The 55,739-nt window shown below is 67.8% G+C and carries 55 protein-coding genes and 2 pseudogenes (2 of these 57 only partly in view); 30 read left to right on the forward strand and 27 right to left on the reverse strand.

Annotated elements, in window-relative coordinates:
- A protein-coding gene (locus tag ACIA5H_RS11520; protein ID WP_379253528.1) for a glycosyltransferase crosses the window boundary here: on the reverse strand, positions 1–197 show its beginning. Its footprint begins 781 nt before the window's first position; 197 of the gene's 978 nt are visible here — the first part of the coding sequence; it begins with the start codon at positions 195–197; its stop codon lies beyond the left edge, outside the window.
- Between the two features lie 144 nt (positions 198–341).
- Between ACIA5H_RS11520 and ACIA5H_RS11525 the strand changes: the two genes are divergently transcribed.
- The 4 genes from ACIA5H_RS11525 to ACIA5H_RS11540 all read left to right on the forward strand — a co-directional run bounded on the left by ACIA5H_RS11525 (position 342) and on the right by ACIA5H_RS11540 (position 4,491).
- Positions 342–1,733, forward strand: coding sequence for an aldehyde dehydrogenase family protein (locus ACIA5H_RS11525; protein ID WP_397075664.1), 1,392 nt, complete (start codon positions 342–344; stop codon positions 1,731–1,733).
- 89 nt (positions 1,734–1,822) lie between these two features.
- Positions 1,823–2,710 (forward strand): polysaccharide pyruvyl transferase family protein, encoded by an 888-nt coding sequence (locus ACIA5H_RS11530; RefSeq protein ID WP_379253530.1) that lies wholly within the window; start codon positions 1,823–1,825, stop codon positions 2,708–2,710.
- On the forward strand, positions 2,707–3,591 hold the full coding sequence (locus tag ACIA5H_RS11535; RefSeq protein ID WP_397075666.1) for a glycosyltransferase family 2 protein: 885 nt from the start codon (positions 2,707–2,709) through the stop codon (positions 3,589–3,591). Before ACIA5H_RS11530 ends, ACIA5H_RS11535 begins: the two co-directional genes overlap by 4 nt.
- Before the next feature lie 3 nt (positions 3,592–3,594).
- On the forward strand, positions 3,595–4,491 hold the full coding sequence (locus ACIA5H_RS11540; protein WP_355074189.1) for a glycosyltransferase: 897 nt from the start codon (positions 3,595–3,597) through the stop codon (positions 4,489–4,491).
- Positions 4,492–4,527: 36 nt separating this feature from the next.
- Here ACIA5H_RS11540 and ACIA5H_RS11545 read toward each other — a convergent pair whose 3' ends face one another.
- The 3 genes from ACIA5H_RS11545 to ACIA5H_RS11555 form a co-directional block, all read right to left on the reverse strand.
- Positions 4,528–5,505: an acyl-ACP desaturase gene (locus tag ACIA5H_RS11545; protein WP_379253533.1), complete on the reverse strand. Its 978-nt coding sequence runs from the start codon at positions 5,503–5,505 to the stop codon at positions 4,528–4,530.
- A 120-nt stretch (positions 5,506–5,625) separates the two neighbouring features.
- Positions 5,626–6,408: a sigma 54 modulation/S30EA ribosomal C-terminal domain-containing protein gene (locus ACIA5H_RS11550; RefSeq protein WP_397075669.1), complete on the reverse strand. Its 783-nt coding sequence runs from the start codon at positions 6,406–6,408 to the stop codon at positions 5,626–5,628.
- A 239-nt stretch (positions 6,409–6,647) separates the two neighbouring features.
- The gene (locus tag ACIA5H_RS11555) at positions 6,648–7,262 is read right to left on the reverse strand and encodes a hypothetical protein (protein WP_397075671.1); all 615 of its coding nucleotides are present in this window, start codon (positions 7,260–7,262) and stop codon (positions 6,648–6,650) included.
- A gap of 826 nt (positions 7,263–8,088) precedes the next feature.
- Between ACIA5H_RS11555 and ACIA5H_RS11560 the strand changes: the two genes are divergently transcribed.
- The gene (locus tag ACIA5H_RS11560) at positions 8,089–8,688 is read left to right on the forward strand and encodes an SLATT domain-containing protein (RefSeq protein ID WP_355074183.1); all 600 of its coding nucleotides are present in this window, start codon (positions 8,089–8,091) and stop codon (positions 8,686–8,688) included.
- Here ACIA5H_RS11560 and ACIA5H_RS11565 read toward each other — a convergent pair.
- The 3 genes from ACIA5H_RS11565 to ACIA5H_RS11575 are packed head-to-tail and all read right to left on the reverse strand — an operon-like array spanning position 8,597 to position 10,602.
- Positions 8,597–9,415 (reverse strand): TVP38/TMEM64 family protein, encoded by an 819-nt coding sequence (locus ACIA5H_RS11565; RefSeq protein WP_397075674.1) that lies wholly within the window; start codon positions 9,413–9,415, stop codon positions 8,597–8,599. The genes ACIA5H_RS11560 and ACIA5H_RS11565 overlap by 92 nt on opposite strands.
- 12 nt (positions 9,416–9,427) lie before the next feature.
- Positions 9,428–9,835, reverse strand: coding sequence for a VOC family protein (locus ACIA5H_RS11570; RefSeq protein WP_397075676.1), 408 nt, complete (start codon positions 9,833–9,835; stop codon positions 9,428–9,430).
- Between the two features lie 11 nt (positions 9,836–9,846).
- Positions 9,847–10,602, reverse strand: a complete 756-nt coding sequence (locus tag ACIA5H_RS11575; protein WP_397075678.1) for an ArsR family transcriptional regulator — start codon at positions 10,600–10,602, stop codon at positions 9,847–9,849.
- Positions 10,603–10,741: 139 nt separating this feature from the next.
- Between ACIA5H_RS11575 and ACIA5H_RS11580 the strand changes: the two genes are divergently transcribed.
- From ACIA5H_RS11580 to ACIA5H_RS11590, 3 genes are all read left to right on the forward strand, one after another.
- Positions 10,742–11,989 carry a TIGR03618 family F420-dependent PPOX class oxidoreductase gene (locus ACIA5H_RS11580; RefSeq protein ID WP_397075680.1) on the forward strand — a complete coding sequence of 416 codons (1,248 nt, stop codon included), beginning with the start codon at positions 10,742–10,744 and terminating at the stop codon, positions 11,987–11,989.
- 159 nt (positions 11,990–12,148) lie between these two features.
- On the forward strand, positions 12,149–12,592 hold the full coding sequence (locus ACIA5H_RS11585) for a pyridoxamine 5'-phosphate oxidase (RefSeq protein WP_397075682.1): 444 nt from the start codon (positions 12,149–12,151) through the stop codon (positions 12,590–12,592).
- Positions 12,593–12,702: 110 nt separating this feature from the next.
- Positions 12,703–13,500, forward strand: a complete 798-nt coding sequence (locus ACIA5H_RS11590; RefSeq protein WP_379253541.1) for an SDR family NAD(P)-dependent oxidoreductase — start codon at positions 12,703–12,705, stop codon at positions 13,498–13,500.
- Positions 13,501–13,550: 50 nt separating this feature from the next.
- On the opposite strand, the pseudogene ACIA5H_RS11595 reads toward ACIA5H_RS11590, so the two are convergent.
- Positions 13,551–13,670 (reverse strand): annotated as a pseudogene (locus tag ACIA5H_RS11595) (ester cyclase); the annotation flags it as partial.
- Between ACIA5H_RS11595 and ACIA5H_RS11600 the strand changes: the two are divergent.
- Positions 13,643–13,765, forward strand: a pseudogene (locus tag ACIA5H_RS11600) (TetR family transcriptional regulator); the annotation flags it as partial. The pseudogenes ACIA5H_RS11595 and ACIA5H_RS11600 sit on opposite strands and share 28 nt — an antisense overlap.
- A gap of 9 nt (positions 13,766–13,774) precedes the next feature.
- Positions 13,775–14,161: a hypothetical protein gene (locus tag ACIA5H_RS11605; protein ID WP_379253542.1), complete on the forward strand. Its 387-nt coding sequence runs from the start codon at positions 13,775–13,777 to the stop codon at positions 14,159–14,161.
- Here the strand turns inward: ACIA5H_RS11605 and ACIA5H_RS11610 are convergent.
- Complete coding sequence (locus ACIA5H_RS11610; protein ID WP_397075685.1) at positions 14,124–15,395, reverse strand: FAD-dependent monooxygenase; 1,272 nt, start codon at positions 15,393–15,395, stop codon at positions 14,124–14,126. The genes ACIA5H_RS11605 and ACIA5H_RS11610 overlap by 38 nt on opposite strands.
- 536 nt (positions 15,396–15,931) lie before the next feature.
- Between ACIA5H_RS11610 and ACIA5H_RS11615 the strand changes: the two genes are divergently transcribed.
- Positions 15,932–16,426: an anti-sigma factor antagonist gene (locus ACIA5H_RS11615; RefSeq protein ID WP_397075687.1), complete on the forward strand. Its 495-nt coding sequence runs from the start codon at positions 15,932–15,934 to the stop codon at positions 16,424–16,426.
- A gap of 365 nt (positions 16,427–16,791) precedes the next feature.
- Here the strand turns inward: ACIA5H_RS11615 and ACIA5H_RS11620 are convergent, their stop codons facing one another.
- Positions 16,792–17,313 (reverse strand): MarR family transcriptional regulator, encoded by a 522-nt coding sequence (locus ACIA5H_RS11620; RefSeq protein ID WP_364426657.1) that lies wholly within the window; start codon positions 17,311–17,313, stop codon positions 16,792–16,794.
- A 58-nt stretch (positions 17,314–17,371) separates the two neighbouring features.
- On the opposite strand from ACIA5H_RS11620, the gene ACIA5H_RS11625 reads away from it, so the two are divergent.
- From ACIA5H_RS11625 to ACIA5H_RS11635, 3 genes are all read left to right on the forward strand, one after another.
- Entirely contained in the window at positions 17,372–18,097 is a 726-nt protein-coding gene (locus ACIA5H_RS11625; RefSeq protein ID WP_364426654.1) for an SDR family oxidoreductase, read from the forward strand.
- Positions 18,098–18,275: 178 nt separating this feature from the next.
- Entirely contained in the window at positions 18,276–19,097 is an 822-nt protein-coding gene (locus tag ACIA5H_RS11630; RefSeq protein ID WP_356969288.1) for a DUF1684 domain-containing protein, read from the forward strand.
- 4 nt (positions 19,098–19,101) lie between these two features.
- A complete protein-coding gene (locus ACIA5H_RS11635; RefSeq protein ID WP_379253546.1) occupies positions 19,102–20,166 on the forward strand; it encodes an LLM class flavin-dependent oxidoreductase in 1,065 nt (354 codons plus the stop codon).
- 51 nt (positions 20,167–20,217) lie between these two features.
- Here ACIA5H_RS11635 and ACIA5H_RS11640 read toward each other — a convergent pair whose 3' ends face one another.
- Positions 20,218–21,036, reverse strand: coding sequence for a DUF2505 domain-containing protein (locus ACIA5H_RS11640; RefSeq protein ID WP_397075691.1), 819 nt, complete (start codon positions 21,034–21,036; stop codon positions 20,218–20,220).
- Positions 21,037–21,086: 50 nt separating this feature from the next.
- On the opposite strand from ACIA5H_RS11640, the gene ACIA5H_RS11645 reads away from it, so the two are divergent.
- Together ACIA5H_RS11645 and ACIA5H_RS11650 are read left to right on the forward strand one after the other, a co-directional pair.
- Positions 21,087–21,851, forward strand: coding sequence for a TetR/AcrR family transcriptional regulator (locus ACIA5H_RS11645; RefSeq protein ID WP_379253548.1), 765 nt, complete (start codon positions 21,087–21,089; stop codon positions 21,849–21,851).
- 142 nt (positions 21,852–21,993) lie between these two features.
- A complete protein-coding gene (locus ACIA5H_RS11650; RefSeq protein ID WP_397075693.1) occupies positions 21,994–22,911 on the forward strand; it encodes an alpha/beta fold hydrolase in 918 nt (305 codons plus the stop codon).
- Here ACIA5H_RS11650 and ACIA5H_RS11655 read toward each other — a convergent pair.
- Entirely contained in the window at positions 22,895–23,101 is a 207-nt protein-coding gene (locus tag ACIA5H_RS11655; RefSeq protein ID WP_355074149.1) for a hypothetical protein, read from the reverse strand. The genes ACIA5H_RS11650 and ACIA5H_RS11655 overlap by 17 nt on opposite strands.
- A 134-nt stretch (positions 23,102–23,235) precedes the next feature.
- Here ACIA5H_RS11655 and ACIA5H_RS11660 point away from each other — a divergent pair, with 134 nt between their 5' ends.
- The 3 genes from ACIA5H_RS11660 to ACIA5H_RS11670 all read left to right on the forward strand — a co-directional run bounded on the left by ACIA5H_RS11660 (position 23,236) and on the right by ACIA5H_RS11670 (position 25,822).
- A complete protein-coding gene (locus tag ACIA5H_RS11660) occupies positions 23,236–23,886 on the forward strand; it encodes a cyclase family protein (protein ID WP_379253550.1) in 651 nt (216 codons plus the stop codon).
- A 124-nt stretch (positions 23,887–24,010) separates the two neighbouring features.
- A complete protein-coding gene (locus ACIA5H_RS11665) occupies positions 24,011–24,580 on the forward strand; it encodes a fatty acid desaturase (protein WP_397075696.1) in 570 nt (189 codons plus the stop codon).
- 33 nt (positions 24,581–24,613) lie between these two features.
- Complete coding sequence (locus ACIA5H_RS11670; protein WP_397075698.1) at positions 24,614–25,822, forward strand: cytochrome P450; 1,209 nt, start codon at positions 24,614–24,616, stop codon at positions 25,820–25,822.
- A 172-nt stretch (positions 25,823–25,994) separates the two neighbouring features.
- Here ACIA5H_RS11670 and ACIA5H_RS11675 read toward each other — a convergent pair whose 3' ends face one another.
- Positions 25,995–26,846 carry a crotonase/enoyl-CoA hydratase family protein gene (locus ACIA5H_RS11675; RefSeq protein WP_397075700.1) on the reverse strand — a complete coding sequence of 284 codons (852 nt, stop codon included), beginning with the start codon at positions 26,844–26,846 and terminating at the stop codon, positions 25,995–25,997.
- 238 nt (positions 26,847–27,084) lie between these two features.
- Between ACIA5H_RS11675 and ACIA5H_RS11680 the strand changes: the two genes are divergently transcribed.
- On the forward strand, positions 27,085–27,846 hold the full coding sequence (locus ACIA5H_RS11680) for a 3-hydroxyacyl-CoA dehydrogenase (RefSeq protein ID WP_355074129.1): 762 nt from the start codon (positions 27,085–27,087) through the stop codon (positions 27,844–27,846).
- An 86-nt stretch (positions 27,847–27,932) separates the two neighbouring features.
- Here ACIA5H_RS11680 and ACIA5H_RS11685 read toward each other — a convergent pair whose 3' ends face one another.
- Both ACIA5H_RS11685 and ACIA5H_RS11690 read right to left on the reverse strand, forming a co-directional pair.
- Positions 27,933–28,850, reverse strand: coding sequence for a hypothetical protein (locus ACIA5H_RS11685; RefSeq protein WP_397075703.1), 918 nt, complete (start codon positions 28,848–28,850; stop codon positions 27,933–27,935).
- Positions 28,851–28,924: 74 nt separating this feature from the next.
- A complete protein-coding gene (locus ACIA5H_RS11690; protein WP_397075705.1) occupies positions 28,925–29,341 on the reverse strand; it encodes a hypothetical protein in 417 nt (138 codons plus the stop codon).
- Between the two features lie 340 nt (positions 29,342–29,681).
- On the opposite strand from ACIA5H_RS11690, the gene ACIA5H_RS11695 reads away from it, so the two are divergent.
- The 4 genes from ACIA5H_RS11695 to ACIA5H_RS11710 all read left to right on the forward strand — a co-directional run bounded on the left by ACIA5H_RS11695 (position 29,682) and on the right by ACIA5H_RS11710 (position 34,232).
- Positions 29,682–30,947, forward strand: coding sequence for a cytochrome P450 (locus ACIA5H_RS11695; RefSeq protein ID WP_397076036.1), 1,266 nt, complete (start codon positions 29,682–29,684; stop codon positions 30,945–30,947).
- Between the two features lie 257 nt (positions 30,948–31,204).
- Positions 31,205–32,530: a hypothetical protein gene (locus ACIA5H_RS11700; protein ID WP_397075707.1), complete on the forward strand. Its 1,326-nt coding sequence runs from the start codon at positions 31,205–31,207 to the stop codon at positions 32,528–32,530.
- A gap of 134 nt (positions 32,531–32,664) precedes the next feature.
- The gene (locus ACIA5H_RS11705) at positions 32,665–33,540 is read left to right on the forward strand and encodes a DUF4231 domain-containing protein (RefSeq protein ID WP_397075709.1); all 876 of its coding nucleotides are present in this window, start codon (positions 32,665–32,667) and stop codon (positions 33,538–33,540) included.
- A 308-nt stretch (positions 33,541–33,848) separates the two neighbouring features.
- Positions 33,849–34,232 (forward strand): VOC family protein, encoded by a 384-nt coding sequence (locus ACIA5H_RS11710; protein WP_397075711.1) that lies wholly within the window; start codon positions 33,849–33,851, stop codon positions 34,230–34,232.
- A 117-nt stretch (positions 34,233–34,349) separates the two neighbouring features.
- Here the strand turns inward: ACIA5H_RS11710 and ACIA5H_RS11715 are convergent, their stop codons facing one another.
- From ACIA5H_RS11715 to ACIA5H_RS11725, 3 genes are all read right to left on the reverse strand, one after another.
- On the reverse strand, positions 34,350–34,781 hold the full coding sequence (locus ACIA5H_RS11715) for a hypothetical protein (RefSeq protein ID WP_397075714.1): 432 nt from the start codon (positions 34,779–34,781) through the stop codon (positions 34,350–34,352).
- 137 nt (positions 34,782–34,918) lie between these two features.
- Positions 34,919–36,499 carry a serine hydrolase gene (locus ACIA5H_RS11720; RefSeq protein WP_397076038.1) on the reverse strand — a complete coding sequence of 527 codons (1,581 nt, stop codon included), beginning with the start codon at positions 36,497–36,499 and terminating at the stop codon, positions 34,919–34,921.
- A 167-nt stretch (positions 36,500–36,666) separates the two neighbouring features.
- Complete coding sequence (locus ACIA5H_RS11725) at positions 36,667–38,388, reverse strand: GMC oxidoreductase (protein WP_397075716.1); 1,722 nt, start codon at positions 38,386–38,388, stop codon at positions 36,667–36,669.
- Between the two features lie 187 nt (positions 38,389–38,575).
- Here ACIA5H_RS11725 and ACIA5H_RS11730 point away from each other — a divergent pair, with 187 nt between their 5' ends.
- Complete coding sequence (locus tag ACIA5H_RS11730) at positions 38,576–39,274, forward strand: TetR/AcrR family transcriptional regulator (protein ID WP_397075718.1); 699 nt, start codon at positions 38,576–38,578, stop codon at positions 39,272–39,274.
- Between the two features lie 52 nt (positions 39,275–39,326).
- Entirely contained in the window at positions 39,327–40,313 is a 987-nt protein-coding gene (locus ACIA5H_RS11735; protein ID WP_397075720.1) for an NAD(P)H-dependent flavin oxidoreductase, read from the forward strand.
- Between the two features lie 5 nt (positions 40,314–40,318).
- Here ACIA5H_RS11735 and ACIA5H_RS11740 read toward each other — a convergent pair whose 3' ends face one another.
- A complete protein-coding gene (locus ACIA5H_RS11740; protein ID WP_379253562.1) occupies positions 40,319–40,513 on the reverse strand; it encodes a hypothetical protein in 195 nt (64 codons plus the stop codon).
- A gap of 34 nt (positions 40,514–40,547) precedes the next feature.
- Positions 40,548–41,867 (reverse strand): family 1 glycosylhydrolase, encoded by a 1,320-nt coding sequence (locus ACIA5H_RS11745; RefSeq protein ID WP_397075723.1) that lies wholly within the window; start codon positions 41,865–41,867, stop codon positions 40,548–40,550.
- A gap of 614 nt (positions 41,868–42,481) precedes the next feature.
- Between ACIA5H_RS11745 and ACIA5H_RS11750 the strand changes: the two genes are divergently transcribed.
- From ACIA5H_RS11750 to lexA, 4 genes are all read left to right on the forward strand, one after another.
- Entirely contained in the window at positions 42,482–42,940 is a 459-nt protein-coding gene (locus ACIA5H_RS11750) for a nitroreductase family deazaflavin-dependent oxidoreductase (protein WP_355074111.1), read from the forward strand.
- 62 nt (positions 42,941–43,002) lie between these two features.
- The gene (locus ACIA5H_RS11755; RefSeq protein ID WP_397075726.1) at positions 43,003–45,297 is read left to right on the forward strand and encodes a molybdopterin-dependent oxidoreductase; all 2,295 of its coding nucleotides are present in this window, start codon (positions 43,003–43,005) and stop codon (positions 45,295–45,297) included.
- A gap of 32 nt (positions 45,298–45,329) precedes the next feature.
- Positions 45,330–46,307, forward strand: a complete 978-nt coding sequence (locus ACIA5H_RS11760) for a LysR family transcriptional regulator (protein ID WP_397075729.1) — start codon at positions 45,330–45,332, stop codon at positions 46,305–46,307.
- 29 nt (positions 46,308–46,336) lie between these two features.
- Entirely contained in the window at positions 46,337–46,999 is a 663-nt protein-coding gene (lexA, locus tag ACIA5H_RS11765) for a transcriptional repressor LexA (protein WP_379253567.1), read from the forward strand.
- A 142-nt stretch (positions 47,000–47,141) separates the two neighbouring features.
- Here the strand turns inward: lexA and ACIA5H_RS11770 are convergent, their stop codons facing one another.
- From ACIA5H_RS11770 to ACIA5H_RS11800, 7 genes are all read right to left on the reverse strand, one after another.
- Positions 47,142–48,617 (reverse strand): phytoene desaturase family protein, encoded by a 1,476-nt coding sequence (locus ACIA5H_RS11770; protein WP_397075731.1) that lies wholly within the window; start codon positions 48,615–48,617, stop codon positions 47,142–47,144.
- Positions 48,614–50,374, reverse strand: a complete 1,761-nt coding sequence (locus ACIA5H_RS11775; RefSeq protein ID WP_397075734.1) for a DUF3556 domain-containing protein — start codon at positions 50,372–50,374, stop codon at positions 48,614–48,616. The genes ACIA5H_RS11770 and ACIA5H_RS11775 overlap by 4 nt, the downstream gene beginning before the upstream one ends.
- Before the next feature lie 32 nt (positions 50,375–50,406).
- Complete coding sequence (locus ACIA5H_RS11780) at positions 50,407–51,885, reverse strand: class I adenylate-forming enzyme family protein (protein WP_397075736.1); 1,479 nt, start codon at positions 51,883–51,885, stop codon at positions 50,407–50,409.
- 132 nt (positions 51,886–52,017) lie between these two features.
- Positions 52,018–53,253 (reverse strand): PucR family transcriptional regulator, encoded by a 1,236-nt coding sequence (locus tag ACIA5H_RS11785; RefSeq protein WP_397075738.1) that lies wholly within the window; start codon positions 53,251–53,253, stop codon positions 52,018–52,020.
- A 10-nt stretch (positions 53,254–53,263) separates the two neighbouring features.
- Entirely contained in the window at positions 53,264–53,890 is a 627-nt protein-coding gene (locus ACIA5H_RS11790; protein WP_379253572.1) for a TetR/AcrR family transcriptional regulator, read from the reverse strand.
- An 83-nt stretch (positions 53,891–53,973) separates the two neighbouring features.
- A complete protein-coding gene (locus tag ACIA5H_RS11795; protein ID WP_397075741.1) occupies positions 53,974–55,071 on the reverse strand; it encodes an acyl-CoA dehydrogenase family protein in 1,098 nt (365 codons plus the stop codon).
- A protein-coding gene (locus ACIA5H_RS11800) for an acyl-CoA dehydrogenase family protein (protein ID WP_397075743.1) crosses the window boundary here: on the reverse strand, positions 55,068–55,739 show its 3' portion. It continues 522 nt past the right edge of the window; only the last 672 of its 1,194 coding nucleotides appear in the window; the start codon falls outside the window, past its right edge — the gene reads right to left on this strand; the stop codon is at positions 55,068–55,070. The genes ACIA5H_RS11795 and ACIA5H_RS11800 overlap by 4 nt, the downstream gene beginning before the upstream one ends.

Consider the following 55,739-nt stretch of genomic DNA (forward strand, 5'->3'; position numbering starts at 1 on the left):
GGCTCGGTTTCGCGCAAGTGGTCAGCGGGCACCTCCGCGGCGGACGGCCAGTCGCGGCCGCACCGTCCACGGCCCCACGGCCCGCCGCCTTCCACCACGGGCAGCAGATAACGGTGCCGCCCTCGGACGAACGACGTCGTCCACGAGCCGTGCACGTGCCACAGCAGCACCGTGAGCCGCTCGATCTTTTCGGCCATGCCGGTAGCTCTTGCCTATTGCCGCCGGATCAAACCTGGTCGGCGCGGCCTGGCAGCGAACTTGTGGCTATTGTCGATGTCCTGGGACCGCTGCGGCCGACGCGCGACCGGTTTGAACCATGGATGCCAGGCAATGGCCGCGATATGAGCGCACCCCATGCTGCCCCGTCGGCCACCGAACTCCGCGCGACCGAAACAATCGAGATCTTCGATCCCGCCAGCGGCGCCACCGTCGGCAAGGTACCCATGACGGATGCCGCCGAAATCGATCGGCAGGTTGATCTGGCGAATCGCGTGCAAACCACCTGGGCGCGAACAACGGCGGCCGAGCGGGCCGTCGCGGTCCGCGCCGGTGCTGCCCTGCTGCGCGAGCATGCCGATGAACTGGCCGAACTCAATCGGCTCGAAACCGGACGTCCACGGTCGGAGAGCAAGGAGGGGGTGCTGGCCGGTGCCGCGACGCTCGAGCAATATGCCGAACTGGGACCGTTGCACCGAGGCCGAAGTCTGCAAGGAGCTTTCGAGGCGACCGACCTGATGGTGTGGGAGCCCCGCGGCGTCGTCGTCGCGCTGACGCCGTGGAACGATCCCGTCGCGGTGTCCTGCGGTTTGCTCGGCGCGGCGTTGGTCACGGGAAACACGGTCGTGTACAAGCCGAGCGAACGCGCACCGCACACCGGAGCTCTGCTCGGCGAGTTGCTCTCCCGAGCGCTTCCCGACGGCGTTCTGCAGACGGTGCAGGGCGACGCCCGGGTCGGCGCGCTGCTCGCCGCACGTCTCGATGTGGACGTCATCGCACATGTCGGCAGCACCGCCACGGGACGGTCGATCGCGCGCAGCGTCGCCGACACCGGTGCGAAGGCGCTGCTGGAGAACGGTGGCAACGACGCGCTCGTCGTCGACGCCGGTGTGGATCCCGTCTGGGCGGCCGGGCAGGCGGCGCTCGGCGCGTTCGCGAACTCCGGCCAGATCTGCGTGTCCGTCGAGCGGATCTTCGTGCACCGGGACGTCGCGGAGGCCTTCCTGGCGGCGCTGGTGGCCGAAGCCGAGTCCTGGAACCCGGCGCCGCTGGTCGACCGTCATCATCGCGAGCAGGTCCACTCGCACGTCCGCGATGCGGTGGAGCGCGGCGCCGAGCTGCTGACGGGCGGAGTGCTGCCGGACGGCGCCGGTGCGCACTATCCGGCCACCGTGCTGGCACAGTGCGATCCGGCCATGCGGATCATGCGGGAGGAGACCTTCGGCCCGATCGCGCCGGTACGGGTGGTGGATACGTTCGAGCAGGGCATCGCCGAGGCCGCGACCGACGACTACGGGCTCGCGGCCACCGTGCTCACGCCGTCGATGGCCAACGCGCAGCACGCTTGGCGGGAACTGCCGGTGGGGACGGTGAAGATCAACTCAGTGTTCGGCGGGGCGCCCGGGGGAGCGGCGCACCCGCGGCGGGCCAGCGGGTCCGGTTTCGGTTACGGGCCGGAATTGCTGGACGAGATGACCCAGACGAAGGTCGTGCACCTACGCCCGGCCCCGGGCTAGGACGCCGCACCCCGGTCTTCGCGGTCACCGAGCGGAGAGATCGCCGTCGCGGCTGATTGACCTGGGGCGCAGCGGGTATGGGCAGAGACATGCGGGTACTTGTCACCGGGTGGCCCAGCTTCCTGCACGGGGAAGCGACGGCCGGGGACGTGTTGAGCATGAGCCGGGTGTGCGACGCGCTGGCCTCCGCCGCGATACCCCACGACACGGCCTGGAGCCCGGGGTTTCGTTCCGACGGGATGCATCTGGACGACGCGGACTCCGGGCGATATTCGCACCTGGTGTTCGTGTGCGGGCCCGCGCACGGTGAACAGGTCCGGTTCCTACACGAACGGTACGCCAACTGCCGACGCATCGCGGTGGGCGTCTCCATCCTCGATCCGGCCGATGCCGCGGTCACCGGGTTCCACCGCATCTTGCCGCGCGACGGTCCGTCCGTCGCGCGACCGGACATGGCGGTCGGGGCGTCCACGGTGAGCGTCCCCGTGGTGGGAGTCGTCTTCGCCCCGGGCCAGGCCGAGTACGGCGTGGCCAGGCGGCACCGGTCGGTGCATCGCGCGTTGCTGCGGTGGCTGCGCGAGCTCGACTGCGCGCGACTACCGCTCGACACCAGATTGACGTCCGACGATTGGCGCCTGTGCCGCACACCCGACCAGCTCGCGTCGGTGTTCGCTCGCCTGGACGCGGTGATCACCACTCGACTGCACGGCTTGGTGCTGGGCCTGCGAGCCGGGATCCCGGTCCTCGCGGTGGATCCCATCGCGGGCGGAGGGAAGGTCACCGCGCAGGCGAGGGCGCTGGACTGGCCTGCGCTGGTGTCCGCCGAGCAGACCGCCGACGCGGGCGCGTTCGACCCGTGGTGGCGCTGGTGCCTGGCACCGGCGGGGCGCGAACGGGCGCGGCGGCGGGAGTTCCCCTCGGCCGACGCCTTGACCAGCGACCTGCTCGACGAACTGCTCGCGGGACGGCCTGCGTGAGCGCGCCGACGGTGGCGAAGACCACCGTCGTCATCGCCACCCGCAACCGCGCGGCCGAACTGGCCCGCACCTTGACCGAATTGCGCGCACTGCGCCCGGCTCCCGCGATCGTGGTACTGGACAACGCTTCGGTCGACGGCACGGTCGGCGCGGCGGAGGCATTCCCGGATGTGCGCGTCGTCCGGCTGCCCCGCAATCTCGGCGCGGCGGCGCGCAACCTCGGCGTCGCACTGGCCCGCACGCCCTACGTCGCGTTCAGCGACGACGACTCGTGGTGGGCCGAGGACGCGCTGCGCGAAGCCGAGCGGGTGCTTGATGCCCATCCGCGACTCGGCCTGATCGCCGGACGCACGCTCGTCGGCGCCGACCACCGTGACGATCCCGTCAACGAACTGATGGCGAGCAGCCCGCTCGGGCATCCCCCCGGTCTGCCGGGCCCGTTGGTGCTCGGCTTCCTCGCCTGCGCGGCGATCGTCCGGAGAGAGGCGTATCTGCAGGCCGCCGGGTTCAGCCCGCTGTTGCATTTCGGCGCCGAGGAACGCCTGCTGTCACTCGATATGGCGGCGTGCGGCTGGGACCTCTGTTACGTGGCGCGAGTGCGCGCCCATCACCACCCCTCGGCGCGGCGACCGCCGCACGCGTGGCGCAGACGCGCCGAACAGCGCAACAACGCGTTGATCGCTTGGATGCGGCGGCCGTTGCGGCGGTCCGCTGCCGAGTCCGCGGGCCTGTTGCGCCGAGCGGCGCGGGACCCCGGAATGTTGCTGGCGTTCGCGGGGGTCGTTCGCCGCCTGCCGAGGGCGCTGGCGCAGCGGCGCACGCTGCCGCCGGAGGTCGAGCGCCGTGCCAGGACGCTGGAACTCGCCCATGGAAGGAAGTGACGGATGGTCACGGAACGAATGACGGTCGTCATCATGACCCGCAACCGGCGCGAACAATTGCTGCGCACCCTGGCGCACATGACCACGCTGCCCGACGCGGCGCCGATCATCCTCGTCGACAACGGGTCCACGGACGGCACCGCCGACGCGGTCGCCGCGGCGTTCCCCTCGGTAATACTCATCCGCTCGGCGGAGAACCTGGGCGCGGTGGCCAGGAATATCGCGGTCGAGCGGACGGCAACGCCGTATGTCGCGTTCTGCGACGACGACACCCGATGGCAGCCGGGCGCCTTGACCCGCGCCGCCGATGTGCTCGACCGATACCCCGGCCTCGGCTCGGTGACCGGACGATGCCTGGTCGCACCCGATCTCCGAGAAGACCCGATCACGCCGGAACTGCGCGACTCACCGGTCGTCGGGCCCGACTGGCTGCCCGGCCCCGCTCTGCTCGGCGTGATGGCCGCGCTGTCCGCCTTCCGGGTCAGCGCGTTCCGGGAGGTCGGCGGCTTCTCCCGGCGTCTGTGGTTCGCGGGCGAAGAGGAACTGCTCGCCCTCGACCTCGCGGCGCACGGCTGGTGGATGTGCTGGATGGAGGACATCCTGATCCACCACGAGCCGTCCACCACCCGTGATCCGACGCACCGTCGCAGGCTCGGCATCCGGAACACGTTGTGGACGCTGTGGTTGCGCCGCCCGGCCCGCAGCGCCGCCCGGCGGACCGCCGTCGTACTCGGATCGGCCCCGGCCGACCTGACGACCGCCGCGGCCGTCCTGGACACACTGCGTGGGATGCCGTGGGTGCTGCGCGAACGAAAAGTCCTGCCACCGCCAGTGGAGGCGGGCCTCGTTCTGCTGGAAGAATCGCAGCGCCGTTCCCCCGCGCGTCGCTATGTGGGCTGACGGTCGTCTCGGAGGGGAGGAACCTACCCGGTCGTACTATCCCGCAGCGGCGCCGACACCCCGGCGTGCTTCCCGAGCGAGGGCACGGTCGCGTTGTTCCTCGAATCGGGGAATGCGCACTTCCGTAAGGTCGTCCAAGAAGGCGGCGAGTCGTTCGCGGGCTTGCTCGCCGCGTGGCCCGAAGTCGTCGCGGTCGAGGATGTTCCACTGCCGGATGACGGGTTGGAGCACTTCTTCCAAGTGCTGGCGCAGATCGTAGATGCCGTGTTTGGCCATGAGGACGCCGTTGCGCCGGAAGTTGGGCATGCCGGTGCCCGGCATCCGGAAGTTGCGCACGATCAGGTCGATCGCTTCGATGGCCTGATCGGGCACCAGATCCAAGGCGGCGCCGCACATGCCGCGGTAGAAGATCATGTGCAGGTTCTCGTCGGCGGCGATGCGTTGCAGCATGCGGTCGGCGACCGGGTCGTCACAGACCGCCGCCGTGTTGCGATGGCTGATGCGGGTGGCCAACTCCTGGAAGGACACGTACGCCACCGAGTACAGGAACCCGCCGTCGAAGTCGGTGTCCGCTCGCTCCACCGGCGCACCGAAGCCGGTGGACATGTGCGTCATACGGTCGTTCTCCAACGCGACCGGGTCGACGCCCCGTGTGACGACCAGGTAGTCACGCAGGGCGATGCTGTGGCGGGCCTCCTCGGCGGTCCATCGTCCCACCCACGACCCCCACGCGCCATCTCGGGAAAAGCTGGCACTGATCTCGCGGTGATAGGACGGGAGGTTGTCCTCGGTGAGCAGATTCGTGATCAAGGCCGCCTTCGCCACCTCCGAGAGCCGTGATTGCCCTGGCTCCCAATCGATCCCGCCCAGCATCGCGAAGTTGTGTCCTTCGTCCCAGGGCACGTAGTCGTGGGGATGCCACTCCTTGACCATGGACAGGTGCCGGTTCAACGCGGTACCCGCGAAAGGTTCGAGCTCGGTGAGGATCTCCAGCTGTGTCAGATCACGCGCCAACGTCGTGTCCGCCTTTCTTTGCGCATTGCTTCGGAAGGGAGAGATGATCGGCCCGGCCCGGCCCGGTCGCGATCAGCGACGACCGAGGCCGGACGGATAACGCCGGGGAAGTGACGACTTTCAGGCGGTCGCCGTGTCGATGGCGCCGGTGCGGGGTGCGACGAGCGTCAGGCCGCCGTCGTAGCGGCGATACATCAGATGGCCGCGTCCCGACGGTGGGTCGGTGTAGAACAGGAACGGCAATCCGTATTCGCATACCCGTTCCACTGCTCGTGTTTCGGTGAGCGCCGGTGCCGGTCGGGGGTTGATGGTGAACAGTCCCGAACTGCCGACGATCGAGTGTGGCGTATGGACACTGTGCTGGCGCGCCATCCGCAGCCCGAACGGTCCGGCGCGGTAGACGACGGCGTCCTCGCCGGTCTCGGCATCGGTGAACAGATGCGCGTCGTAATCCATCGCGTCCAAGAGCGCCGTAGCCGCGGGCAGCGAGCCCGTCGTCAGCGCAACCGCCTTGCGGCGGACCAGTTCTCCCGGGCCGGGTGTGTCCAGCGGCCGACGGTCCGGATCCGGCCACGGCCGCGGCTCCCACGGCTTCTGCAACGCCTTGATCTGCCGTTGCAACCGGATCACCGTCGGCAACGCGTCACCACGACGATGTGCCAACGTCTGGATCCGCGCGCAGGTGTCACCGACGGACAGATTCACCTGGACGACCATCGGGCCGTCGTCGCGGTCCGGGGCCGTGATCCGCAGGCGGGCGGCGCCCGCGACAGGGAATCGCCGCAGCAGACGGCCGACCGTACCGGCGAAGCGTTCCCGCTCGAGGGCCGGTACTCGGCCGGTGGCGAACACGGCGACCTCCGGGAACGACGTCGACGACCACACCTCCGACACCAGCGACATCCCATCCTCCACTGCTCTCGCCCCACCGACTCACCTGGCAAGACTGTGCCCGCAGCGTGGGTCGTGCCCGTAGGGCCGAAAGTCCGCTACGCCGATTACTTTCAGCATCGTGAAGTCCCTCGGCGATCGGCCGTCCGTCGCGCGGGATCGTGGAGGCCGCCGATGCGACGGCCGGCCATGTGTCCGGCCGGCGGGCAGATCGAGGCGTCAGCGGAGCGTGCGGTGGTCCGCGGGCCTGCTCACTCGACGCGTCCGGCCGGTTCGCCGGAACGCGCACCGGCCGTACGCCGTGGCAGGCGTAGCGACGTGGCCGGACGGTTGTAGGCCCATTGGGCGACGGCGATGACGGCCGAGCCCAGCGAAGTGATACCTGCGAGCAGAGCCCAGTGGGTGAGTCCCGCGGTGTTGTAAGAGACCTGCCGGACTCCCGGCGCGATCAGGCTGCCGTTGCCGAACGCCCAACTCGTCACCATGCCGACCTGCCCGCCGAAGTCCGTGGAGCGGGCGAGCATGGCGCGCAGCTCGGGAGCCTTGCTGTTGACGTAGAGCACGGTGAGCAGTACCAGCGCCGCGGTCGTCACCGCGCACGCCGTCGCCGTGCGTGACAGGATCTCGGTGCGAAGCCGGAGATTCACCACCACCACGCAGACGGTGAGGACGATCGCGCCCGCGGACAGCAGTGCCAGGGCGCCGCTGATCCGCGCGGTGGGCGGCTGCGACGACGACCAGACGTTCAGGTAGGAAGTGGTCGCGGTGATCCGGCCGAAGGCATCGGCACTGGCTTTGCCGTCGGCGCCCACAGCCCTGAGCCACGGCTGGAACAGCAGGATCAGCGTGACGATACTGCCGGCCACGGCGCACAGGTAGCCCCAGTGGCCCTGCAACGCCGACAGGGATGCACGGAATTCGCCGTGCCGTCCCGGCGCCGCGCTGGGTTCTCGCTCGAGTCGAGTGTCCTTTGCTGACCACGGCGTTGGCTGCACTTCGCTCCGAACTCGAGGACAAGGGTTCGCCGTCGGGAACCCAGGTGGACAGGGCGGTCCCGACTGCGGTCGGCCTCACGCACGGTAGGCAGCAGGGTTATCCGGACGTTAGGAGCTGCCGAACGCTCGGAGAATGGTTGCGATCAACGCGATTTTGAAATCTCGGTGGGGTGCCTGGGGCGGGTGCGGAAATGGAGATCGCCTCACCCGGCCACCCCACCCTTCGCCCGGCACTTCGGCTTCCAGGTCTGTGTGAACATTCGAGCAGACGGACTGCCGCGTTCGGGAAGAGTTCGGTGCATTCTGCCGACGTCGGACAGCGGTCGGTGCAGCGCCGTTCGTCCGCATCGCAGGCGGGCGTCGAAAGATCTGTAGCACAGTCCGATTCGGTGCCGTTGCAATCTCTCCGGCAGCGGTGCCGGAATTGACCGACGACTTACCTGGAGACCACGTGTCGCCCGAATCCGTTACTAAGTCGCAACTTTCGTCGATCCACGCATCGCAACACCTCGGCGCGGTCGATGCGGAATCAGTCCACGATCTAGCGGCGCGCTGAAAAACCTTGCCGCACAATGTGAAACGGTGCATCCGGCGGTGCCGATCGGACGTGCCGAGTAGGGTTGCCGACGCCGCTCCGGCCGCCTGGCAAACGGCCGAAAGGTGATTCTGGAGCCGTAGGCGAGATACAGTACGGGCCGTGACAGAGCACCGATCGCCCATCGGCGGGGATCGCTCGCAGGATCTCGGAGTACCGCGTTCGCTGGACCTCCGCTCCGCCGACTGGTCGAGTTCCGATGAGACCCTTGCCCGGCTGTTCCAACGTGTCGAGGCGTACGCCATGGACGCGCGCGAGTGGTATTCGCGGGACGGTCTAACGAAGCGGCGGGCGAGCCTAGCCCTCACCGCGGCGATGATCGTGCTCGGCTTACTCGGAATCCTGGTGCCCCTGCTGACCACCGCCGGAGTCCACGCCATCGACCCGAGCTGGGGATACATCCTGCTCGCCTGCGCCGCCGGAAGCGCGGCATGCGACCGGTTCTTCGGTGTCTCGACGGCGTGGGCGCGCGATATCCGCAGCGCGCAGTCGATCAACGCGATGCTGTGCGACTTCCAACTCGAGTGGGCTTCGGTCTCCCGCGCGCCCGCCAATTCGAATGGGGAAATCGACCGCAGGATGGGACTGCTGCGGGATTTCTCCTACCGGGTCAACGAGGTGATCGCACACGAAACCGACAGCTGGACCGGGCAATTGCAGCTGTCGGCGCAACCGCGGATGAGCAGGCTGGACCGGAGGTAGCGCCGGCTGCCGTTGTCGTAGGCGCGTTCGTTACTGGTTCGTCGGCGCCGAGACGGGCGTCGGCGAGCAGTCCGGCCGCTCCGATCGCGGCGCAGGCGACGGTGGTCGCGAGCAAGGCCGGGCTGGTGTGCCCGGTCAGAGCGTCACCGAGCGCGACGACCGCGATCGTTCCTGGCAGCACGCCGACGACGGTGGCGACCAGGTAGGGCGCGAGCCGGACCGAGGACAGGCCGGCGCAATAGTTGATCAGTGCGAACGGCACCGGGCCGATCAGCCGCAGCGACCCCACCGCCAGCCAGCCGCGGCGGGCCAGGCGCCGGTCGACCGCGGCGACCGCCGGATGGGTCAGCAGCCGGGCCGCGACGGCCTCGCGGCCGACCACGCGCACGAGCTGAAACGCCACGACCGCGCTGACCGTGGTCGCGGCGATCGCGACGGCGACGCCGGTGACCGGACCGAACAGCAGTCCGGCGCTGAGAGTGAACGCGATCCGTGGCAGGACGATGGTCGCCGCGGCGTGCGCGGTGAAGAACACCAGCGGCAGCCATGGACCGGTTTCTTGTGCCCAACTGCGGATCTGGTCGGCACCCAGGTGCGGAACGACTGCCGCGCCGGCCACGAACACGACCGGCAGCAGCACGACGGCGATCAGCCGCGGATCACGCCACCGCGGCCCGCGGTGACCATCGGTTGCCGCTACACCAGCGGCGGGGTTGTCGACCGGCATGAGTCGATGCTCTCAGCGTGCTGTCGGGCGGGGCGCGGGCTGGAACAGTTCGACGAAGTTGCCGGAGGGGTCCTGGAGGAGCACCTGTTGCCCGCCGGGGCCGTCGACGATGTCGTTGCGGAAGGTGACGCCCGCGGCTCGCAGCCGCGTGGCCTCGGCGGCGATATCGTCGACGACCAGCTGGAGACGATTCCAGCCGCCGGGTTCCGGGGTAGCGCCATCGGGCATCGGGCGTGCCGCCGAACTCTTCGGCCCCGCCAGCAGCAACTGCAGCGGGCCGCGCACCACTGCGGCGAAGGCCGGGGAGGCGTCGAAGTCGACGGTGAAGCCGAGGTGGGTGGTGTAGAACTCGACCGCCGCGGCCACATCGTCGATGAGGTAGCGGACTCGGGCGAGTTCGATCGGTGCGGTCGTGGTCATGGCTGGATCTCCTAGTTGTTGTGTGCCGAGGACATGGCGGTGGGCATGGGCGGGAACCCGATGCGGGTGTCGAGTTCGCCGGCGAGACGACGGAACTCCGGATATGTGGCGCGGTCGGTGTCGCCGGTCGTGGCCGGATCGGGCAGGCTCCAATGCGTCGCGACGGCGCGGCCGTGGTCGCGGGGTACCTCGCGGATCTTGTCGCACAACGTGATCACGTAATCGAAGCGGCGGTCGGCGACCGCATCGAGCGCCTGCGGTCGCTGTGCACCCAGGTCGATCCCGTAGTCCTCCCGGAGCACTCGCGCCGCGTTCGGATGGATCCGCGGTTTGGGATGGCTGCCCGCGCTGGCGACCCGGACGCCGGTCACGCGGTGCCGCAGCAGTGCCTCGGCCATCGGCGACCGGGCACTGTTACCGGTGCACAGGAACAACACCGAACAGTCCTTCGGCCATGGGCGGCCGGACGGAGCCAGCGCCGGATGCAAAGCAACCGCGGCGTCACCGAATGCGGCCGCGCACCGGGACAGGTCGAGATGGTAGTAGCTGTCGCGGCCGTCGAAACTGCTGCGGCGCGCGTCGACCAACCCGGCCGACCGCAGCAGCCGTAGGTGATACGACACCAGATTCTGCGGCTCCCCGACCGCTTGCACCAGCTCCCGCACCCGGCGATCACTCGCCGCCAGCTCGGTCATCAACGCCCACCGCAGCGGATGTGCTGTCATGCGCATCAGCAGCGGAACCGGCACTCGATCCGTGGTACCCACCTCGCCCACATTACATCAAACCAATTTGATGTATATACCGATCTCTGCTCGGTCCGCAGTTCGGCTTCATTGAACCAAACAGTGTGATAAGCAGTACCGTGAAGATGACTTATCTGAACTAGTCGGTTAACTTTGTGTCATGAAATATGTTGTGGTCGTTGGTGGTACCGATGGGATCGGCCGGGCTGTCGCCCTGAAGCGGCTTGCCGTTGGAGACGCCGTCGTGGTCGTCGGGCGAGACGCCGAGAAAGGCAAGAGCCTTCTCGCGGCAGCCGAGGAGCTCGGGGCGGGCGACCGTGCGCATTTCGTGCCCGCGGATCTCAGTTCGATCGGTGCGACCCGCACCGCCGTCGACGCCATCCGAACCCGTTTCACCACGGTGGACGCCCTGGTGCTCTGTGCCAGGCACTACCGGTCCGATCGGCTGGTGACCGCGGAAGGGTTCGAATACACCTTCGCGCTGTTCTACCTGAGCCGATTCGTGCTCAGCTACGAACTGATCGACCTGCTGAACACCGCCCCGAACCCGGTCATCGTCAATGTGGCCGGTCCGGGCAGCGGAACCGGCGAGATCCGCTGGGACGACCTGGGTCTCGAGCGCGATTACCACGGCCTGCACGCGCTCGCGCAGGGCGGTCAGCTCAACGATCTGCTCGGCATCGAGTTCGCGCGCAGGCCGGTGTCGGCGCGAGTGCGATACGTGCTGGTGCATCCGGGGGTGGTGAACACCGCCCTGTCCGGCGACTACGACGCCGAGATGGCGGCCAGGATCGAAACGATGCGCCGCACCGCACGACCGATCGACGAGGCCATCCGCCCGATCCTCGCGGTACTGGATGATCCGCCGGTCGAGGCGCTGACCGCGATCGCGCAGGGACAGCCGTTGGACGTGCACGGACCCGAGTTCGACACCGCCGCGGCCGCGCGGCTGTACGGCGAGACGACGAAGCTGCTCGGACGGTTGCAGTCGGCGGCGTCGGGCATTTCCCCGGCCAGGTTGCGGCAGGTCCTCGACTCGCCCGTATTCGGTGTCGTTGCCACGATCCAGCCCGACGGCAGCATACATCAATCGGTGGTGTGGATACTGCGAGACGGGGACGATGTCCTCTTCGTCGTGGGGGAGGGCAGTCGCAAAGAGCGCAACCTGCGCCGTGACGCCCGAGTCGGCGTGCTGGTCAACCCGCCCGAGCAGCCCTACACGTACGCCGCGATACACGGTACCGCGACCCTGTCCACCGAAGGCGGTCTCGAAATACGGGATCGTTTGGCGCTGAAGTACACCGGCAAGACCTATCGCGAGCACAATCCGGAAGCCGCGGCCACCTACGGGGATACTCCGATGGTCGTCGTCCGGGTCACGCCCGAACGAATCGTCGGCCGACTTTGAGCCGCGATCTTCTCTGAGCCCGGGCAGCAAGCACTGCCACGGCGCGCGCATGGCGTGGCCGGGTGTGTTACCGAGCGCGTTGTGCGGAAAATATCAGCGGTACTGCGCAACTCGCTGTTCCCGACGGCCCGCGCCCGCTCGAGTACGTAGACTTCCGGCGTGACCGATCTCGCGGACTTCGCCCGGCTGATCGCCGGTGACCACGGACTTTGTGTCGTCTCCACCCTTCGAGCCGACAACACGATCCAGTCGTCGCTGGTCAACGCCGGCGTATTGCGACACCCGGCGACCGGTGCCGACGTGGTCGGCATGGTGGTACGCGGCGGCGCGCGCAAACTGGACAACCTGCGGGCCCGGGCGCGTGCCACGATCGTGGTCCGTGTCGGTTGGCAATGGTGCGCCGCCGAGGGGCCGGTGTGGATCGCCGGTCCGGACGACCCGGCCCCCGGGGTCGACGCCGAGCGGTTGCGGTTGCTGCTGCGTGAGGTGTTCACCGCGGCCGGTGGCGTGCACGAGGATTGGGACGAGTACGACAGAGTGATGGCCGCCGAGCGCCGGGCGGTGGTGTTGATCTCGCCGGATCGCGTCTACAGCAACGGCTGAGCTTCGCCGCGCCCCGGGAGAGCCGGAAATGGACGCGGGGCAGCGCGTAGTTCCGATCATGTCGAGCGGGATCGGTTACCGGGATCGACAGGCTTGTTAGCGTCAGCCTGGTGAATCTCGATCTGGATGGAAAACGCGCGATCGTGACCGGCGGCAGCCGAGGGATCGGATTGGCTGTCGCTCGCGGGCTCGCCAACGAAGGTGTGGATGTGGTGATCGCGGCGCGTGCGGCCGAACCGCTCGCGGCCGCTGCCCGGACATTGGCCGAGGAGACGGGTCGGCGAGTGGTCGCGATACCGACCGACACCGGCGACGACAGCCAGGTCGAGGCGCTGGTGGAGCGCACCGTCGCCGAATTGGGTGGCGTCGACATCCTGGTGAACTCCGCCGCCACGCCGTGGAGTGCGGGCGCGAGCGCCGACCTGGCGGCCACCAGCGACGACGTGGTGCGGCGTGAAGTGGAGATCAAGGTGCTCGGATATCTGCGCACTGCCCGCGCGGTCGCCCCTCATCTGGTCGAGCAGGGCTGGGGCCGGATCATCAACATCAGTGGACTCGGTGCGCGCCAGGCGAATTCCATCGCCCAGACGATTCGGAACATCAGCGTCTCGGCATTGACCAAGAATTTGGCGGACGAGCTCGGTCCGAAGGGCATCAATGTGACGGTCGTGCATCCGGGGCTGACCAGGACCGAACGCCTGACCCAGCGGTTGACCGCGCAAGCCGAGGAGTCGGGGAATGCGGTCACCGAACTCGAAGCCGAGCTGGCGAAGAATACGCTGCGCCGGGTCATCGACGCCGCGGAAGTCGCCGACGTGGTGACCTTCCTCGCGTCACCCCGCAGTATCGCGATCACCGGCGACGCCATCGCGGTCGGCGGCGGCGTCCCGGGTCCGGTCTTCTACTGAGAGTGCCGCGCAGGACGAACTTCGCCCGCGCGTAGCTCGCGCTCTGTCGCCTATCCGGCCGCCTGAAAGGGTTCCGCGACCATCCAGTGCTCGATGAGCCTGCCGTCGTGCACTCGGATCATGTCCATGCCCGTCGTCTCGAATCGCTGACCGGTCGGCGGCAGGCCGAAGTTTCGGCGCCGCCGCCTCGCTCGATGACATCGCTCGCGCGGCCGGTGTCGCCAATGCCACCCTGTACCGGCATTTCCCGACCCGCGGGCACCTGATCACGGCCGTGTACCGCGAGCGGATCGACGCGCTGTGTGCCGCGGCCACCGAGCTAGCGGGCGGCGGTGCGGCCGGTGACGCCTTGCTCGGCTGGCTGAATGCGGTCATCGATCACATCGCGGTCAGCCGAGGCTTGCGCGAGGCGTTCGTCAACGCGTATGGACTTCGCGACGGCGACGAAACCCCGGAGGTCGCAGCGTGGCATCGCATGACCGATGCCGCTGCCATGCCGCTGTTGCGGGATGCCCAAGCCGCCGGTCTCATTCGAGCCGATCTCGAGGTGACCGAATTGATGACCCTCGTCTCCGCGATCGCACACGCGGGCAACGGCGATGCCGACCATGCTCGCCGTCTGCTCACCCTGACCTTCGAGGGTCTGACGTCCGAGGGCTGAACGGGTCGCCGCCCAGGCCTCCTGATGCGGTGGGCGGTGGTGGATAGTCGTCGACGGTCATAGCGTTGTAGACGCGTGTGCTTTTGGTGGCGAGGCGGAGGAAGGCGCGGCCGGGGCCTGCGGGCAGGGCGGATAACAGTCGGGTGGCCTGCACCAGTCCCGAGACACCGAGGCGGGATGTGGGGATCAGGGTCTTGGCTGCGCTGAGCGCGACCGCGTGGCCGCCGCGTATGTGTTCGGCCATCGCGTGTTCGTAGGCGGGGAAGGCGCGCTCGTGGTCGCCGCCCGCTCGTGCGAGTTCTCCGGCGAGGACGTACGCGCCGACGACGGCCAGCGTGGTGCTGCCGCCCACGGCCGGGCCGGGGCAGTAGCCCGCGTCGCCGACGAGCGTCACCCGGCCTCGGGACCAGGTGTCCATGCGGAGTTGGGTGATGGAGTCGAAGTAGAACGCCGGGGTGTGGTCGAGTTCGTCGAGCCAGCGGTCCACGTCGGTGTCGAAACCGTGGAATGCTCCACGCAGCAGCTCTTTCTGCCGTGACACGTCGTGGCGCTGGTAGTCGAGTTCGCGGTTGCTGCGGAACAGGAACAACGCACGCGCCTCGTCGAGGTGGCGTACACCGTAGATACCTGCGGTGCGGCCGACGCCGACGTGGATGTGGAGTTCGCTGTCGCAGCCGTAGGCGCCGGGCAGGGTCATCACCCCGAGATAGGCCCCGGCGAAGGCGCTGAAGCGCGATTCCTCGCCGAAGATCAGGCGGCGCACGGTGGAGTGCAGCCCGTCCGCGCCGACGACGAGGTCGAAGCGGCGCTGCGCGGACTTCTCGAACCGCACCTCGCCCTCGGGTGAGATCGCGGTGATCGAGTCGCCGAAGAGATATTCGACGTCGTCGGACGCGGCGTCGTAGTAGATCTCGCTGAGGTCGTCGCGCATGATCTCGGCGTGTTGGTCGGAAGTGGCGCCGAAGATCTTGGCGAGATCCACGCTGGCGGGCCGCCCCGCGCCTTCGGGGTGGAGTGTCATCCGGTTCGTGCCGGTGGCCCGTTCCTGGATGCGCGCCAGCACGCCCGTCTTCTGCGAGATGTCCATCGCGGGCCGGAACAGGTCGACCGCGTGGCCGCCGGTCTTGCGCAGGGTCGGGGCGCGTTCGACGACGGTGACGGAGAAGCCGTGCCTGGTGAGCCAGTACGCCAGCACCGGTCCGGCGATGCTTGCACCGGAGATGAGGATCCGCATGAGTATGCCTCCCTTTTTGCTGAAATCGCCGATCAATTGGGCATCTTCGATCCGAAACTCCACTGCCACTTCGGATCTGGATCCGAACGCAGACTCGATGCCGCAGCGGCGCTGGTCTCAGCCATTGGTTCTCCTTCGGACGGTCCGTGCAGGGACTACCTTGCTGAGCGGCCGAAGATTCGTCTTGAACAAATGTCAGCGTTCACGGTCGGCAGGAACCGCTCATACGATCGGCCTGCGGCCATGGGAGATCCGTGACGGCCCGGCGTGAGCTACGTGCCGTTCCTATCCGGCCGTGACGGGTCGCCGTCGATCGGTTCCGCAGTTGGGCGCCCGCTGAGCAGCGCGCGGCCTCCCGCCTCGGCCGACTCCAACAGGTACCGCAGCCCGTCCCACGACCTGTCCAGGTAACCGCTCGGATCCGCACCGCTGTACAGATGGGCATGTCTCTGTTAGCAATAAGGGACGGGTCTGTCTTGAGGATGCAGGGTGGGCCGGTATCGAGCGCGCTAGGCGCGAAACGAATCGAGTGCCCTATGAGCACAGAATTGCACGGTCTCGGCGGCGCCGCCCAACCCTCGTCGGACGGGTGGAAAGACGCTCTCCTCGGACTGGACGCGACCATCGAACACCGCGGCAACGCGACCGTCGTCCACGTCCATGGTGAAGTCGATGCCTACACGCTGCCCGCGTGGCGGCGATTGCTATACGAGGCCGGAGCGACCACCGCGGCGCCGGGGTCGATCGTGATCGATGCGAGCGGTCTCGGCTTCATGTCCTGCCGTTCGCTGCTGATCTTGGCCGAAGAATCCGAGGCATGCCTGCGCCGGGGCGTCCGGCTGCGAGTGGTCGGTGACCGGCTGGTAGTGGCCCGCGTCGTGGCCGTCCTCGACCTCGACGCCCTGCGGCCCGTTCACTCCTCTGTCGAGGACGCGCTGGCCGACTCGCTGCCGAGCGGGCGATTCCACGGCATCGGGCCACGTGCGGCGTGGCGCGGTCACGCCGGTACAGCGGAGCCGCGACTTCTCTGACGCTCCGTCTCCTCGGCACCGGGGCTCCGCTCGAATGCCCTGGTGCCGGGGTCGGCGGATCGAGCCTTGACAGGCGACGTGTCAGCAATCACATCGAACGAATCCTCTTCTTCTACGACCGGCTGTTCGGCCCCGGCAAGGATCCCGCCATCGATCACGGCACGATCCATGCCACTCCCGGTGACTGGTGGACCGTGTTCGCTCAATCGCCGGACGTATTCCGGCACGCTGTGCGCGGTTTCACGTCTACCGCAACGCGATCCTCGATCCGGCCTTGCGCGAACCGGGTCAGAGCCGGGCCGGTCGTGGAAATCAGGGACCTTACCGCGGATCTGTCCGGCGCCTGACCGAGTCGGCGCGGGGGTCTACGCCGGTTCGGCGGATCGGATCGCCGCCTCGAGTGTGCGCAGAGCCGCGGTGAGCACGGTGCGTTCGTCGGCGGCGAGTTGGTCGGTGAAGGCGGTTTCGTGCTCCAGTAGGGCGGGCACGACCTGTTCGATGTGGCGATGGCCGTCCGGCGTGAGCGAGACCAGGACGCCGCGCCGGGTGGTCGAGGTCGGTTCGCGGGTGATCAGCCCGGCCGCTTCCGCACGGGCGAGGCGCTGGGAGACGGCGCCCGCGGTGACGAGGCTGCGGGCGGCGATCTGGCGGGTGGTCAGCTGGTAGGGCGGACCGGATCGGCGCAGGGTGCTGAGCAGATCGAGGGTCGATTCGTCGATGCCGAGCCGCTGGAGGGTGCGCTGTCGCTCGTCGGTGAGGAGTTTGGCCACTCGCCACAGCGGCGTGAGGATCTCGATCGACTCGACTCGCGCGCCGGGCAGTTCACGGCGCCATGCCGCGGCTATCCGGGCGGCCGAAGGTATCTCGTCGTGTGCTTCGTGCGTCATTGCCGGAAGTCTCTCTCCTCGGTACATTTAGCGCTAAATATACCGAGAGGAGATGAGAATGCGCGGAACGGTCGTCGTCACCGGTGCGAGCGGGGGAATCGGACGCCGGGTGGCTCAGCGGTTCGCCGAAGGCGGGGCGGACGTGGTGATCACCGGGCGTTCGAAGGAACGGGTGGAGCGGGCGGCGCAGGAACTCGGAGTGCGGGGAATCGTTTGTGATGCGGCGATTCCCACGGAGGTGGAGCGGTTCGCCGAATCGGTCGGGCCCGAAGTGGATGTGCTGGTGAACATGGCCGGGGGCAACACCGATCTCGTCGTCGGGAACGGCGCCGCGGTGTCGTTGGCGGAGTTGGCCGAGCAGTGGACGGCGAACCTGTCGACGAATCTCTTGAGTGCGGTCCTGACCACCTCGGCGTTGCGGGAGCGGCTGCGACCTGGTGGAGCGGTGATCAATGTCGGCTCGATCGGCGCGGAGTACGCCGCGGGGTCCTACGGCGCCGCGAAGGCGGCGCTGGCGGCGTGGTCGGCCGGTTTGTCGGCGCAACTGGCGCCGAAGGGTGTCACGGTGAACACGGTCGCGCCCGGTTACATCGAGAACACCGATTTCTTCCAAGGGCAACTGAGCGAGCAACGGCGTAGCTGGTTGATCGACTCCACGCACGACAAACGCGCGGGTGAGCCCGATGACGTCGCCGGGCTGATCGAGTTCCTGGCCTCCCCGCACGCCCGGCACATCACGGGCCAGACGATTCACGTCAACGGCGGTGCGCACACGACCAGATGAATGCTCCGTGAGCGGCGATTGGGTTCGGGCTGATCGCAATTCTATTCGCGCACGGGCGCCTGCGGTTGAATCCGGTATCACCTCCGTTCGTCGTCCGGAGCGGTGTCGCACGTCTCGGCTCGAATCGTGGGGACGGCACCGAACCGGGGCGGACACGGCTTCAGACGAGGAGCACCACATGACAGCGCAGGCCGCCGCGGCAACTCCGACCGACGCCTTCGTCGCCGACTGGCAGGACTGGCACCGCGGACAAGAGGCGCGACTGGCCGACCCGCACGGATTCCTGGCCATCACCGATCTGCACTGGCTGGCCGAGACGCCGCAGCGATTCTCCGACGCGCCGGGTGCCTGGTCCACCGGCGCCGACGGTGTGACGGTGGTGCTCGACGACGGTGAGGAGCTGGTGGTCGACGGGACACCCGTGCGCGGCCGGCATGTGTTCGGGGTCATCCCCGAACGCGGCGGCGTGAACGCTGTCTGGGGTGACGCGGTGATCGAGGTCGCCAAGCGCGGCGGGCACGACATCGTTCGGCCACGGCACCCGGACAACCCGCTGCGCACGGCATTTCGCGGCACGCCCGCCTACGCGCCGCACCCGAAGTGGGTGGTCTCCGGGCGATATGTCGCCTTCCCGGAGCCGCAGCCGACCACGGTCGGCGCCGCTGTCGAAGGACTGGAACACGTCTACGACGCGCCGGGGCAGGTCGAGTTCGAGTTGGACGGACGGCCGCTGCGCCTGACCGCTTTCCCCGGCAAGGACCCCGGCGCCCTGACCGTGCTCTTCACCGACGAAACCTCCGGGGTCACCACGTACGCCGCCAACCGGGTGCTGCAGCTGTCGCCGCCGGATGCCGACGGGTCGGTGGAGCTGGACTTCAATCGGGCCGCGAATCTGCCCTGCGCCTACACCGACCTGGCGACCTGCCCGTTGCCGCCCGCGGAGAACCGGCTCCCGGTCGCGATCGAAGCCGGTGAGAAGCTGCCGTACGAGCGCGGCTGAACCGATGAGCGACAAGGCACCTCGGATCAGGACGTTGTCGTTCCTGACGCCGGGCAACTATCCCGACGACGATCCGTACTCCGGGCTCGAGGACACACTACGGCTGTTCGAGTACGGCGAAAGCCTCGGTTTCGACGGTGCGTGGATCCGGCAGCGTCATCTCGAGCACGGCGTCGGGTCGGCAGCGGTGTTCCTGGCCGCCGCCGGTCAGCGCACCAGTCGAATCCAATTGGGCACGGCGGTGATTCCCATCGGCTACGAAAGCCCGTTCCGGCTGGCCGAGGATCTGTCGCTGGCGGATGTGCTGTCGCGGGGCCGGTTGCAAGCCGGTTTCAGTGCGGGCACGCCGCCGCATGCCGACTTGCTCGGCGGCCTGGTCTTCGACGGGGACTGGCGCACCTACGATCTTTCCTACGGACGGATCGCCCGGCTGATCGAGAACCTGCGGGGCGACTATCTCGGTGACGCCGACACGGTGATCCACTCCCCGGGCAACACCCAGCGGCCGCGGTTACAGCCGCACAATCCCGGTTTGATCGACCGGCTGTGGTACGGCGGGGCCAGCACCCGTTCGGTGCGCTGGGCAGGGGAGAACGGGCTGAACCTCCTGACGGGGAACATCGTGTTCGGCGAGCACAGCGACGATTTCACCACCACCCAGTCGAGCCTGATCGGCGAGTACCGCGGACTGGTGGATCCGGCTCGGCCCGCCCGGGTCGCGGTGGGACGGGTGATCGTTCCGTTCGACAGCGCCGACCGCGCGACTCGCGAGCGGTACCGGCAGTACGCGGAGAGCAGGCGCGAGCGCACCCTCGCGCCGCAGGGGCCGCGGCGCGTCCTGTTCGCCCCGGACCTGGTCGGGCCCGCCGAGGAGATCATCGATCGGCTGCGGGCCGATCCGGTGCTCGCGCAGACTTCGGAACTGCGACTGGAGCTTCCGTACGAGTTCCACCGCGCCGACTACGAGCAGATCCTGCACGACACCGTGGAGTTGATCGCGCCGGCGCTGGGTCGTCGGACCGCGACCGGTTCAGAGCACGAGACCGGTGAGGTGGCCGCCCCCGCGTGATCCTTGATGCCCGATCGACTGCCCGATCGACTCCGGGTGCCGGTCGACGTGTCAGTGGTTCGTGATCCAGGTATCGGTGAATTCCGCTTCCGCGGCGAGCATGTCGAGCAGGCGGGCGACGACGGCCGCTTCGATCTTCTTGCCGAACAACGGGATCCCCACCTCGGCCGCGCCGTCCACGACCGCCACCGCGGCGGCATCCTGCTCGGTGAGCCGGACGGTGCCGCTCACCCGCGCGGGCACACCCTCGACGTCGGCGTCGAAACTGCCGCCCTCCTGGGTGTAGGTCTCGGTGCGGGTGACGACCAGGCCCTCGGGGCGCACCGCGGTGACGGCGCCGGGCAACTCGGCCGCCGCTATGGTCTGCACCATTCGCACGTGCAAACGGTCCTCGGCGGCATCGAACTCCACGAGAACTCCGCCGACCTCCTCGACGCGGTCTTTCCAGTACCGCTCGTCGGCCAGCGCCGCGCGAAGCGCGTCGGCCGGATGGGAGTAGGTGGCCGTGTACGCCAAGGGGGTCGCCATATCGGCACACGCTACCTGCCGCGCCGCCTGCCCGAGCCGGTGAATCGCCGAGCCGTGCAGCCGGATCCGCTGAATCACCTTGGCAAGCACCAGCTTCGACATCTGCATACCCAGTCCGGTATGTCTTCTACTGCGGTGCGGCGTGCCTTGCCCCCGGCGGGGAGTGGCCGTCTCAGACCGGGCAACCGCCGTCGTGCCCGGGGGCGGCGCGAAGGAGTCCAGCGCGTACTTACGGTGATAGCGGACGAGCTTCTCGTATTGCAGGCGGTTGTAGGCCAGCGGGAGCAGCAGCAACCGATCCGGCAGCAGACGCCATGCCGCTTGCAGCACACGGACGTACACGGCGAACTCGAGGTGAGGCGCCGCACGGGACGGGCGGTAGGCTCACGCCGATGAGGGCGCAGCGAAACGATTCGAGCAAGCCCGAGACGAGCACCAGGCGGAACAAGACCGCGGGTGACGTGGGCCCGGCCGAACCGCATTCCGCCACGCGCCCGCAGGGACGCGGCGGTGACCAGACCGTCCCGGAGTTTTTGGACTCGGTGGGCGATGTATGGGCCGATCTCGCCGCGCTGGACGCCCGATCGCGCCGCATCGTCGAGGCCGCCCGCGACTGCTTCGCCGAGATGGGTTTCGAGGAGACGACCATGGTCCGTATCGCCGAGCAGGCTGGTGTCGGCGTCGCCACGGTCTATCGCCGTTTCGGCACCAAGTCCGCGCTGGTCCGCTACGCCCTCATGGCCGAGTCGCAACGGGTCGGGATCATCGTGGCCGAGGCGGTGCAGCGCTCGGCGGGTCCGGTCAGCGCGCTGGCGGAGATGTTCTCGGCGTTCGTGAGCGAGGCGAAGGCCCCCCGGTTGCTGACGCGCAGCCTTCGCGTCTCGTCCGCGGCAGGGGAACTCACCCGTTTCCTCACCGGTGACGAATTCATCGAGCAGGGACGGGCATTGGTCGCGCGCTTCATCGTGCACTGGCAGAAGCGGGGCGAGCTGGGCGTCTTCGACGCCGAGGTGGTCGCCGAGCTGTTCGTCCGCCTGACGATGTCGTTCATCTCGAATCCGCGCGGCGCGCTCCCGCTCGCCGACGCCGCGGCGGCGAAGGAGTTCGCCCGGCGTTTTCTCGCACCGTTGTTGTTCCCGCATCCCGGCGGGGGTTAGCCGCTCCCGATAGCGGCTACTGTTCGGCCGCACGCGATAAGCCGGGGATCTCAGTTCTCGCTGACGATCGATGGCGCCGCAGTGGTTTTCGACCGGTGCACGTGCCCAGAGCTTGTCGGTGCCATGTCCTACTGTCCGAGAGATGCGCAACAGGATTGCTGGATTCGCCTACGATCGCGTGACGGTCGGCGATATCGGTCTCCACGTAGCCATGGCCGGAGCAGGCGCCCCGATCGTGCTCTTGCACGGCTTTCCGCAGACCCATTTCGCTTGGCGGCACGTCGCGACGGACCTCGCTCGCGACCATCTGGTGATCTGCCCGGATCTGCGCGGCTACGGCGACAGCGACAAGCCCGTCGGCGAGCCGGATGGCAGCACCTACGCGAAACGGACGATGGCCGCCGACATCGTCGGGCTCATGCGGGCGCTGGGCCATGAGCGATTCGCGCTCGCCGGCCACGATCGAGGGGGGTTGGTCGCGTTCCGCGCCGGTTTGGACCACCCGGACGCGATCAGCCATCTCGCGATTCTGGACGTGCTGCCCGCCGCGGACATGTGGTCCACCCTGCACGGGACGTCCGGCATCTTCGCCTTTCATCTGTACCTGCTCGCACAACCTTCCGACGTGGCCCAGCGCATGATCGGAGCCGACCCCGATCTGTTCTTCGGGCACTTCCTCGACGACTGGTGCCGGATATCCGGCGCGATTCCCGGGGACGCCCGCGCCGCATACCTGGCGGCTGCCCGCGCGCCCGGCGCCGTTCGCGCGGTGTGCGCCGACTATCGGGCCAGCGCCTCCATCGACAACGTCCACGACGAAGCCGATCGTCGTGCGGGCCGCCGGTTGACCATGCCCGTCGCCGCGCTCTGGCAGGATCCGGGCGAGGTCGTGCTTCCGTTCGATCCCCTATCGATCTGGTCGGGATGGGCGAACGATCTTCGCGCCGGGACCGTGCGGTGCGGACACTTCCTGCCGGAGGAGATGCCCGGCCCCGTCATCGAAGCCATACGAAACCTGATCGACCGACCCGCGGCGACGGCCGTCAGGGCAGATGCATGAGTTGCCGGGAGAGGGTGAACAGGCGGCGGGCGAGTTTGGTGACCGGCAGACCGAGGGGAAGCAGGATCACCGTCACGCACAGGATCGCGCCGACGAGCCACAGCACGGCCGCGACCAGCCCCAGTACCGTGCCGAGCACGGCCGTGAGGATCCCCAGCACGACGCCGAGCAGGCCCTGTAGCGCTCGCATGATGACCTTCCGGTGTCCATTCTGCCCTTCTTCGGCGCGACGCGCAGGTGCCGATCGCGATCGGCGCTTTCACCGCGTCCGGCCCCGCGACGACTCCGTGTACGGGCACGGGATCGGCCGGTAGCGTCCCAGGTATGAGCCGAGCGATCGTGGAGCTGTCGCATCCGGTCTCGGACGGCATGCTCACCTATCCGGGCCTGCCCGCACCACGCGTCACCACGGCCGTGGCGCGCGACCGATCGCCGCTGATCGACATGGCCTACGACATCGCACGCGTGGATATGGTCGGCCACACCGGGACCTACATCGACGCGCCTTACCATTTCCACGCCGAAGGCGCCGACATCGCCGAGTTGCCGTTGGAACGGCTGTTCAACGTGCCGATCGTCCTGATCCGCGCGCGGGGACTGCGCGCGGTGGGCCCTGATCTGCTCGGTGATCCCGCGCGCCTGTGGGGCAAGGCGGTGCTGGTGCACACCGGTTGGTCGGCCGAGTGGGGTTCGGCCGCGTACCGTGACCCCGGGCATCCGTTCCTGATCGGTGAGGTCGCCGATGCGCTGGTGGCCGCCAATGTGGCGTTGGTGGGCATCGACTCGCTCGACGTGGACGACACGTCGTTGCCGACACGTCCGTGCCATCACACGCTGCTGGGCGCGGGAATCCCGATCATCGAGCAGATGACGAACCTGGACGCGCTCCCCGGCACCGGCGCCAGACTCGTCGCATTGCCTGCGCCGGTGCGCGGGATGGGCTCGTTTCCGCTGCGCGTCGTGGCGTGGTGGTGACATAGACGCTTTCGATCCCACGATCGGGGGCTCTTGCTCTGCCGAAGTTCCTCTCGCCGACGGGGTTACGGTCGAGCGGTCCCGCCGGCGAGATCGGGCCCCTGGACCGACGAGGTGTAGTCGAGTGATTGCCGAAGACAGTGATCCGAACGGCGAGAAGCCGGAACCCCGCAGGAAGACGATCAGCACTACTTACATTCATCGGCTGCAACGTCGGCACTTCCTGCTCTTCGATATTCTGCCGATTCTCGGCACGGCTGGTGCGTTCGCCTTTCTCCGGGTGCATCCGTTCGGCCTGACCGAATTCCTGCTGCTGTTCTCGATGTGGCTGGCCACCGGCCTCGGCGTGACCGTCGGCTACCACCGGCTGTTCACCCATCGCACGTTCACGGCGGCGCCGTGGGTCGCCGCGGTGCTGGCGGTGCTCGGCTCGATGGCCGGACAGGGCGGCGTGGTGTCCTGGGTGGCCCTGCATCGGCGGCATCACGAATACAGCGATCGCGGAGGAGATCCGCACTCGCCGAACCTTTCCGGCGGCGGTCTACGCGGAACGCTGCGCGGCCTGGCGCATTCGCTTTTCCTGTGGATGCGTCGCCACGAGTACTCATCACCATCGCGGCCGCGGACGTCTTCTCGGTCGGCGACGAGGACGAAACATTGTGCGCCACCGCACTTGTCACCATGCGCAACGTGATACTGGTCAACTCGTGAACCAGGAGGAGTGGCCGTGACCACCGACAGCTTCGTGTTCGATCCGTTCGCCGCGGGCTTCGCCGAGAATCCCTATCCGCACTACGACCGGCTGCGGGCCGCCGCACCCGTGCACGAGCACCCGCTCGGATTCTGGATCGTGTCGAAGTACGAGGATGCCGCCGCGCTGCAGCGGTCGGCGCAGTCGGTCGACGAACAGGATCTGACCCGTCTGCCGACCTGGAAGAGCGACAGCGGCGAGCTCGGCAAGGAAAACCGCATGATGCGCGGACTGTCCATGCTGGACCGGAATCCGCCCGATCACACCCGCCTGCGCCGCCTCGTCGCCAAGGCGTTCACGCCCCGCGCGATCGAGGCGTTGCGGCCCAGGGCCGAGGCACTCGTCGACGCCGCCCTGGACCGCATCGCCGAGGCGGGCACCGCGGATGTGGTCGCGGGACTGGCGTTCCCGGTGCCCTTCGCGATCATCTCCGAGATGCTGGGCGTCCCGGTGGTCGAGCACACCAGGCTGCGCGAACTCACCGCGATACTCGTGCTGGCGCTGGAACCCCTGCCCGATCCCGCCTTGCAGGCCGAGGTCCGGTCGGCCAACCAGGAACTGTTCGCCATGGTCGGTGACCTGGTCCGCTGGAAACGCGCCGCACCCGGCGACGACCTGCTGAGCAGGCTCATCACCGCCGAACACGATGGCGATGTGCTGAGCGAGGACGAGCTGGTCGCCCAGGTCATGCTGCTCTACATCGCTGGCCACGAGACGACCGTGAACCACCTCGCGAACGGCGTCCTCGCCCTGCTGCGCCACCCCGGCCAGGCACGACGACTCCGGGAAGACCCCGCACTCGCCGAGAACGCCGTCGCAGAACTGCTCCGATACGACACCCCCGTGCAACTGATGCGCCGGATCACCGTGGAGTCCATGCCGATCGGCGGCTCGGTGATTCCGCCGGGCAGCCTGGTGCTCGCCTGCGTCGGCGCCGCCAATCGCGATCCCGAGTTCTGGGGCGTCGACGGCGACGAGCTGCGCCTCGAGCGGCCGAACGCGCAGCAGCACCTTTCGTTCGGCGCGGGCATCCATCACTGCCTGGGCGCGGCGCTGGTCCGGCTCGAGGCCAGGGCCGTCTTCACTCGCTTCGTGCGGCGGTTCCCCGACGCGACCATCGACGAATTGCGCTGGAACGGACGGATCAACGTGCGTGGACCCGCGGAACTGTCCATTTCGGTGTAGCGCGAGCGCATCGCCGCGTCGATCCCGGGCGCGCGCCTGCACACCATCGCGGATTGCGGTCACACCAGCAGCTTGGAACAACCCGCGGCGATCACCGCGTTGCTGCGGGAGTTCCTCGCCACCGTCGACGGTTCCTGACGCACCGACAGGTCGGTGATCAGCACCGAGAGACTCATGGCCGGAACGGCGGGACCGCGAGATCGTCGCCGAAAAGGTCCGGGAGGTCGCGATCGACGCTGTCGGGGAAGCGCGCGGGGCGCTTCTCCAGGAAGGCGGTCACGCCTTCCCTGGCGTCGGCGCTCGCGCCTCGGTGGTAGATGCCGCGGGACTCGATGCGGTGCGCGATCATCGGATGCTCGGCGCCCAGGTTGCGCCACAGCATCTGTCGGGACAGGGCCACCGAGACCGGCGCGGAATGCTCGGTGACGCGGCGCGCGAGCGCACGCGCCTCGTCGAGCAGGGTGTCCACCGGATGCAGCGCGGAGAACAATCCCGCTTCGCGGGCCTCGCTCGCGTCGACGAGGCGGCCCGAGTACACCCAGTCCAGTGCGGTCTGCATGGGGACCAGCCGGGGCAGGAACCAGCTGGAGCAGGACTCGGGAACGATGCCACGTCGATTGAAGACGAACCCGATGCGGGCGGTGTCGACGGCGATGCGGAAGTCCGCCGCGAGCGTCATGGTGATGCCGACGCCGACGGCGGGGCCGTTGACGGCGGCGATGATGGGCTTGCGAGATTCGAACATACGCAGGACGACCTCGCCGCCGCTGTCGCGGAAGGACTCCGCGGCGTCCTGGTCGCCCGCGACGAAGGTCTCCGCACCCGCTGACAGGTCCGCGCCCGCGCAGAAGGCGCGTCCGGCGCCCGTGATGATCACGGCGCGAATTCGATCGTCCCGGTCGCAGGTATCGAAGGCATCGATCAGCTCCGTGCCCATCGCGGTGGTGAACGCGTTGAGCTGCTGCGGGCGGTCGAGGGTGATGGTGGCGATGGCGTCGGAGACGTCCAGGCGAATATCGGCCATAACCAACAGCTTGCCATCACGACGATTTCCGCGCTCTTGCAGGGGGTTCGGGTGACATTGGACGACCGGCGTATCGATTCGAAGGAGAATGACTGTTTACTTAGTGCTGCCCGTACGGTTAGCCTGTCGCCGTGTCTCGATTGGTCACGGCGCCTGGGTCCCCGTGTCGGGGTGACAGCGCGGACCAGTCGGACGGCGTTTCGCGCTGTCGTTCGACAACCCGGAGAAGAGGAGTGGGATGGAGATCAGCAACTCGGTCGCGGCCGTGACCGGTGGTGCGTCGGGACTGGGCTTGGCGACCGTGCGGGAGTTGCACGGCAAGGGAGCGAAGGTCGTGATCATCGACCTGCCGTCGTCCTCCGGCGAGGCCGTCGCCAAAGAACTCGGCGACGGCGTGGTCTTCGCGGCGGCGGACGTCACGAACGAGGAGCAGGTCACGGCGGCCCTCGACGCCGCGCAGGAGCTGGGCGATCTGCGGATCGCGGTCAACTGCGCGGGTATCGGCAATGCCATCAAGACCGTGGGCAAGAACGGGGCGTTCCCGCTGGCGGACTTCACCAAGGTCGTCAACGTCAACCTGATCGGCACCTTCAACGTGATCCGGCTGGCCGCCGAACGGATCGCGAAGACCGATCCGGTGGGTGAGGAGCGCGGTGTCATCATCAACACCGCGTCCGTGGCGGCCTTCGACGGCCAGATCGGGCAAGCGGCGTACTCGGCGTCCAAAGGTGGAATCGTCGGCCTGACCCTGCCGGTGGCGCGTGACCTCGCGGCCATCAAGATCCGGGTCGTGACCATCGCGCCGGGGTTGTTCCACACTCCGCTGTTCGCCACGCTGCCGGACGAGGCCATCGCGTCCCTCGGCGCGCAGGTTCCGCACCCCTCGCGCCTGGGCGACCCCAGCGAATACGCCGCGCTCGCGCGCCACATCGTGGAGAACCCGATGCTCAACGGCGAGACCATCCGTCTCGACGGCGCCATCCGGATGGCGCCCCGCTGAGGTGTGCCGGAGGGACTCCGAGTAGTGAGGACGGTGCGGGTGCCGGTTGTTTCGGCACCCGCACCATCCTTGCGCGGATCGGAGATCTAACGGGTTCGTCTGGGGCCGGGTGCGAGGCGGATACCGACGACGGTGATGACGGTGACCACCAGCACTGTCATCAGCCTCATGAGGTTCCAGACGGCCGGGTCGGGGGCCGGTTCGGCGGGTTGGATGTCCCGTCCGCGTGTCCGGTTCTGTGGGGCAGGGCGCGGCTCGGGTAGGGGACGCTCGGCCTGCGGCGGTATCGGTGTAGGGGCAGCTGCGGGAGCCGGAACGATAGGGAGTTCCGGGGCAGGCGGACCGAGTTGGAGGGGGCTCATAGGCGGGGGCGGGGCGGTGGGAAGCAGCAGCAGACACGTCAGCACTGCGCTGCCGGTAGCGGCACTGCCGACGGCGGCGCTGCCCACGCCCGATCCACTCGATCCGGGGCCGATGAGACCAGGTACGAGGGAGCCGAAACCGCTGCCGGTCACGAGCCCGAGCAGGAGCAACGCGCTGCCCGTCACGGCGCTGCCGGTGCACGCCAGCTGGACGCTGCCGGTGTCGACTCCCGGCGTCGCGGCCGGTTGTTCCGCCGTGACGTCCGAGTGGGGCGCCGGGCGTGCCGCGCCCCCGGTTTCCGCATCGCCGGTGGCGAGCGGACCGCCGCGAGCGCCTGCGGTCCCGGCGCTGCCGGTGGCGACGAGGCCGGCGCTGCCGGAGGGCAGCCGAATCGGGCCGAGACTCAGGGACCCACCGGACGTCTCACCTTCGGCAGCGGCGCTACCGGACGATGTGGCGGGGCCGTCGCTGGAACCACCGCCCGCGAAGGCGCCCACCGGCTCGGAGCCGGTCTCCGCACTCCCGGTTGCGAGGTCGCCGAACGGCGGCCACGGCGGTGGCTCCGCCGATGCTTCCAGCGGTGGGGCCACGAGTGCCGCTATGGCCAGGGGCAGCATCACAGCGGCCAATCCCTTGGTCATTCTCGGTGTTCGAGATGTGTTTCGCTCGCGTCGCATGGGCAGTCGCCTCGTCGTAGTCGGAACCGGCCGGAAGATCACGTCGTGTGCTGGTACCGGGACAGTGCGAGTTCGAAGGCCTCCTTCGGGACCACGTTCCCACCGGAGAACGGCTCGTCGAGGTTGTAGATCGCCCGGATCACCACGCCGACGATGGCGCCGAGCAGCGCGGTTGTCACGACGGTGCGCTTGGTGACCTGGACGCCGGAGAGGACCACGCTGAACAGCAGCAGGACCGTGCAGATCCACATGGCCAGGTAGAGGAAGCCGGGAACGCGGTAACCGGCGTCCAGCGCGCGATCGGCACGTGCCTGCGCCACCGCGTCGAGGCTGGTCAGTGCACTGGTGCGAAGTGTGTCGACCTCGGGATCGGCCGGATTCACCGCGGCAACGGCGTCGCGCAGGGTATCGAGGGTGTCCTGGGTGGATTGACTGAGATGACCGTCGTCGGCCATCACGGCCCATTCCGCAGGGGAGCGGCGACGCCCTCCAGGTGCGGAACACGACCCGGAGCCGATGCGCGACGACCGGATCGTGCACTCCCCACCAGCGCCTACAGCGTGCTTTCGTGCCGAAATTCGGCGAATTGCCTTGTCCCGACGTGCCTCTCGGCCGTATGTCGGCGCCGCCTTCGTCAGCGGAGGTATCGAAGCGTTGCTATGTTGCTAGCGTATGCGGGTCGCCGAGTTCTGGACGACAGGTCTCGGCAGGCACGTGTACCCGCTCACAGATCACTTTCGTCGAATTGCTGTTCCATTACCTGGAGTCACGTTCTTGACCACACCACAGTCCCCGATGGCCGCGCCGCACACCACTGGAACCGGAGCGTGCCCCGTCCAGCACGGACCCTTGACGGAAGCGGACGCCCCGCGCGTCCAGATGTATACGAAAGAGTTCGTCACCGACCCGCACCGCGCCTACCGCGAGATGCGGAGCAAGCACGGCTCGCTGGTTCCGATCGAGCTGGCGCCCGGCGTTCCCGCCACCCTGGTGATCGGCTACCAGACCGCGGTGCGCATCCTCAGCGATCCCGACCATTTCCCGGCCGATCCGCGCACCTGGCAGAAGACCATTCCCGACGATTCTCCGGTGCGGCCGATGATGGAGTGGTATCCGGCGGCACGGTACAACACCGGACTCGCCCATGATCGGTATCGGCATGCTTCCGTCGACGCCATCGACGGGATCGATTTGTTCGACGTGCCTACCACGGTCGAACAGATCGCCGTCCCGTTGATCAATGCGTTCTGCGCGGACGGATCCGCCGATCTGGTCACCCAGTACGCGTTTCCGCTGGTCCTGGAAGTCCTCAACCAGATGGTCGGCTGCCCGGCCGAGATCGGCGAGCGGGTCGCCACCGGTATGGCCGCGCGCTTCGACACGGTGCGGGGGCCCGAGGGCATGAAGATGCTCAAGGATGCGCTGATGCAGCTGATCCGGCTCAAGCGCCAACATCCCGGCGACGACGTCACCTCGCGGCTGGCGCACCACTCGACCGAACTCGACGACATCGAGATCTTCGCCCAGCTGATGAGTTTCTACGGGGCCGGATTCGAGGCGCAGCGCAATCTGATCACCAACGCCGTGCTGCTGATGATCACCGACGACCGATTCCGCTTCGGTGACGTCCTCGGACGGAACCTGTCCACCACCGACGCGCTCGACGAGGTCTTGTTCAACGATCCGCCGATGGCGAACTTCTGCACGACGTACCCGCGGCAGCCGATCATGGTCGACGGGGTCTGGTTGCCCGCGGACCAGCCGGTGGTCATCAGCCTCGCCGGGTGCAACAACGATCCTCAGATCCGTGGGACCGACGAGCCCGGTGGCAGTCGTATCGGCAATCGTTCCCATCTGGCGTGGAGTGCGGGTCCGCACGCGTGCCCGGCGAAATCCGTCGCCTACATGACGGTGCAGAACGCCATCGACCAGCTGTTCGACGCTCTGCCGGAAATCCAGTTGGGCAAGGCCGAACTGCAATGGCGGCCGGGACCGTTCCACCGGGCACTGATGGCCTTGCCGGTCGTCTTCCCGAAATCCGCGCCGGTCCGCGTCCTATAGCGCCGATAACGAATGTGTCTTCACCGGCTCGGGTCCATACTGGTGCTCGCCGGTGAAAGCGGCTGACATGCCCGGCGATATCGCCGGCGCGACAGGCGCAGCCATCGGTATACGGATGTTCGTCGGCACAGGGGCGGGACGGTACGCCAGCGGTGGTCAGCGGAATGAGCGGCGGCGAGTTGTACGCTCGCGTCCGGGGCGAGGAGACCGCGTCGCTGCGGTCGGCGTCTGGAAACGCCGTTCGATTCGTGGCGGCCGTGGCGGCTGTTGTCGTGGTCTGGGCTCGCGGGCCGCAGCTGCTGGCGGCCTGGGTGCCCGCGGTGGACCTGTCGACGTGGCGGCAGCTGGTGCTGTTTCCGCTGGCCGTGCTGGGGGTGGGGGCGTTCGCCGCCGGTGCGGAGGCCGTCGCCGACGCATCGCAGGGGTTGCGGGCGCGATCGCTGCGGCGACGCGTGGACCGTGATCCCGATCAGATCGCCATGCTGGTGCCGCCGCTGGACACGCACATGGCCACGGTGCAGGAGGTCCGAAGTCACGGCGCGGCCGCGAGCCGACGGTTGCTCTGGGGCGTGGTGCCGGTCGCGCTGTTCGTCTTGGTCCTGGTCTACGGGGTGACCGTGGAGGAACCCGACGGAACGCAACGTCCGGCGCCGGAACTGGAGCCTGCCGTCCTCGGCCTGATGGTCCTGTCGGCGGCGGTATTGCTGGCATCGGTCGCGCTGCGGTGGCGGCGTTGGAATGCGAGCCGGACGGTCGAGAAGTGGTCGAAAGACCCCGCCTACAGCGCCAGGATCAGCCCGATCGGCCCGGACCCGACTTGGTCTCGCGCGAGCGAGATTCCGGCGCTCACCGTGCGGTTCACCACCCCGCCGCGGGGCAGGGGAGACCTTCGCGAGGTCTCGCCGCGGTCGAATGTGATCGGCGCGAAGCCGGTACAGATCGCCTATCTGCGCCTGTTCGACAATCGGGCGCGCGCCCGGGAATTCCTGCGCGGCGCGTGGCGCGAGTTCGGGTATGTGCATCTCCTGCGCAGCGCCGCGTCGGTGAGTCCGGAGGAGGTGCGAGACGTGCGCAGGCGCAATGCCTTCCGCACCATGTTCGTGGCGTCACCGCGCATGTTGCGCGAAGAACTGGCGAAACACTCGGACGAACCGTTGCCACCCGGACGAAGGCGGCTGCTCGGGGTGACCGATCTGGCGGTCAAGGTCCGCGACCCCGCGGGCAGCTATCCCGTTCGCTCGATCCTCTGCCACGTCAGCTTCTGGCAGGCGGCGGTGGACACACTGCTGTCCCGGGTCGACTACGTCGTGCTCGACCTCGCCGGATACGTGCCGGCGAACGCGGGAACACGATTCGAGTTGCAACGTGTGATCGACCGCTTTCCCATTGCCGAAGTCATCTTCCTCTGCGACAAGCAGAGTGACCGGGCGTTCCTGAAAGCGCAAGTGCTCTATCACTGGTCGCGAATGGACAGCCGCTCACCGAATTCCGGCACCACCCCGCGGACGGCCCGGATCGCCGTGACCGACGGTCATAGGGCCGCCACCCGGTATCTGATGGCGGATCTGCAAGTCCGTGGTTGATGTCGCGAATGCGTGGTCGGGAATGGCGATCGGCGATGGTCGACTCGTAATTCGAAAGCAGCGCAAAAGGATTCGATACGGACCTGTCGCCTGTTACGCTTCGGCCATGTCGGTTCGAACGCGTCCCGCGGCCCGTGCGGCAGGCTGACGACTACCCCGGGCTGTTCCAGTCCGCGGACACGGCGTCGCTGTACGGCCAGAAGTTCTATCTTCGCGCCTACGGAGCTCGGCTTTGGCTGGCCGTGGTGGCGGCGGCGTGCGCGGCAGTCACCATACGCGTCGGCGCTTCGGGCACCGATATCGCGGCCATCCTCACGGCGATGGCCTTCGTCGGAATCCTCGCGGTCGATGTGGGCGTTCTGCGCGGACGTCCGGGTAAGTCCTGGTACGAGGGTCGCGCGCTCGCCGAATCGGTGAAGACCTTGACCTGGAAGTACGCGGTACAGGGTGCGCCGTTCGTCGGGACGCTGTCTCCGGGCGAGGCCGATCGGATGTTGATCGAGCGACTGATGCTGCTGCGTCAGGATATCTCGGCGCTGGCGTTGCGGCCGACCACCGCCCCGGCCATCACCGATCGCATGCGGCGGCTGCGCTCCGCACCGTTCGACGAACGGCGCCGCGTCTACTTGAACGACCGCATCCGGGAACAGCAACGCTGGTATGCGGGAAAATCCGGATACCACCAGCGCAGGTCTCAGTTGTTCGGCACGCTGGCACTCGTTTTCGAGGTCGCGGGTGTCGCGGGAGCGCTGGCGAAGGCGTTCAACGCGGTGAACTTCGATCTCGCAGGCATTTTCGCGGCGGGGGTGGCGGGACTGGCCGCCTGGTCGTCGGCCCGTCAGCACAGTACCGGCGCCGCCGCCTATGCCGTCGCCTCGAATGAATTGAGCATCGTCGCCGAGGTCTTGGAACAGAACGACACCGAAGCCGCTTGGGCCGACGCCGTATCCGACGCCGAGGAAGCGATCAGCCGTGAGCACACGCTCTGGCGAGCCTCGCACGGCGAATGACCTGCGTGCACGACGGTGCCGCATCGATCGGACATCGGACGATCCGGCGTGGCTGCCGGATATGCCAGGCGTGGGCGCTTACCATGATCAAGCTGTGTGACGTGGCGGCGTCGCATGGCGAACGGGGAAGCGGCCCGTCCGGCGTGTTTCGTAGCGCCGGGCGGGCCGTTGCGTTCGGTCCGGCCTGCCTTCGGCCCGTGTGATCCGTCGCAGCGGCGACGGGTGCGGCGCTCGGATGTACCGCCCGCGTTTGCCACCGAGCGGCGCGGGTAGGCAACGACGAATGGCATAGGTCTGGAGGTCGGAATATGGCATCGAACAATGGGGTCGGACAGTTGCGCAGCGTCGTGCTGGATCGCCCTCAGCCGCGGAAACTCGCCAGGTTCTATCAAGAGTTACTCGGGGGAGATCTGCTCGAGGACGATGACGACGACTGGGTGGTGCTGGTCGAGGCATCAGGTCGGCGCATCGCGTTCCAAACGGCGCCCGACTACCAGCCCCCGCGCTTCCCGGATCCCGAGGGGTCACAGCAAGTACATTTCGACGTCCTCGTGGACGATATCGAGCAAGCCGAGCCCGCTGTGCTCGCGTTGGGCGCGACACTCGTGCAGGACGAAACCGATGGAGCCTTCCGTGTTTATGCCGACCCGGTGGGGCATACGTTCTGTCTGGTGTTGCTCCCGGACGAGTAGAACTCCATCCGCGCCCGGCCCTGCCGCGCCGGAAGCGATCGCGCCATATACGGCGGATGTCTTATCCGGGTGGCGGGCCGGGCCACGGCGGTACCGATCAGGCGTGCATGCTCCAGTTCATTCGGGCGGGGCCGGGTGCCGGATGTCATCGGCCACCGAACCGCCCGCGATATCGGCCGCCACACCGATTTCCTCCTCGTAGCGGTGCGCGGCGAGTACCTGGTCGCGGTCGTCGGTGATGTCCTGGAGCTTTCGGTCGTCCTCGGTGCCGGTGGCCTCGGTCTCCAGGACTCCGGCATCGGTGTCGGGCTCCTCTTCGGCGAGCCGGTCGCCGAGCGGTCGAGGATGAGATTGCTCCCACTGCGTCACGCCGTACTTCGTGACGCCGCTCCAGTGCTCCGGTGGGTCCATTCCGGCCTCGAGCGGGTCGGAACGCAGCCGGTCCTCGTCCAGATCCTCGGCGCTGCTGAGGGCCGCCGCATCGGTCTCGACCGCGTCGGGCGCGCCGGTATCCTGCGGCGGGTCGTATGTCTCGTTCGGTTCGGTCATCGCTGCCTCCTCTCCTGCATTCAGCGACTTCCCGCAACGGTGGTCGGCAAACCCCCGGGAAACGGATGGACGGCGTCCGCGACCGGCTGCGGGCCGTGCACCGGAGCCCGGGGTCGCGGTCGGGGTGGGCGCGACCGTCACCGTCGGGTGAACACGCCGAGGTGTTCGGTGTCGTAGTACTCGAGGGTGAGTTTGTCGCCGTCGAACCTCGCCTGGGAGACCGATCCGTGCGGGGCGTTCTCGCCGGGAGGCGTGAAGACGAAAGTGTCGCCGTTCCAGTGCTTCAAGGGGAAGGTCATGTTGTTGGGGCCCAGGGTGAGCGTGAGGAATTGATCGGTGGCGCTGATCGTCGCCGGTCCGTAGTAGGCGTTGTCGTAGGTACCCGCGTATGCCGCCGCCGGTCGCGCGGGCGCGGGGTCGGCGGGCGGCTGTTTGCCCGCCAGCGCCCCGGCCGGTGCTCCGAGCGGCTGGAACGCCGTTCGATACAGAGTGCGCCAGTCCTGCTGGACCTCCCCGAACTGCACCAGGTCGGCGAACTCCGCGTTCAGCGTCTCCGGCACGCCGATCGGGGCCGCGTTGGTGAGCGTCACGATGCCGACGTCGGCCGAGGGGATCAGGGTGAACGCGGTGGCCGCGCCGAGGCCGAACGCTCCCGAGTGACCGAGCACGACGCGGCCCGCGGCGGAATCGCTCACATTGAAGCCGAATCCGTAGAACCCGGCCCGCGCGTCCGGCGTTTTCGGTGGCGCCGACACGGCTTGCGGAGAGATTGCGGGCAGCAGATCCTCGGATGGCACCAGGACCGAGCCTCCGGCGGAGCCGTCGGCGAGAACCATCGTCATCCATTTGGCCATGTCGGTCACCGAGGAGCTGACGCCTCCCGCCGGGGACTGCGCGTCCGGTTGGCGCTGTGGGTTCGCCGGCTCGTACTTCCCCTCGATCAGCACGTGCCCCTCCGCGCGGTTCGCGCGGGACACGAAGTCGGTGTAGCGGGAACTGGTCGAATTCATGCCGAGCGGACCGTAGATGGTCTGTGCGGACAACGTCTCCCAATCGGTTCCCGCCGCGGTGGCCACGGCGACGGCGGCCGCGGTCAGCCCGAAATTGGTGTACTCGTAGGAATCGCGGAACGTGCCCAGCGGCAACAGCCGAAGCCGGTCGAGAATTTGACCGCGGTCGTAGCCGAGATCCTCCAGCAGGTCGCCCGCGTGATCGGGCAGTCCGGAGCGATGCGCGTACAGATCCCCGATCGTGACGTGCTCGGTGACGTAGGGATCGGCGAGGGCGAAGGACGGCAGCAGCCGGTGCACCGGAGTGTCCCATTCGACGCCTCCCGCGGCGATCCGGCGGGCGACGACCGTGGCCCCGACCGGCTTGGACAACGACGCCAGCTGGAAGACCGTATCCGGGTCGACCTTCTCGTCGGTGACGACGTTGCGAACGCCGAATCCCTTGCTGTACACGATCTTTCCGCCGTGAACGACGGCGACCGCCATGCCGGGAACCCCGGAGGAGGCGAACAGGTCTTCCGCGAGCCGGTCCAGCTCGCCCACGGCATCGTCGATCCGGCCGTCCGGTATCGGCACACCGGCGATCCGGTTGGGCAGCCCCGCGGAACTGGACGGTGCTCCCGCTCGCGTGGAGTCCGCTCCGTCGCTGCCGCACCCCGCTATCGCGAGTATGAGGGCCGTCGCCATCGCCACGGGGCCGAGCAACATACGCCGCAGTCTGCCCACGGATCGCCTCCTGGCTGTCGCAGCGACAAAAGACCAGATAAAGGCTAGTTGAGGTGAGATTGCTGCGCGGTCGGTTCGGGTTTTCGCGGCGACGGGCCACGCACTCGCCCGCCGCCGTCGAATTCCGGCAGATCAGACCGGCGGCGGAGCTATCCGGCGGCGGGAGTCTCCCGGATCTCCACGATCGGAAGCACCAGCGCCGCGGGCGAAGTCGCCGGAACCGCCGGATTCACCGGTGCGATGGGAGCGATACGCCGGTATCCCGTGCCCACCGGTGGACGGGCGTCCACCTCGCCCTTGTTCGGCCAGTACGCCGCCGCCCGCTCGGCCTGCGCGGTGATCGTCAGCGACGGGTTGACGCCCAGGTTCGCCGAGACCGCCGCCCCGTCGACGACGCTGAGCGTCGGGTAGCCGTACACGCGGTGGTAGCCGTCGATCACACCGTGCTCGGCATCGGCCCCGATCGCCGCGCCGCCCAGGAAATGGGCCGTGAGCGGGATGTTGAAGATCTCCCCCCAGCTACCGCCCGCGATGCCGCCGATCTTCTCCGCGACCCGCCTGGTGACGTCGTTGCCCACCGGAATCCAGGTCGGATTGGGTTCGCCGTGGCCCTGTTTGCTGGTCAGCTTGCGGCCGAACAGGCCGCGTTTGGTGTAGGTGGTGATCGAATTGTCCAAGTGCTGCATGACCAGTGAGATGATGGTCCGCTCACTCCAGTTCTTCGTGCTCAAGAAGCTGAGCAGGTTCATCGGGTGCCGCAGCACCAGGCCGAGGAAGCGCAGCCAGCGCGGGATCCGGCCACCGCCGTCGACCATGAGTGTCTGGAGCAGCCCCATCGAGTTGGAGCCCTTGCCGTAGCGGACCGGCTCGATGTGCGTGTCGGGAGTGGGATGAATGGACGAGGTGATCGCGACGCCCTTGGTGAAGTCGGTGCCGGGGCGCACCTGCTTGGTCGCGGCGCCGACGATCGACTCCGAGTTGGTGCGCGTGAGCACGCCGAGCCGATCGGACAGGCCCGGCAGCACGCCCTTGTCGCGCATGGCGAACAGCAATTTCTGGGTACCGCGCGTGCCCGCCGCGAGCACGACGTGCGCGGCGGTGAGCGTGCGAGGCTGCTTGCGAATCCAGGCGCCGGTACGAGCGGTGGACACGTCCCACGTGCCGTCCGGGTGCGGGCGCAGTTCGGTGACCGTCGTCATCGGGATGACTTCGGCGCCCGCCTGCTCGGCCAGGTACAGGTAGTTCTTCACGAGCGTGTTCTTCGCGCCGTACTTGCAGCCCACCATGCAGTCGCCGCATTCGACGCACCCGGTGCGCTCCGGCCCGACGCCGCCGAAGTAGGGGTCGGGCACGGTCTTGCCCGGCTCGCCGAAGAACACGCCGACCGGCGTCTGCACGAAGGTGTCACCGACACCCATGTCGTCGGCGACGGCCTTGAAGACCTCGTCGGCGGGCGTCATGTGCGGGTTCCGCACCACGCCGAGCATCTGCTGCGCCCGCTCGTAGTACGGGGTGAGTTCGTCGCGCCAGTCGGTGATGTCACGCCACTGCGGGTCGCGGAAGAACGGCTCCGGCGGCACGTACAGCGTGTTCGCGTAATTCAGCGATCCACCCCCGACGCCCGCGCCGCCGAGGATGAGGACGTTGCGCAGCGGATGGATGCGCTGGATTCCGTAGCAGCCGAGTGCGGGCGCCCAGAGGAACTTCTTCAGCTCCCAGCTGGTCTTGGGCAGTTCGTCGTCGGCGAAGCGCCGGCCCGCCTCCAGTACGCCGACCTTGTACCCCTTCTCCACCAGCCGAAGCGCGGTGACGCTGCCGCCGAACCCGGAACCGACGATCAGCACGTCGAAATCCGTCGTCCGCTGGTCCATGTGGAACTCCTCGATCGTGTCGCCAGTGACTCGGCTAACACTACTCCCGGGTAAGTAACGGTTCGCAAGTCGGCTCGAACCAGCCGATCACTCCGGTGATCAGCGGTGCCGGTGGTCGCCCGCCCCGGTTAAAGAGCGATGCTCTCAATAGTTGACAACGCTCTCGGATGCGCGCATCGTTTCTGTTATGCCGACGACCCCCCGCGCCCGCGCCAGGGCCCAGACCATGAACGACATCGTCCGGATCGGGCGCGAACACCTGGCGACCGAAGGCGCCGCCGCCTTGTCCCTGCGCGCGGTCGCGCGTGACCTCGGCGTGGTCTCCTCGGCCGTCTACCGGTATGTCCGCAGTCGCGACGAGCTGCTGACCCTGCTCGTCGTGGACGGCTACAACGCCCTCGGCGACGCGGTCGACGAGGCGCTGGCCGAGGCCGGGGACGATCCGATCGACGGGCTGCGGGTTCTGGGTCGCACGGTGCGGCGTTGGGCACTGGCCGAACCCGCTCGCTACGGGTTGTTGTTCGGGACGCCGGTTCCCGGCTACGACGCACCCGCCACCGAGACCACCGCGCCGGGCACCCGGGTGATCGCCGCGCTGCTGACCCTGTTCGCTCAGGCCCATCGTGCCGGCCGACTGGCCGCGCCCGGTAAGGAGCCGCGGATCTCCGCGCCTCTCGCGGGCAGCTTCGCGCTGATCCGCGACGAGTTCCCGCTCGAGGTGCCCGACTGGCTGGTGGTCCGCGGCGTCACGTTCTGGGTCGGCCTGTTCGGGGCGGTGAGCGCGGACGTCTTCGACATGTACGGCACCAACACTTTCGCCGACCGCGACGAATTGTTCGAACTCCAGCTCGACGGACTGCTGGAAATGCTCGGTTACCGCGGGTAACCACCCGCGGTGACAGGGCGGCCCGGCACTGTTCATGGCACGGTGTGCTGCGATGGAAGTCGTGACGACGCCCGGCGAACAGTTCCCCGCACACGACGCGATCGCATGGGCGCACCGGATGGGTGCGCGCATTCCACTGGTCAATGCGCCGATGGGGGGTGTGGCGGGCGGACGGCTCGCCGCGGCGGTGACCGCGGCCGGCGGGCTCGGGATGATCGGGATGGGCAGTGCCGGATCGGTCCGGGCGCTGGAGCGGGAATTGCCGCACCTGCGCGGCATCGACGGCCCGTTCGGCATCGGTCTGGTCGATTGGGTGGTCGCCGAGGAGCCGCGACTGCTCGAGGTCGCGATCGAGGCGCGTCCCGCACTGATCTCGGTGAGCTTCGGGGAAGACTTGGGCTGGGCCGCCCGAGTCGCGGACGCGGGGATCGTCCCGGCCACTCAGGTGTACAGCGGGCAGGACGCGCGGCGTGCGCAAGCCGCCGGTGTCGGCGTCCTCGTGGCCCGCGGCGTGGAGGGTGGTGGGCACGGCGCCGTGAACGCGTCGCTGCTGCCGCTGCTGGAAGAGGTGCTGGACGCGGTAATGGTCCCGGTGCTCGCGGCGGGCGGCATCGGCGCACCGGGGGATCTCGCCGCCGTGCTGCGCGCGGGGGCCAGTGGCGCATGGCTCGGCACCTGCCTGGCGGCCTCCTCGGAATCGCTGCTGTCGGATGCGGGCCGTCGTGCTCTGGTCGAGGCACGCGGCGACGACACGGTGCTCACCCGCGCGTACGACGTGGGAATGGAATTGCCTTGGCCCACCAATTTTCCCGCGCGGGTGCTGCGCACCGGGTTCACCGACCGGTGGACCGGGCGAGAAGAAGAACTCGCCATGGACGCGGCGGCCAAGCGCGCTCTCACCGCGGCGCTCGCCGCTGACGATCCCGCCGTCGCGCCGATCGACGCGGGGCAGGGGGTCGGCTCGATCACCTCCGTGGAACCGGCCGCGCGCGTGCTGGAGCGGCTGTGGGCGGGGGCGACCGGATCGGTCATGAGCTGAGGGGTTCAGTCCTCGCTGCTGGTTCGCTCACCGAGATAGCGGATCAACTCGGGATCGGAGGAGACCAGCCGGTCGACTTCCTCTCCGCCCGTGCACTGGTAGAGGGCGACGGTGACCGAACCGGGCCGGCGTCCGGCGACCCGCCAGATTCCGCCGGAATCGGCCCAGCGCCGCAGCACCGTGATGGGATCGTCGGTCATCGTCCACCTCCACTCGATGGTGTACCCCGAAGTGTCACCGCGGGACGGTGACCGGGTCGGAACAGCTGGCGGGCGCGTCGACGAAGGAACAATCCTTCGGCGCACGGGTCGGCTGGTAACCGGGCGCGACGCCGCCGGCCCGGGTGATGTCGGTGTATGCGGTCACCGCGTCCGTCGGCTTGCGCGTGAGGGCTGGATCGGTGAGGACGTCGACGGTGTAGAGGCCGAAACGTGGTGTGTAGGAGCCCCACTCGTAATTGTCGGTCAAACTCCAATAGTTGTAACCGATCAAGTTCATGCCGTCGGCCTTGGCTCGCTGGAGCCAGTAGACGGTGTCGCGGAGTGAATCGGCGCGGCTGTATCCGTCCGCGCGGGGCAGGCCGTTCTCGGTGGGCATCCCGTTCTCGACTATGTAGAGCGGCTTACCGGGGAACTGACGCGCATAGTGTTGCAGCGCGTAGTAGATGCCTTCCGGCTGCAGCGGGTTCTTCCACAACTCCGTGAAACTCGCCGTGGCGCTGAGGCTGTCGGGGGAGAGGCCGTAGTAGTAGTCGATGCCGATGTAGTCGAGCTTTGTGTCGAGCCTGTCCACCAGTGGTTTGTTCACCACATCCTCACCGCCGGGGATGTAGGCGACATTGCTGGTCACCATGGCGCCCGGCTGTACCCGGTGGATGTAGTCGTAGATGCTGTTGTGCGCCTGGGCGATCCGGTCTTGCATCGCGGGCGCGGCCGCGGGCGAAAGTCCGCCGTGGCGCAGTTCGTTCAGCAGGTAGAAGGTCGGCTCGTTGAACGTCACCCACAACGGCTGGAACGGGGCGTAGCGATCGACGACCGCTCGTGCGTTGGCCAGCCAGTCCTCGACGAGGCCCGGGTTGTTCCAGCCCCCGCGGTCGACGGCCCAGCCCGGGTAGACCCAGTGGTCGATGGTGATCATGGGACGCATGCCGGCAGCCGTGATCGCGGCGACGACATCGTCGTAGAATTTCAGCCCCTCGGGGTCCCACTTGCCCGGTTCGGGCTGGACGCGTGCCCACTCGACGCCGATGCGGTACACCTTCACGCCCAGATCGGCCGCAAGGGCGATGTCCGAGCGGTAGCGCGCGTAGAAGTCGATCGAATCCCGGTAGGGGTCAGTCGTTTTCCCGGACGCGACGTAGCGGGACCAGTTGCTGTCCGGGGCATGGCCTTCCGATTGATATCCCGACGAGGCGACGCCCCAGAGGAAATCCGGGCCCATCGGGGTGACCGCGGCGGGCGGCTCGGGGCGGGCGGCTGCTGGGGCGGCGCCTCCGAGCAGTACCGCGGCGACGGCCGCCAAGGCGGCAGAGACATGGCGGCGGTGTGAACGCATCGAACTCCTGTTCCGAAAGGGGCTGATCCTCGTCGTCCTTCGGGTGCTCGAACCAGGGTGGGGGAGGACGGCACGGGGGACAGGGTAACTGGTCGCTTGTCCGTTTTCTCGAAAGTCGGGGAGTGGGCTGCGCTTCGAGGACTTGCGCGGAACGGAACTGCGTGGAGGGTGATGTGGCGGAGCCTCAACAACTAACATCGCAAGAACTTGCATGTCGATACGTAGATATTCGCATTGAAATATGTATTTCCTCATCTTCAAAACCACGGAACACCCCCAGAACCACCATGCGATCGTGCACGCACAACTCCGCTCAGGACGAGCCGATCCAAGATCGCGTTCGGCCTGGTCGGGCTCGAACCGGATCGGCGCAGCCAGGCCGGGCCGGGGGATCACCAGCGACCTCGTCCGGTGCGGTGACCAGCGGGATTGCGTAGAAACGGATGCAATACGAAACCTGCACCGCAACTGAAACTTCGCAATGGATATCGAAGACCGATAGGCCGACTGTGCATAGATGTCGGTACGAGGTGTTAGATCTGTTGTAGAGCGCCTGCCAGCCTGCGAGTCGTACGGAGAGGTGTCCTGAAGTGGTGTCTAATCCGTTGCCGCGCGTGGCGAGACGGCTCGCTCAGCAGCGCTGGGTGATGCGGTCGGCGCCGGTCGTGCTCCGGCTCGAGCGCGTGATCCGGCGGGTGAGCGGCGGGCGAAGGGGTGTCCTGGATCTGGCGGGGTTGCCGTCCATCGAGGTCACGGTGCCGGGCCGGAAGACGGGGATCCCGCGGACCACGTCGTTGCTGTATGTCCCGCATGGTGCGGACTTCATCGTCCTCGGCTCGAATTGGGGGAGTTCCGAACATCCGGCGTGGTCGGCGAATCTGCGTGCCGCGCAGACTGCCTCGGTCCGGCACGAGGGTGAGCAGTTCCTGGTCGCGGTGCGTGAGATCGACGGTGTGGAGCGCAAGCCCTTCTGGGATCTGGCGGTCGAGTTCTGGCCAGGTTATGCCATGGAGTACGAGCTCTCCGGCGGCCGTGTGTTCCGGATCTTCGAGCTGCGCCGAAAATCCGGCTGAGGTGGCGTCGGCGGGGAGACGGGCGGCGCTGCGATGTCGGTGGGGCCGATTACGGTGGGGCGGTGACCACGCATCTGACCCACTGGGGCGCGTTCGAGGCGGACAGCGACGGTGAACGACTGACGGAGGTCCGGCCGTGGCGTGGTGATCCGGAGCCGATGCCGTTGATCGGGAACGTCGCTTCTGCGCAGCACCACCCCACTCGGATTGATCGGCCGTATGTCCGCAGGGGTTGGCTGGAGAACGGGCCGGGACCGGGGCCGCGCGGTTCGGAGGCTTTTGTTCCGGTGCCGTGGGAACGGGCGTTGGACCTGCTGGCGGGCGAGCTCGGCCGGGTGTACCGGCGGTATGGGGCGGAGGCGGTGTATGGCGGTTCGTACGGTTGGGCGAGTGCGGGGCGGTTCCATCACGCGCAGAGTCAATTGCACCGCTTTCTGAACTGTCTCGGCGGCTACGTCCGGCACGTGAACAGTTACAGTCTGGGCACTTCGACGGTTTTCCTGCCGCACGTCATCGGTGACATCGGCTGGTTGACGCAGCAGGCGACGGCGAAGGCGGTACTGGCCGAGCACTCCGAACTCGTGGTGGCCTTCGGTGGTCTGTCAGCGAAGAACGCGGCGGTGTCGCCTGGTGGCGTCTCCCGGCACAACGTGCGGGGCTGGATCACGGCGGCGCGGGAGCGGGGCTGCCGGTTCGTGTCGATCAGTCCGTTGCGCGACGACACCCCGCCGGAGAGCGAAGCCGAGTGGATCGCGCCGCTGCCTGGCACCGACGTGGCGATGATGCTTGCGCTGGCTCAGGTGCTGGACGCGGAAGGCTTGGCGGACACGACGTTTCTGCGTGAGTACACGGTCGGCTTCGAGCGTTTCGCGGCGTATCTTCGTGGCGCGGTGGATGGAGTCGTCAAGGATCCGGAGTGGGCCGCGGCGATCACCGGGGTGGGGGCGGAGCGTATCCGGATGCTGGCGCGCGAGATGGCCGCCGCTCGAACTCTGGTGACGGTGAGTTGGTCGCTGCAGCGAGCGCGACATGGTGAGCAGCCGTTGTGGGCGGGTGTGGTGCTGGCGGCGATGCTGGGGCAGATCGGCCTTCCCGGCGGCGGGTTCGGGCATGGTTACGGCTCGGCCGCGGGCGTCGGGGAACCGGCGCGCGGGCCGGTGCCGCGACTTCCGCAGGGGCGCAACGGTGTCGATGCCTTCATTCCGGTCGCGCGGACCGCGGACATGCTGCTGAATCCGGGTGCGCCCTATCGGTACAACGGTCAGGATCTGGTGTATCCGGATGTGCGGTTGGTGTATTGGTGTGGCGGCAATCCGTTCCATCACCACCAGGATCTGGCCCGTTTGCGAATGGCGTTCGAACGGCCGGACACGGTGGTGGTGCACGATGCCTTCTGGACGGCTACCGCGCGGCACGCGGACATCGTGTTGCCGTCGACGATGTCCATCGAGCGCGATGACTACGGCGCGGGCGAAGGTGACCGGTCGTTCTTTCCGATGCGAGCGCTGACCCGCCCGCGTGCCGAGGCGCGCGACGATTATCGGATCTTCGCCGAGACGGCGGATCGGCTCGGGGTCGGCAAGGAGTTCACCGAAGGACGTTCGGTCGCGGAGTGGCTGCGGCATCTGTACGAGCGGTGGCGCGTAGAGCAGTCGCGTGCGGGACAGGAGTTTCCGGATTTCGACGCGTTCTGGTCCGGCGAGGCGCTCGAGCTTCCGGCGCCGGACCCACGGCAGGTGCTTGCCGCGGACTTTCGCGCAGACCCGGACCGGTACCCGCTGAGCACGCCCAGCGGGAAGATCGAGATCTTTTCGTCGACGATCGATGGCTTCGGGTACGCCGATTGCCCGCCGCATCCGGTGTGGCTGGAGCCGGAGGAGTGGCTCGGTGGCGCGGCGGCGGAGCGGTTCCCCGTGCAGTTGGTGGCGAACCAGCCGCGGACGAAGTTGCACAGTCAGCTGGACGTGGGCGCTTATAGCCAGTCGGTGAAGATCTCCGGGCGGGAGCCGATCCGGATGCATCCCTCGGACGCCGAGGCTCGTGGTCTGCGTGCCGGTGACATCGTGCGGGTGTTCAACGATCGGGGTAGTTGCCTGGCGGGGTTGGTCGTGGACGAGGGGGTGCGAGCCGGTGTCGCGCAGCTGTCCACCGGCGCGTGGTACGACCCCGACCCGGCGGATCCGACGTTCTGCCGTCACGGTAATCCGAACGTGCTGATCGCCGACCGTCCGTCCTCGACGCTCAGCCAAGGGTGCGCCGGGCAGCTCACTTTGGTGGAGATCGAGCGTTATGCGGGCCCGCTCACGGAGGTGGAGGTGGTCCGCCCGCCGGAGCGGACGGGCGCGGAAGCGTTGTGAGGTAGCCGAGCAAGGCGGAGGTTGCCTGGTCGATGGAGGTGATGGTGGATCTGGATCTGGCGGCGTTGCGGGCGTTCGTCGCGGTGGTGGAGGAGGAGCAGTTCGGTCACGCCGCCGCTGTGCTGGGTATCAGCCAGCAGGCGGTGTCCAAGCGCATCGCGAAACTCGAATCGCAGTTGGGTGCGGAGCTTTTCGAGCGTGGACGCGGCGGCAGTACGCCGACCGCAGCGGGTCTTCGGCTGTTGCCGCATGCGCGTTCACTGCTCGTGGGCGCCGAGGCGGCGGTGCGGTCCGTGCGCGAGCGGGTGCGGCCGTTGCGGGTGGCGGTTCTGGGTAAGCGTATGGCCGCGACGGAGTTGATGGAGTTCTATCTCGCGCGTCATCCGCGCTGTGAGACCGAGATCGTCATGTCGAACATGATCACGACGTCGCGGGAGGCGCTGCGCAGCGGTCTGGTCGACGTGGCCTTGGCCCGCGCGCACGGCGGCCCGGTGGCGTTGCCCGGTGACATCGTCGCGGCTCCGGCGTATCTGGAGCCGCTGTATCTGCTCGTGGGTAAGGACCATCCGTTCGCGGGCCGGTCGACGATCGGGTTGCGGGAGGTCGCGGGGCATCCGGTGTGGGTGCCCGGTGCGGCCGTGCCGTCGGAGTGGGCCGATTTCTATCGAGAACTCAGCGCGTTCAGCGGGATTCCGATCGATACCGGGGGTCCGCTGGAGAATATGGCGGGAATCGTCGAACGTATCGCGGATTCGTCGTCGTTGGCGACCTTCACCGGTGACGGCGGGCAGACGCCGTGGCATCCGAACGTGCGGCGGCTGATGATCGTCGATCCCACTCCGGCCTATCCGCTGGCGCTGCTGTGGTCGGCGGGTGACCGGCATCCGGGATTGCGGCATTTGATCGAGCATGTCGCGGAGAGCTACAACCGGGATACCGCCGCCGCCTGCTGGGTTCCCGAACCCGATCAGGAGTTGTTCGGCGTGCCCGGTGTGGTGGCCGGTCCGTAGTGTCGGCCCGTGCCTCTACCATTCCCCGGGTGACCGGATACGACCCGCTCGACGCGTTCGAGCACCTCGACACCTCGACGTTGCCGCCGCGCCAGCAGCGGATTCTCGCCACGATTCGGGACTGGGTTCTGCGGTACGGGTATCCGCCGAATACGCGCGAGATCGGTGACGCGGTGGGTCTGCGGTCGGCGTCGTCGGTGTCCAAGCATCTGAAGAGCTTGGAGGAGCGAGGTTTTCTGCGCCGCGGCCGGACGGTGTCGCGTCCGATCGACGTGCGGATGTTCCTGCGGGCTCCCGTGCGGCGGGAGACGGCGGAGGATTCGGTGGCGGTGCCGGTGGTCGGCGATATCGCGGCGGGTGCTCCGATCCTGGCCGAGGAGCATACCGACGACACGATGACGTTGCCGCGCGAGTTGGTCGGCCGTGGCACGGTGTTCGGGTTGCGGGTGCGTGGTGATTCGATGATCGACGCGGCGATCTGTGACGGCGACATCGTGGTGGTGCGACAGCAGCACGAGGCGCATTCCGGTGAGATCGTGGCGGCGATGATCGACGGAGAAGCGACGGTGAAGGTGTACCGGCGGCGTAGCGGTCATGTGTATCTCGAGCCGCGCAATCCGGCCTACGAGGTGATCGACGGTGACGAAGCGGTGGTGCTCGGCAAGGTCGTGTCGGTGATGCGGCGGGTCTGAGCCCGGTGCGCTTGCTCGATGGCGTCGGGTCGTCGCGTTGACCGGCGCAGGGGTCTGGACCGACAGGGGATCGCGGTGGTCGAGCAGGTCGCGGCCTTGCTTGCCCCAGTAACCGCCCAGGTCGACGCGACGCGCGCTGCGATCAATGATCGGGGGAGTTCGGGCCGTTCCCGCCGCGCGGCACTGCGGATCGATGCCTCGGTGGGGCGGCGAATTCTCGCAGGGCCGCGACCGCGGCGTTGTATCCGCTCATCCCGTGCGCTCCCGGCCCTGGCGGGACAGCGGCCGAGCAGATGAACATCCGGTCCGCCACATGATAGGGGCGCCTGGTGATGCGTGGTCCGCCGAAGACCAGCTGGCGGATGCTCTTGTCGCCGGTGAGGATGTCTCCGGCCACATAGTTGGGGTTGTAGGCCTGCATGTCGATGGGGCCTACGACGGTGGTGGCGAGGATGCGGTCTCGGAACCCCGGTGCGAACCGCTCGACCGCATCGAGCAGCACTTCGGTGATGTCCTCCGAATATCCTTGTGGCACATGGGCATACATGTCGACCGGGTGCACGTTTCCTTGTGAGCGTGTTGGGTCGGCGAGGTACTGCTGTCCGACGATGATGAACGGTCGGTCGGAAAGCCGACCTCGATGCACAGCGCGTTCGGCGCGGACCACGTCAGCTGCGCTGCCGCAGATGTGCAGGCTTCCCGACTTCCTGGCGTGCGGGCTGGTCCACGGAATGCCGCCCGCTATGGCCAGGCTCATCTTGTATGCGGCGGGCCCGTGCCGGAAGCGCCGGTAGGCCCGGGCGACCCGTGACGGCAGCCGGTCACCGGCGATGTCGGCGATAGCGGCCGGGGCAAGATCGAACATCACGAGGTCGGCCGGCGGCAGTCGGTCCAGCGACTCGACCCAGAACCCGGTCTCGATCTTTCCGCCCAGATCTCTCAGCGCCGCAGCCATGGCTTCGGTGATGGCGCGTGAGCCGCCCACCGCAACTGGCCACCCGTAGCGATGGCCCGCGGTGGTGATGCCGAGACCGATCGCCGCGGACAGGATCCGGTGCTGTGGTTGCCAGCCGTGCGCCATGTTCCCGGCGAACAACGCCCGTCCCCGCTCGGTCCGGAACAGCCGTCCGAGTGCGGCGGCGGGGATCAGGGTCGGGATGCCGAATCGGGCCAGCCGCAGTGGATGTGACGGTATCCGTAGGAGTGGTTGCATGACGTCCTTCGCCAGCAGTTCGTATCCAGCGGCGGGGTGGGCGAACAGGCGGCGCCAGATCGGCCCGTCCGGCCCGAGGCCCGCCGCGGTCTCTTCGACGGATTGATACAGCACTGCCGCTGTTCCGTCGTCGAGGGGGTGAACGCAGTCGATTTCCGGCCATGCCCATTCCAATCCGTAGCGGGCCATGTCGATTCCGGCGAAGAACGGTGAGCCGACGGCCATGGGGTGGGCCATGGCGCAGTGGTCGTGCAGCAGACCGGGGAGGGTCAGTTCGCCGGAGCGGGTGCCGCCGCCGATGGTGGCGGCACCTTCCAGCACGGTGACGTCGACCCCGTGCCGGGCCAGCGTCACGGCCGCAGCCAGTCCGTTCGGCCCGGAGCCGACCACGATGGCCGTGGTCATCGCGCACGCGCCGAGGACAGATCCTGGGTGTCGTCGTGGTGGAGAGGATGAACCGGGAACAGATCGTCCGGCTCCGGCCATGGCTGGCGGGCAAGCATGTCCTCGACCAGTACGTAGCCCTCCTCGATGACCCCGGTTCTGGCATCGATGATGCGGTATGCCTGGCGTTGCCGGTGGATGGGCTGAGATTCGAGGACGACGACGCGAAGCTCGCCCTCCTCGAACTGGCAGCGCCGCTGCAGCGCTGTCAGCAGCTGTTCGTTGTGCAAGTGCCCTTCACCGAAGTTCCAGCCCAGCAGCGGGCCCGCGACAATCTCTCCGTCGCGGACGGCGTAGTCCTCCGGGTTGTCGACGGCGCGTGCGATAAGGCCGTTGAGTGCCCGGCCGTGGGTGTGCATCGATCGCCAGCCGAGCCCGGTCTGGATGAGGATGTCGGCGATCTCGGGGCCGTACAGCTTGGTCAACTGGGTGACCGGGAGCGCGGCGCTCATGGTGACGTGCTGCTCGATTTTCAGCTCGGCGTCCCCGCGGAAACACCAAGCGCTTGTGGCCCAGTTGCCTGCGTAGTAGCGCATCGATGTCAGGAACGAAACCCATTGCGGCCGAATATGTCCCACGACGACGACGAGTGCGGAGAAGAGGATCATCGCGAGCACCAGCGGTGATCGAAGCTGCTGGACGTGGATGTAGCCGTAGTGTCCGAACAGGTAGAACAGGCTGAAGATGAAGAAGATGTTCCACTCCAGCGGCACGCCCATCGGGACGGTGGAGATGATGTGCAGGTGGAAAACGGCCATGAAGATGATCGCGGCCCAGGTCAGTGGGCCGCCGTGGCCGAGGAACACGAGGTAGGCGGGAACCAGGTATTCCACGACGGTGCCGCCGTGAGCCAGCAGAGCCGGGATACGTGACGGCCGCAGGTCCTGCGGTGGGTTGCGGTACATCTTGCGCTCGAGCCATCCGAGTCGCATGACGGGGCTGTTGCTCATCATGACGGCGACCACGTGCCCGAAGTGATGGTTGAGCTTGGACGTGGCCGCACCCCACCACAGTGCCAGCATGACCAGCTTGAATCCGATCACCATGTCGGCGAAGGGGACGAAGAACATCAGCAGCATCAACAGGTAGTGCTCAGGGCGTGCGGCCAGAAACACCGTCTTGTCTCGCAGCCCGAGCACGCAGAGGGCGATGACCAGAGCGACGACGACCATGGGATCGAGCAGGCCTACATGGCCGCCGTCCACCGGCGGAACGCCGCGACCGGAGGCGAGCAACGCCTGGATTCCGGATCCGAGGACGACCGCGTACAAGGCGACATCGATGAGCCCGCGCTCGTCACCACGGGTGAACGGCACCTTGCCCGGCCATGGCGGCAGCCGCAGGGTGCCGGGACGCAGGAAGTACAGCAGGCCGCCGAGTGGCGGCAGGAACCGCATGGTGAGCGGTCCGAACCCGCATCCGAGCCCGAGTATTTCGAACAGCAGAGTCCAGACGACGAGTTTCTGGTAGACGATCGGTTCGGTCCACCACGAGCTGATGTCGGTGAGCGCCCCGAGCCCGGGGGTCAGGGAGATCACCGCGGCCGCGCCGAGGACGTACAAGGCGCATTTGACGAGGTAGAGCAGGTAGACGGCAAGAGGCGTGCCGAAGCCGTGCTCGACCCAGTGCTCGGCGACGGTGCGCAGCCGTTCACCGCGCGGGCGGGTCTTCCATTCGGCGTAGTCGATGTTCGGAAGATCGGGTTTCGTGAATCCCATGGCAGGTGTCTTTCGAGAGGGAGAGGAGGGGGTCAGAGGGTCGCATCGACCGAGCGGCGGCGCAGAATCCGCTTGTCGATCTTCCCGACGGGGTTCTTCGAGATCTCGTCTACGGTCACGATCAGCTCGGGAAGCTTGTAGGCGGCCAAAGACTTCCGCAGTAGTTCGAGAATCTGTTCCGGCTCGACCGCGGCGCCGTCGCGATAGGACACGAAGGCGATGGGCACTTCGCCGTAGACCGGGTGCGGTCGACCGATCACGGCGGCCTCGAGCACCTGTGGGTGGGTGTAGATCGCGGACTCGATCTCCTTGGGATAGATGTTCTCTCCGCCGCGGATGATCATGTCCTTGATGCGGTCGACCAGGGTGAGGTAGCCGTCGGCGTCCATGCGACCGATGTCTCCGGTGTGCAGCCAGCCATCGACGATCACCTTCGCCGTCTCCTCTGGCCGGCCCAGATATCCCCGCATCACGGTCGGGCCTTTGACCACGACCTCGCCCACCGATCCGGCGCTGAGGAAATTGCCGTCGCTGTCGACGATGGCGATCTCCTGCCCCGGCAGCGCGCGACCGACGGTGCCGGGTTTGCGGACACCGTCGAGTGGATTGCCCGTGCTCGCGCACGTCCCCTCCGACAGGCCATAACCTTCGTAGATCGGGATCGCGTAGCGCTCCTCGAATCGGGTGAGCAGTTCGACCGGCATCGGAGCCGCACCGCAGAGCGCGAACCGGACCGAGGAGGTGTCGGGCCGGATCTCCGCAGGCAGCGCCGACAGCATGGCGTAGATGGCGGGCACCGCGGAGAAATAGGTCGGCCGCGCCGCCTCGACCCTGTCGAAAAAGGTCCGCGGCGAGAACCGGCCCGCGACTGTGGCCCGGCCGCCGGCGAGCAGCGGCGACAGCACGCCGACCACGATGCCGTTGACGTGGAACAGCGGCAGGATCAGCAGACTGTGGTCCTCGGCGGTCAACCGCATACCCGCGACCATCGTCTCGGCCATCACCATGATGTTCGCGTGCGTCAACTCGACGCCCTTGGGACGTCCGGTGGTGCCGCTGGTGTAGATGATCAACGCGAGCGCGTCGTTGGAGAACTCGGTCGCTTCCGCGGCGCCGCCGCGGCCTTCGTGCCGATTCAGCTCCGCCAGCGCAATTCGCTGCGGTTGATCGGCCTGGCCGGCCTCGCGTTCGTCAGCGCAGACAAGGACGCGAGCGCGGGAATCGGCCAGTTGATAGTCGGACTCGGCCGCGGTCGACGACGGGTCGATCGGCGTCGCCGCGGCGCCCAGCCGCCAAGCCGCGAACAATGTCACGATCAACTCGAGCCGGTTCGGCAACATCACGGCCACGACATCGCCGACACCGATCCCCGCCTCCGACAACCGATCGGCGTACTTCCGCACGAAGTCGAGGAACTCGGCGTTGGTGATACTTCCCGAGTTGTCGTCGGCAAGACACGGGTTGGTGGGGAAGCCTGCGGCACGTATATCCGGCAGGGCAGCGAAGTGCATGTCGATCTCCTTGCTAACTCGGCAGCTCACTTGCGTGAACGCCACGTTAGGAAGGTGATGTGACCTGGACCATATTGTGAGCGCATGAAGATAGCGGGAGGGATCGTGCGCCGCGCACGACGGATGTGTCGGTCACCCCACGGGCTGCAGCACGGTCGACCCCAGCCACCGGCAGGCCAGCAGGGCGACCTCGACCTCCAGTCGTCGCTCCCGAAGCGAATGTCCCAGTACCGCCTCCGCCTTGCGGATCCGGTACTGGACGGTGTTGCGGTGCAGCACCAGCCGCTCTGCCGTTGTCTGGAAGCTGCCGTTCGTCTCCAGGAAGACACGCGCGGTCTCGCGGAGTTGCGCCGTGGCATCGTCATCACGCGCAAGCGACCCGAGAATTTCGCTGATCCATGCCCGGGTGGCGGTCAGGTCCGAGCACATCAGCGCGATCGGCCCGAGCTGAGCCGAACAAGACATCGACGCACGCTGCGGTGCCGGTGCGGACATCGCGACGACCTGCGCTTGTGTCGCCTGGCGATGGGTCAGCCGGAAGCCTTCCAGTCCGGTGGCAGGTCTGCCCACCGCTGCCCATGTCTGCTCCGGAGTGCGCACCGCGGCGGGATCGACATCCAGTTCCGGTTGCGGGAGCCACGCCCACAGGGTTGATTCGTCGGCCGGGATCAGCAGCGGTGGTCCTTGGCAGGACAACTGATCGGCGATGGCCGTCGCCATTTGTTTGGCCGCGCGCAGTTGGTCGGCGCCCGCGTCGGACCAAATGACCATGCCGAGGTGGGTTCGGTCGAGCCGATATCCCAGTGTGCGCTCGCTGTCATCCGGGTCGACGCGCTGTCCGGACAGGATCGAGCGCACCCTCGCGGTACGGACGGCCATCTGGTTCTGCAGCCACCGGTCCCGCTCGTCCTGGTAGGCGGTCACGACTTGCTGGGAGACCCGATCGATATAGGCGAACGAGCGGTCGGTCATCTCGGCCACCGCGGAGGTGATCAGGGCGACGTCGTTGGTCGCCGCGGTGAGCTCGCCGAGCATGTGGTCGTTGAACAGTCGCTGCCCGATGCGGTAGGCCCGCAGCAGGGCGGCGATCGAAGTGCCGCGCTGGGCCATGCGCCGGGCGTACTCCAATGCCTCCGTGGGAGCTTCGAGTTCGTCGATGTCGAGCCCCAGCTCGTAGATATGCAACGCGATCACGACGTTGCCGGTGACGCTGGCCCGCAGTAGTGACTCCACGCGGCTGTCGCCGCGCAGCTCCGGCTCTATGTGGAGCATCTGCTCCGTCAAACGTTCGGACAAGCCGAGCGCATGTCGGCTCAGTTCTCCCGCGATCCTCGCGAGCAGTTCCGCGGCGTCGCTCCGCATGATCATCCTGACATCGTCACGATCGAGCGGACTCCGGCGGCCTCGATCTTCGACCGCCCACGATCCGCAGCGCGAGGTCCGCGTAATAGTCGCCGATGTCCTCCGGTGACCAGGAGCCACCCTCGTGGTACCAGCGCGCGATATCTATTCCCAGCGAAAGCAGAGCGGCCGCGGCCATATGGGTATTCGAGTTCTCGAACACCCCCGCGGCCGCCCCGCGCTCGATCAAGCACCGGACCTCGCCCTCGATCGCACGCCGGGTTGCCTTGATCTCCTGTTGATGTTCTGGGCTCAGTGCGGCGAGCTCATAATTGATGATCCGGGCGACGGTGTGGGAGCGGGCGTGATGGATCGTGAACTCCCGCATCACGGCGATCAGTTGCTCGGCGGGGTCTTGTGCCGAAGCGATGGCAGTGCGGACGCGCTCCAGGGTGTCCAGGTGACCGGCGCGTGAGATCTGGTAGAGCAACTCTTCCTTGGAACGGTGATACACGTAGATCGTCCCGGTGCTCACCCCGGCGATCGATGTGATATCGCGGGTGGTCGACCCGTGGAAGCCGCGTTCGGCGAAGGCCACCACCGCGGCGTCGAGCAGCCGCGCTCGGGTCTGGTCCGCGCGCGATAGGTCCTCTGTATCGGTCACCTGGACAGTATGGCTCTACACAACGAGCACGAGTTTGCCGGTATCGGCACCTGTGAACAGCATGTTCAGTGCATTCAGCTTTCTCACGCGGGCAGCCCGACGAGGTCCGCCAGCAATCTCCGATGGTGGCCGGGACTTCCCAGTCCTATCTGGTCGGCCTTCGCGCGTTTGAGGTACAGGTGTGCCGGGTGCTCCCAGGTCATGCCGATCCCGCCGTGCAATTGGATGGCCTCCTCGGCGGCCCGCACCGCGATATCGCTGCAATAGGACGCCGCGACGGCGGTGGCGATCACGCTGTCGGGGTCGTCGGCCGCGTATGTTCCCGCCGCATACCGCGCGGCGGCCGAGGCCGACTCGACCTCGACGTAGAGGTCGGCGAGGCGGTGCTTGATCGCCTGGAATCCGCCGACCACCCGGCCGAATTGGCGTCGCAGCTTCAGATACTCGACGGTTGTCTCCAGGCACCAGGCGGCGATTCCGGCTTGCTCGGACGCGAGGAGTGCGGCGCCGAGCGTCAAGCCGGATTGGATAGCGGCCCAACCGGACTCGGCGGCGACGACGACCCGGCCCGGCACGGAGTCGACAGCGACGTCAGCCAGCGGGCGGGTCATATCCAGGGAGACCACCGGCTTGATCTGCGCCGCGGCGGCCGTCAACGCGTGGACCTCCGTGCCGTTGGCCGTCTCGACGGCGGCCAGCAGCACATCGGCGTCGAGCGCGCCGGCGACGCTGGTAACCAGTCCGGACAGCCGGCCCTCCGCATCAGCCGTCAAGGTCGGGATGTGCGTCGCGAGCGCGGTGGAGAACGGCGTCAGCAGCGCTGCGCTGCAACTACCGTCACCGAGCCGACCGACCAGCGTGGAGTCGCCCGCGAGCAGGACGGTCGCGGCAATGACGCTGCTGGTCAGAAATGGGACCGGTGCGACGAACCGTCCGAACTCCTCGAGGACGACGGCGGCGTCACGGGCCGTACCGCCCGCCCCGCCGCGGTCCTCGGGGATGAGGAGACCAGCGAGCCCGAGGTCGTCGGTGATCGATGTCCACAGCGTCCGGGTCAGTGTTCGATCGCCGTCGTAGGCCCGCGCGACCGCGGACGGATCGCATCGGGTGGTGAGCAGGTCACGCACCGCGTTGCGCAAGGAGGTCTCGACATCGGTATCGAGCAGCAGGATGTCGCTCATCGGCTCAGGTCCTTCCAGGCGATGTCCTTGTCCGCACGGGGTTCACCCGGCAGCCCGAGGACCCGTTCGGCGATGATGTTGCGCAGGATTTCGGAGGTTCCGCCCTCGATCGAATTGCCTTTGGCCCGCAGGAAGCGGTAACCGGCGCCGCGACCGGCGAAATCGACCCGGTCGGGGCGCACCATCGTCCAATCGTCGTATCGCAGGCCGTCCTCACCGCGCAGTTCGACCTCAAATCCGGCAACCTGCTGGTTGACTCGGGCGAACGACAGCTTGAGGGCGGAGGTTTCCGGCCCGGGCTGGCCGCCGGCCACCTGCTGACGCAGCCGGGTCGCCGCCAGCCGGGAGACCTCGGCATCCACCCACAATCGCAACAGCCGGTGGTGCAATTCGGGGGTGCGCTTTTCCGGGAATTCGCGCCAGAGGCCGGCGGCGGCGCCCAGCACTCCGCTCTCGCGGGGGAGCGCGCGCCCCCCGATCGAGACGCGCTCATTGTTCAAAGTGGTGGTTGCGACTCGCCAGCCTTCTCCTTCCTTGCCGAGGCGGTGCGTGTCGGGGATCCGAACGTCGGTCAGGAAGACTTCGTTGAATTCCGCTTCGCCGGTGATCTGCCGCAGCGGCCGCACCTCGACTCCGGGTGCGGTCATATCGCAGATGAAGTAGGTCAG

It is taken from the genome of Nocardia sp. NPDC051900, assembly GCF_044452545.1.
In the GTDB taxonomy this organism is placed as follows: domain Bacteria; phylum Actinomycetota; class Actinomycetes; order Mycobacteriales; family Mycobacteriaceae; genus Nocardia; species Nocardia sichangensis.

Bases quoted from the DNA above. Each gene is read 5' to 3' on its own strand.
- ACIA5H_RS11525 (WP_397075664.1), top strand. From the start codon at position 342: ATGAGCGCACCCCATGCTGCCCCGTCGGCCACCGAACTCCGCGCGACC.
- ACIA5H_RS11530 (WP_379253530.1), top strand. From the start codon at position 1,823: ATGCGGGTACTTGTCACCGGGTGGCCCAGCTTCCTGCACGGGGAAGCG.
- ACIA5H_RS11540 (WP_355074189.1), top strand. From the start codon at position 3,595: ATGGTCACGGAACGAATGACGGTCGTCATCATGACCCGCAACCGGCGC.
- ACIA5H_RS11550 (WP_397075669.1), bottom strand. From the start codon at position 6,408: ATGTCGCTGGTGTCGGAGGTGTGGTCGTCGACGTCGTTCCCGGAGGTC.
- ACIA5H_RS11565 (WP_397075674.1), bottom strand. From the start codon at position 9,415: ATGCCGGTCGACAACCCCGCCGCTGGTGTAGCGGCAACCGATGGTCAC.
- ACIA5H_RS11570 (WP_397075676.1), bottom strand. From the start codon at position 9,835: ATGACCACGACCGCACCGATCGAACTCGCCCGAGTCCGCTACCTCATC.
- ACIA5H_RS11580 (WP_397075680.1), top strand. From the start codon at position 10,742: ATGAAATATGTTGTGGTCGTTGGTGGTACCGATGGGATCGGCCGGGCT.
- ACIA5H_RS11610 (WP_397075685.1), bottom strand. From the start codon at position 15,395: ATGCGGATCCTCATCTCCGGTGCAAGCATCGCCGGACCGGTGCTGGCG.
- ACIA5H_RS11615 (WP_397075687.1), top strand. From the start codon at position 15,932: ATGAGCACAGAATTGCACGGTCTCGGCGGCGCCGCCCAACCCTCGTCG.
- ACIA5H_RS11620 (WP_364426657.1), bottom strand. From the start codon at position 17,313: ATGACGCACGAAGCACACGACGAGATACCTTCGGCCGCCCGGATAGCC.
- ACIA5H_RS11625 (WP_364426654.1), top strand. From the start codon at position 17,372: ATGCGCGGAACGGTCGTCGTCACCGGTGCGAGCGGGGGAATCGGACGC.
- ACIA5H_RS11630 (WP_356969288.1), top strand. From the start codon at position 18,276: ATGACAGCGCAGGCCGCCGCGGCAACTCCGACCGACGCCTTCGTCGCC.
- ACIA5H_RS11635 (WP_379253546.1), top strand. From the start codon at position 19,102: ATGAGCGACAAGGCACCTCGGATCAGGACGTTGTCGTTCCTGACGCCG.
- ACIA5H_RS11645 (WP_379253548.1), top strand. From the start codon at position 21,087: ATGAGGGCGCAGCGAAACGATTCGAGCAAGCCCGAGACGAGCACCAGG.
- ACIA5H_RS11650 (WP_397075693.1), top strand. From the start codon at position 21,994: ATGCGCAACAGGATTGCTGGATTCGCCTACGATCGCGTGACGGTCGGC.
- ACIA5H_RS11655 (WP_355074149.1), bottom strand. From the start codon at position 23,101: ATGCGAGCGCTACAGGGCCTGCTCGGCGTCGTGCTGGGGATCCTCACG.
- ACIA5H_RS11660 (WP_379253550.1), top strand. From the start codon at position 23,236: ATGAGCCGAGCGATCGTGGAGCTGTCGCATCCGGTCTCGGACGGCATG.
- ACIA5H_RS11675 (WP_397075700.1), bottom strand. From the start codon at position 26,846: ATGGCCGATATTCGCCTGGACGTCTCCGACGCCATCGCCACCATCACC.
- ACIA5H_RS11680 (WP_355074129.1), top strand. From the start codon at position 27,085: ATGGAGATCAGCAACTCGGTCGCGGCCGTGACCGGTGGTGCGTCGGGA.
- ACIA5H_RS11685 (WP_397075703.1), bottom strand. From the start codon at position 28,850: ATGACCAAGGGATTGGCCGCTGTGATGCTGCCCCTGGCCATAGCGGCA.
- ACIA5H_RS11690 (WP_397075705.1), bottom strand. From the start codon at position 29,341: ATGGCCGACGACGGTCATCTCAGTCAATCCACCCAGGACACCCTCGAT.
- ACIA5H_RS11695 (WP_397076036.1), top strand. From the start codon at position 29,682: ATGGCCGCGCCGCACACCACTGGAACCGGAGCGTGCCCCGTCCAGCAC.
- ACIA5H_RS11710 (WP_397075711.1), top strand. From the start codon at position 33,849: ATGGCATCGAACAATGGGGTCGGACAGTTGCGCAGCGTCGTGCTGGAT.
- ACIA5H_RS11715 (WP_397075714.1), bottom strand. From the start codon at position 34,781: ATGACCGAACCGAACGAGACATACGACCCGCCGCAGGATACCGGCGCG.
- ACIA5H_RS11720 (WP_397076038.1), bottom strand. From the start codon at position 36,499: ATGTTGCTCGGCCCCGTGGCGATGGCGACGGCCCTCATACTCGCGATA.
- ACIA5H_RS11725 (WP_397075716.1), bottom strand. From the start codon at position 38,388: ATGGACCAGCGGACGACGGATTTCGACGTGCTGATCGTCGGTTCCGGG.
- ACIA5H_RS11730 (WP_397075718.1), top strand. From the start codon at position 38,576: ATGCCGACGACCCCCCGCGCCCGCGCCAGGGCCCAGACCATGAACGAC.
- ACIA5H_RS11735 (WP_397075720.1), top strand. From the start codon at position 39,327: ATGGAAGTCGTGACGACGCCCGGCGAACAGTTCCCCGCACACGACGCG.
- ACIA5H_RS11740 (WP_379253562.1), bottom strand. From the start codon at position 40,513: ATGACCGACGATCCCATCACGGTGCTGCGGCGCTGGGCCGATTCCGGC.
- ACIA5H_RS11745 (WP_397075723.1), bottom strand. From the start codon at position 41,867: ATGCGTTCACACCGCCGCCATGTCTCTGCCGCCTTGGCGGCCGTCGCC.
- ACIA5H_RS11760 (WP_397075729.1), top strand. From the start codon at position 45,330: ATGGAGGTGATGGTGGATCTGGATCTGGCGGCGTTGCGGGCGTTCGTC.
- ACIA5H_RS11770 (WP_397075731.1), bottom strand. From the start codon at position 48,617: ATGACCACGGCCATCGTGGTCGGCTCCGGGCCGAACGGACTGGCTGCG.
- ACIA5H_RS11775 (WP_397075734.1), bottom strand. From the start codon at position 50,374: ATGGGATTCACGAAACCCGATCTTCCGAACATCGACTACGCCGAATGG.
- ACIA5H_RS11780 (WP_397075736.1), bottom strand. From the start codon at position 51,885: ATGCACTTCGCTGCCCTGCCGGATATACGTGCCGCAGGCTTCCCCACC.
- ACIA5H_RS11785 (WP_397075738.1), bottom strand. From the start codon at position 53,253: ATGATCATGCGGAGCGACGCCGCGGAACTGCTCGCGAGGATCGCGGGA.
- ACIA5H_RS11795 (WP_397075741.1), bottom strand. From the start codon at position 55,071: ATGAGCGACATCCTGCTGCTCGATACCGATGTCGAGACCTCCTTGCGC.